Annotated in this window: 59 protein-coding genes and 3 tRNA genes (2 of these 62 cut by a window edge); 26 read left to right on the top strand and 36 right to left on the bottom strand. The window is 39.3% G+C overall.

The window, feature by feature from the left end:
• From B9N65_RS06180 to B9N65_RS06130, 11 genes are all read right to left on the bottom strand, one after another.
• A protein-coding gene (locus B9N65_RS06180) for an ATP-binding protein (protein WP_012001747.1) crosses the window boundary here: on the bottom strand, positions 1 to 446 show its 5' portion. It extends 382 nt beyond the left edge of the window; 446 of the gene's 828 nt are visible here — the first part of the coding sequence; the start codon lies at positions 444 to 446; the stop codon falls past the left edge of the window.
• On the bottom strand, positions 439 to 1,965 hold the full coding sequence (gene mshL / locus B9N65_RS06175; RefSeq protein ID WP_087583218.1) for a pilus (MSHA type) biogenesis protein MshL: 1,527 nt from the start codon (positions 1,963 to 1,965) through the stop codon (positions 439 to 441). Before mshL ends, B9N65_RS06180 begins: the two co-directional genes overlap by 8 nt.
• Positions 1,943 to 2,353, bottom strand: coding sequence for a hypothetical protein (locus B9N65_RS06170; protein WP_087583217.1), 411 nt, complete (start codon positions 2,351 to 2,353; stop codon positions 1,943 to 1,945). Before B9N65_RS06170 ends, mshL begins: the two co-directional genes overlap by 23 nt.
• Entirely contained in the window at positions 2,353 to 3,000 is a 648-nt protein-coding gene (locus B9N65_RS06165) for a hypothetical protein (protein ID WP_012001744.1), read from the bottom strand. Before B9N65_RS06165 ends, B9N65_RS06170 begins: the two co-directional genes overlap by 1 nt.
• Complete coding sequence (locus tag B9N65_RS06160) at positions 2,997 to 4,517, bottom strand: C4-dicarboxylate ABC transporter (RefSeq protein WP_087583216.1); 1,521 nt, start codon at positions 4,515 to 4,517, stop codon at positions 2,997 to 2,999. Before B9N65_RS06160 ends, B9N65_RS06165 begins: the two co-directional genes overlap by 4 nt.
• A gap of 60 nt (positions 4,518 to 4,577) precedes the next feature.
• Positions 4,578 to 5,447 carry a GTPase Era gene (gene era, locus B9N65_RS06155; protein ID WP_012001742.1) on the bottom strand — a complete coding sequence of 290 codons (870 nt, stop codon included), beginning with the start codon at positions 5,445 to 5,447 and terminating at the stop codon, positions 4,578 to 4,580.
• On the bottom strand, positions 5,444 to 6,766 hold the full coding sequence (hslU, locus tag B9N65_RS06150) for an HslU--HslV peptidase ATPase subunit (RefSeq protein ID WP_012001741.1): 1,323 nt from the start codon (positions 6,764 to 6,766) through the stop codon (positions 5,444 to 5,446). Before hslU ends, era begins: the two co-directional genes overlap by 4 nt.
• Before the next feature lie 8 nt (positions 6,767 to 6,774).
• Complete coding sequence (gene hslV / locus B9N65_RS06145) at positions 6,775 to 7,308, bottom strand: ATP-dependent protease subunit HslV (RefSeq protein ID WP_002940451.1); 534 nt, start codon at positions 7,306 to 7,308, stop codon at positions 6,775 to 6,777.
• The gene (rplI, locus tag B9N65_RS06140) at positions 7,309 to 7,755 is read right to left on the bottom strand and encodes a 50S ribosomal protein L9 (protein ID WP_087583215.1); all 447 of its coding nucleotides are present in this window, start codon (positions 7,753 to 7,755) and stop codon (positions 7,309 to 7,311) included.
• Between the two features lie 23 nt (positions 7,756 to 7,778).
• The gene (locus tag B9N65_RS06135) at positions 7,779 to 9,002 is read right to left on the bottom strand and encodes an argininosuccinate synthase (protein WP_087583214.1); all 1,224 of its coding nucleotides are present in this window, start codon (positions 9,000 to 9,002) and stop codon (positions 7,779 to 7,781) included.
• A 181-nt stretch (positions 9,003 to 9,183) separates the two neighbouring features.
• Complete coding sequence (locus B9N65_RS06130; RefSeq protein ID WP_087583213.1) at positions 9,184 to 10,722, bottom strand: inorganic phosphate transporter; 1,539 nt, start codon at positions 10,720 to 10,722, stop codon at positions 9,184 to 9,186.
• Between the two features lie 130 nt (positions 10,723 to 10,852).
• Here B9N65_RS06130 and B9N65_RS06125 point away from each other — a divergent pair, with 130 nt between their 5' ends.
• From B9N65_RS06125 to B9N65_RS06110, 4 genes are all read left to right on the top strand, one after another.
• Positions 10,853 to 11,755, top strand: a complete 903-nt coding sequence (locus B9N65_RS06125; RefSeq protein WP_087583212.1) for a Ppx/GppA phosphatase family protein — start codon at positions 10,853 to 10,855, stop codon at positions 11,753 to 11,755.
• 30 nt (positions 11,756 to 11,785) lie between these two features.
• Positions 11,786 to 12,217, top strand: coding sequence for a GatB/YqeY domain-containing protein (locus B9N65_RS06120; protein WP_087581693.1), 432 nt, complete (start codon positions 11,786 to 11,788; stop codon positions 12,215 to 12,217).
• A 194-nt stretch (positions 12,218 to 12,411) separates the two neighbouring features.
• A tRNA-Gln gene (locus B9N65_RS06115) sits at positions 12,412 to 12,486 on the top strand.
• A 27-nt stretch (positions 12,487 to 12,513) separates the two neighbouring features.
• Positions 12,514 to 12,588 (top strand) — tRNA-Met (locus tag B9N65_RS06110).
• A gap of 28 nt (positions 12,589 to 12,616) precedes the next feature.
• Here the strand turns inward: B9N65_RS06110 and B9N65_RS06105 are convergent.
• The 5 genes from B9N65_RS06105 to B9N65_RS06085 all read right to left on the bottom strand — a co-directional run bounded on the left by B9N65_RS06105 (position 12,617) and on the right by B9N65_RS06085 (position 18,760).
• Positions 12,617 to 12,871 carry a site-specific integrase gene (locus tag B9N65_RS06105; RefSeq protein WP_223227513.1) on the bottom strand — a complete coding sequence of 85 codons (255 nt, stop codon included), beginning with the start codon at positions 12,869 to 12,871 and terminating at the stop codon, positions 12,617 to 12,619.
• A gap of 576 nt (positions 12,872 to 13,447) precedes the next feature.
• Positions 13,448 to 13,846 carry a hypothetical protein gene (locus tag B9N65_RS06100; RefSeq protein WP_087583210.1) on the bottom strand — a complete coding sequence of 133 codons (399 nt, stop codon included), beginning with the start codon at positions 13,844 to 13,846 and terminating at the stop codon, positions 13,448 to 13,450.
• Positions 13,847 to 13,925: 79 nt separating this feature from the next.
• Positions 13,926 to 14,162: a hypothetical protein gene (locus B9N65_RS06095; RefSeq protein WP_087583209.1), complete on the bottom strand. Its 237-nt coding sequence runs from the start codon at positions 14,160 to 14,162 to the stop codon at positions 13,926 to 13,928.
• Positions 14,163 to 14,195: 33 nt separating this feature from the next.
• The gene (locus tag B9N65_RS06090) at positions 14,196 to 16,301 is read right to left on the bottom strand and encodes an FtsK/SpoIIIE family DNA translocase (RefSeq protein WP_180385134.1); all 2,106 of its coding nucleotides are present in this window, start codon (positions 16,299 to 16,301) and stop codon (positions 14,196 to 14,198) included.
• A 143-nt stretch (positions 16,302 to 16,444) separates the two neighbouring features.
• Entirely contained in the window at positions 16,445 to 18,760 is a 2,316-nt protein-coding gene (locus tag B9N65_RS06085; RefSeq protein WP_087583207.1) for a flagellin N-terminal helical domain-containing protein, read from the bottom strand.
• A gap of 145 nt (positions 18,761 to 18,905) precedes the next feature.
• On the opposite strand from B9N65_RS06085, the gene B9N65_RS06080 reads away from it, so the two are divergent.
• The 10 genes from B9N65_RS06080 (at position 18,906) to B9N65_RS06035 (ending at position 27,069) form a co-directional block, all read left to right on the top strand.
• On the top strand, positions 18,906 to 19,652 hold the full coding sequence (locus B9N65_RS06080; protein WP_087583206.1) for a YaaA family protein: 747 nt from the start codon (positions 18,906 to 18,908) through the stop codon (positions 19,650 to 19,652).
• 124 nt (positions 19,653 to 19,776) lie between these two features.
• Positions 19,777 to 20,079 carry an HU family DNA-binding protein gene (locus tag B9N65_RS06075; RefSeq protein ID WP_087583205.1) on the top strand — a complete coding sequence of 101 codons (303 nt, stop codon included), beginning with the start codon at positions 19,777 to 19,779 and terminating at the stop codon, positions 20,077 to 20,079.
• Positions 20,080 to 20,151: 72 nt separating this feature from the next.
• Positions 20,152 to 20,238: transfer RNA gene (locus B9N65_RS06070), tRNA-Leu, on the top strand.
• Between the two features lie 244 nt (positions 20,239 to 20,482).
• Entirely contained in the window at positions 20,483 to 21,388 is a 906-nt protein-coding gene (locus B9N65_RS06065) for an AEC family transporter (RefSeq protein ID WP_021093175.1), read from the top strand.
• A 63-nt stretch (positions 21,389 to 21,451) separates the two neighbouring features.
• Positions 21,452 to 21,778: a hypothetical protein gene (locus B9N65_RS06060; RefSeq protein WP_021085558.1), complete on the top strand. Its 327-nt coding sequence runs from the start codon at positions 21,452 to 21,454 to the stop codon at positions 21,776 to 21,778.
• A 9-nt stretch (positions 21,779 to 21,787) separates the two neighbouring features.
• The gene (locus B9N65_RS06055; protein WP_002940533.1) at positions 21,788 to 22,450 is read left to right on the top strand and encodes a response regulator transcription factor; all 663 of its coding nucleotides are present in this window, start codon (positions 21,788 to 21,790) and stop codon (positions 22,448 to 22,450) included.
• A complete protein-coding gene (locus tag B9N65_RS06050; RefSeq protein WP_087583204.1) occupies positions 22,443 to 23,612 on the top strand; it encodes a sensor histidine kinase in 1,170 nt (389 codons plus the stop codon). The genes B9N65_RS06055 and B9N65_RS06050 overlap by 8 nt, the downstream gene beginning before the upstream one ends.
• 126 nt (positions 23,613 to 23,738) lie before the next feature.
• A complete protein-coding gene (locus B9N65_RS06045) occupies positions 23,739 to 25,214 on the top strand; it encodes an aldehyde dehydrogenase family protein (RefSeq protein WP_087583203.1) in 1,476 nt (491 codons plus the stop codon).
• 126 nt (positions 25,215 to 25,340) lie between these two features.
• Positions 25,341 to 26,057 carry a metallophosphoesterase gene (locus B9N65_RS06040; protein ID WP_087583202.1) on the top strand — a complete coding sequence of 239 codons (717 nt, stop codon included), beginning with the start codon at positions 25,341 to 25,343 and terminating at the stop codon, positions 26,055 to 26,057.
• A complete protein-coding gene (locus tag B9N65_RS06035) occupies positions 26,044 to 27,069 on the top strand; it encodes a hypothetical protein (RefSeq protein ID WP_087583201.1) in 1,026 nt (341 codons plus the stop codon). The genes B9N65_RS06040 and B9N65_RS06035 overlap by 14 nt, the downstream gene beginning before the upstream one ends.
• Before the next feature lie 75 nt (positions 27,070 to 27,144).
• Here B9N65_RS06035 and B9N65_RS06030 read toward each other — a convergent pair whose 3' ends face one another.
• Both B9N65_RS06030 and B9N65_RS06025 read right to left on the bottom strand, forming a co-directional pair.
• Positions 27,145 to 27,966 (bottom strand): YihY family inner membrane protein, encoded by an 822-nt coding sequence (locus tag B9N65_RS06030; protein WP_087583200.1) that lies wholly within the window; start codon positions 27,964 to 27,966, stop codon positions 27,145 to 27,147.
• 3 nt (positions 27,967 to 27,969) lie between these two features.
• On the bottom strand, positions 27,970 to 28,692 hold the full coding sequence (locus tag B9N65_RS06025) for a plasminogen-binding N-terminal domain-containing protein (protein WP_002942758.1): 723 nt from the start codon (positions 28,690 to 28,692) through the stop codon (positions 27,970 to 27,972).
• A gap of 114 nt (positions 28,693 to 28,806) precedes the next feature.
• On the opposite strand from B9N65_RS06025, the gene B9N65_RS06020 reads away from it, so the two are divergent.
• The 7 genes from B9N65_RS06020 to B9N65_RS05990 all read left to right on the top strand — a co-directional run bounded on the left by B9N65_RS06020 (position 28,807) and on the right by B9N65_RS05990 (position 36,680).
• Positions 28,807 to 29,976, top strand: a complete 1,170-nt coding sequence (locus B9N65_RS06020; protein ID WP_012001708.1) for a peptidoglycan DD-metalloendopeptidase family protein — start codon at positions 28,807 to 28,809, stop codon at positions 29,974 to 29,976.
• Positions 29,977 to 29,985: 9 nt separating this feature from the next.
• Entirely contained in the window at positions 29,986 to 31,353 is a 1,368-nt protein-coding gene (mgtE, locus tag B9N65_RS06015) for a magnesium transporter (RefSeq protein ID WP_087583199.1), read from the top strand.
• A complete protein-coding gene (locus tag B9N65_RS06010) occupies positions 31,338 to 31,922 on the top strand; it encodes an NUDIX domain-containing protein (protein WP_087583198.1) in 585 nt (194 codons plus the stop codon). The genes mgtE and B9N65_RS06010 overlap by 16 nt, the downstream gene beginning before the upstream one ends.
• Before the next feature lie 163 nt (positions 31,923 to 32,085).
• Entirely contained in the window at positions 32,086 to 34,203 is a 2,118-nt protein-coding gene (locus B9N65_RS06005) for an RNA degradosome polyphosphate kinase (RefSeq protein WP_257640036.1), read from the top strand.
• A gap of 257 nt (positions 34,204 to 34,460) precedes the next feature.
• Positions 34,461 to 35,093 carry a nucleoside recognition domain-containing protein gene (locus tag B9N65_RS06000; RefSeq protein ID WP_087583196.1) on the top strand — a complete coding sequence of 211 codons (633 nt, stop codon included), beginning with the start codon at positions 34,461 to 34,463 and terminating at the stop codon, positions 35,091 to 35,093.
• Positions 35,094 to 35,096: 3 nt separating this feature from the next.
• A complete protein-coding gene (locus B9N65_RS05995; RefSeq protein ID WP_002942766.1) occupies positions 35,097 to 35,552 on the top strand; it encodes a YjiG family protein in 456 nt (151 codons plus the stop codon).
• A 9-nt stretch (positions 35,553 to 35,561) separates the two neighbouring features.
• Positions 35,562 to 36,680: a M20/M25/M40 family metallo-hydrolase gene (locus B9N65_RS05990; RefSeq protein ID WP_087583195.1), complete on the top strand. Its 1,119-nt coding sequence runs from the start codon at positions 35,562 to 35,564 to the stop codon at positions 36,678 to 36,680.
• A 59-nt stretch (positions 36,681 to 36,739) separates the two neighbouring features.
• Here the strand turns inward: B9N65_RS05990 and B9N65_RS05985 are convergent, their stop codons facing one another.
• Together B9N65_RS05985 and B9N65_RS11430 are read right to left on the bottom strand one after the other, a co-directional pair.
• The gene (locus tag B9N65_RS05985) at positions 36,740 to 36,970 is read right to left on the bottom strand and encodes a 3-octaprenyl-4-hydroxybenzoate carboxy-lyase (protein ID WP_087583194.1); all 231 of its coding nucleotides are present in this window, start codon (positions 36,968 to 36,970) and stop codon (positions 36,740 to 36,742) included.
• Positions 36,946 to 37,104, bottom strand: coding sequence for a hypothetical protein (locus B9N65_RS11430; RefSeq protein WP_223230392.1), 159 nt, complete (start codon positions 37,102 to 37,104; stop codon positions 36,946 to 36,948). The genes B9N65_RS05985 and B9N65_RS11430 overlap by 25 nt, the downstream gene beginning before the upstream one ends.
• Before the next feature lie 92 nt (positions 37,105 to 37,196).
• Between B9N65_RS11430 and B9N65_RS11000 the strand changes: the two genes are divergently transcribed.
• A complete protein-coding gene (locus B9N65_RS11000) occupies positions 37,197 to 37,352 on the top strand; it encodes a hypothetical protein (RefSeq protein ID WP_180385131.1) in 156 nt (51 codons plus the stop codon).
• A gap of 62 nt (positions 37,353 to 37,414) precedes the next feature.
• On the opposite strand, the gene B9N65_RS05975 is transcribed toward B9N65_RS11000, so the two are convergent.
• From B9N65_RS05975 to B9N65_RS05960, 4 genes are read right to left on the bottom strand one after another with little or no spacing between them, the layout of a single operon-like run.
• Positions 37,415 to 38,218 carry a 3'-5' exonuclease gene (locus B9N65_RS05975; RefSeq protein WP_087583193.1) on the bottom strand — a complete coding sequence of 268 codons (804 nt, stop codon included), beginning with the start codon at positions 38,216 to 38,218 and terminating at the stop codon, positions 37,415 to 37,417.
• Complete coding sequence (gene rpe, locus B9N65_RS05970) at positions 38,215 to 38,862, bottom strand: ribulose-phosphate 3-epimerase (RefSeq protein ID WP_087583192.1); 648 nt, start codon at positions 38,860 to 38,862, stop codon at positions 38,215 to 38,217. The genes B9N65_RS05975 and rpe overlap by 4 nt, the downstream gene beginning before the upstream one ends.
• Positions 38,863 to 38,871: 9 nt before the next feature.
• Positions 38,872 to 40,245 carry a prephenate dehydrogenase gene (locus tag B9N65_RS05965; RefSeq protein ID WP_087583191.1) on the bottom strand — a complete coding sequence of 458 codons (1,374 nt, stop codon included), beginning with the start codon at positions 40,243 to 40,245 and terminating at the stop codon, positions 38,872 to 38,874.
• The gene (locus B9N65_RS05960; RefSeq protein WP_087583190.1) at positions 40,242 to 40,988 is read right to left on the bottom strand and encodes a hypothetical protein; all 747 of its coding nucleotides are present in this window, start codon (positions 40,986 to 40,988) and stop codon (positions 40,242 to 40,244) included. Before B9N65_RS05960 ends, B9N65_RS05965 begins: the two co-directional genes overlap by 4 nt.
• Before the next feature lie 151 nt (positions 40,989 to 41,139).
• On the opposite strand from B9N65_RS05960, the gene rpmB reads away from it, so the two are divergent.
• From rpmB to B9N65_RS05945, 3 genes are all read left to right on the top strand, one after another.
• Entirely contained in the window at positions 41,140 to 41,331 is a 192-nt protein-coding gene (gene rpmB / locus B9N65_RS05955; protein ID WP_002942221.1) for a 50S ribosomal protein L28, read from the top strand.
• A gap of 22 nt (positions 41,332 to 41,353) precedes the next feature.
• A complete protein-coding gene (locus B9N65_RS05950) occupies positions 41,354 to 42,484 on the top strand; it encodes a potassium channel family protein (RefSeq protein ID WP_009293929.1) in 1,131 nt (376 codons plus the stop codon).
• Between the two features lie 117 nt (positions 42,485 to 42,601).
• Positions 42,602 to 42,808 carry a DUF465 domain-containing protein gene (locus B9N65_RS05945; RefSeq protein WP_021088212.1) on the top strand — a complete coding sequence of 69 codons (207 nt, stop codon included), beginning with the start codon at positions 42,602 to 42,604 and terminating at the stop codon, positions 42,806 to 42,808.
• Between the two features lie 105 nt (positions 42,809 to 42,913).
• On the opposite strand, the gene htpG is transcribed toward B9N65_RS05945, so the two are convergent.
• From htpG to B9N65_RS05880, 12 genes are all read right to left on the bottom strand, one after another.
• Positions 42,914 to 44,770, bottom strand: a complete 1,857-nt coding sequence (htpG, locus tag B9N65_RS05940) for a molecular chaperone HtpG (protein WP_087583189.1) — start codon at positions 44,768 to 44,770, stop codon at positions 42,914 to 42,916.
• Between the two features lie 474 nt (positions 44,771 to 45,244).
• Positions 45,245 to 45,742, bottom strand: a complete 498-nt coding sequence (locus tag B9N65_RS05930; RefSeq protein ID WP_180385130.1) for a hypothetical protein — start codon at positions 45,740 to 45,742, stop codon at positions 45,245 to 45,247.
• A gap of 71 nt (positions 45,743 to 45,813) precedes the next feature.
• Positions 45,814 to 46,353, bottom strand: a complete 540-nt coding sequence (gene mog / locus B9N65_RS05925; RefSeq protein ID WP_087583188.1) for a molybdopterin adenylyltransferase — start codon at positions 46,351 to 46,353, stop codon at positions 45,814 to 45,816.
• 13 nt (positions 46,354 to 46,366) lie between these two features.
• Positions 46,367 to 48,019, bottom strand: coding sequence for an ATP-dependent metallopeptidase FtsH/Yme1/Tma family protein (locus B9N65_RS05920; RefSeq protein ID WP_087583302.1), 1,653 nt, complete (start codon positions 48,017 to 48,019; stop codon positions 46,367 to 46,369).
• A complete protein-coding gene (gene mtaB, locus B9N65_RS05915) occupies positions 48,006 to 49,244 on the bottom strand; it encodes a tRNA (N(6)-L-threonylcarbamoyladenosine(37)-C(2))-methylthiotransferase MtaB (RefSeq protein ID WP_087583187.1) in 1,239 nt (412 codons plus the stop codon). Before mtaB ends, B9N65_RS05920 begins: the two co-directional genes overlap by 14 nt.
• Positions 49,244 to 50,833, bottom strand: coding sequence for a mechanosensitive ion channel domain-containing protein (locus B9N65_RS05910; protein WP_087583186.1), 1,590 nt, complete (start codon positions 50,831 to 50,833; stop codon positions 49,244 to 49,246). Before B9N65_RS05910 ends, mtaB begins: the two co-directional genes overlap by 1 nt.
• The gene (aroB, locus tag B9N65_RS05905; RefSeq protein WP_087583185.1) at positions 50,830 to 51,867 is read right to left on the bottom strand and encodes a 3-dehydroquinate synthase; all 1,038 of its coding nucleotides are present in this window, start codon (positions 51,865 to 51,867) and stop codon (positions 50,830 to 50,832) included. The genes B9N65_RS05910 and aroB overlap by 4 nt, the downstream gene beginning before the upstream one ends.
• A gap of 3 nt (positions 51,868 to 51,870) precedes the next feature.
• Entirely contained in the window at positions 51,871 to 53,289 is a 1,419-nt protein-coding gene (locus B9N65_RS05900; RefSeq protein ID WP_087583184.1) for a COG3400 family protein, read from the bottom strand.
• Between the two features lie 103 nt (positions 53,290 to 53,392).
• On the bottom strand, positions 53,393 to 53,953 hold the full coding sequence (locus B9N65_RS05895) for an ABC-type transport auxiliary lipoprotein family protein (RefSeq protein ID WP_087583183.1): 561 nt from the start codon (positions 53,951 to 53,953) through the stop codon (positions 53,393 to 53,395).
• Positions 53,950 to 54,885: an MlaD family protein gene (locus tag B9N65_RS05890; protein ID WP_087583182.1), complete on the bottom strand. Its 936-nt coding sequence runs from the start codon at positions 54,883 to 54,885 to the stop codon at positions 53,950 to 53,952. Before B9N65_RS05890 ends, B9N65_RS05895 begins: the two co-directional genes overlap by 4 nt.
• Entirely contained in the window at positions 54,886 to 55,626 is a 741-nt protein-coding gene (locus B9N65_RS05885; protein WP_087583181.1) for an ABC transporter ATP-binding protein, read from the bottom strand.
• Positions 55,623 to 56,729: an MlaE family ABC transporter permease gene (locus tag B9N65_RS05880; protein WP_087583180.1), complete on the bottom strand. Its 1,107-nt coding sequence runs from the start codon at positions 56,727 to 56,729 to the stop codon at positions 55,623 to 55,625. Before B9N65_RS05880 ends, B9N65_RS05885 begins: the two co-directional genes overlap by 4 nt.
• Before the next feature lie 78 nt (positions 56,730 to 56,807).
• Here B9N65_RS05880 and tgt point away from each other — a divergent pair, with 78 nt between their 5' ends.
• Positions 56,808 to 57,671: the 5' portion of a tRNA guanosine(34) transglycosylase Tgt gene (gene tgt / locus B9N65_RS05875; RefSeq protein WP_087583179.1), read on the top strand. The gene runs 267 nt beyond the window's last position; the window shows 864 of its 1,131 coding nt (coding positions 1–864); its start codon is at positions 56,808 to 56,810; its stop codon lies beyond the right edge, outside the window.

The raw sequence follows: 57,671 nt of genomic DNA, 5'->3' as shown, positions 1-57,671 counted from the left end.
ATAAGCCTTATCTTCTCGATAAGCTCAGTCGGATAGAGCTGCGCTTCATCTAGGATAACCGTCATTTGATTTTTTAAAATTTCATCTTTACTACTAAAGTCTTTTGAATAAAATTTTATAAAGCTCTCGAAGTTGTTTATATCTTCAAGCTTTTTTCCATAAATTTGCTCACAAAGTGCTTCGATAAATGTCGCCTCGCTAAAAAATGGATGCGGGAAAAAGATGAGACTTTTATCTTCTTTTAGATCATTTGCGATCTTGTTTAGCAAAAAGGTCTTGCCGCTACCTGGCTTGCCATAAAACAAGATGAGCTTAAGTGGCTTTTTTAGAGCTAAAACTATCTTGTTGTAGCAGCTTATAGAGTTGTCTAAATTTACGAAATTTAAACTCTCGTCTTCATCTATGAAAACATCTTTTATATGTGTATAAATATTTTCGTTACTCATAGATCGATTTAGAAAATCCTAGATCTTTTAGCGACTGCTGAACTGGTTTTGGATCTTCAAGATCAACAACTCTTGGCGTGATGACAAAGATAAGCTCAGTAGTTTTTACGCCATCTCTTGTGCTTTTAAAGACACTTCCTATCAAAGGTATGTCAGCTAGAAGTGGCACGGCTGTATTTTGCTTATTTTTAGTCTGTCCGATAAGTCCGCCAAGTATGATCGTATCGCCGCTATTTACCTGAACGACGGTTGAAAGCTTTTTCTGAACTGTATCAGGGGCGATCTCTCTAATGGCTGTATTTTGTGATCTTATGTCGTCTTCTGCATACTTAAAGCTGCTTAAGCTTGGGTTGATGCGAAGCATGATCTTGTTGTTATCTGAAACTTCTGGAAGCAAATTTAACAAGATACCGATAAATACAGAGTATTGCTTATAAGTTGTTGTAAGCCTGTTGTTATTGTTATTGTTGCTACCATTATCCGTCTCTTCCATTACGCGGTAGTTTATATTATCGCCCACAGAGATTAGCGCTTGTTGGTTGTTTAGAGTGGTTACTTTTGGGCTTGAAACGACCTTTGTTTTGCCATTTGTTTCAAGGAAATTTATCATACCATCAAGGCTAAAGTTTAAATTTGCAGCGATATTTAGTGTGCGGCCAAAGCCATCGCTTAAGCTGTTGCCCTTGTTTGTCCAGCTTGCACTTGAGCTTGCATTTGTGCCTGAATTGCCTATATATGAGTTAAATCCAAGCTCAAATTTACTCCAATCAACGCCTTGCTTATACTCATTATTTAGATCAACTGCGATGATAGAAACGTCGATGATGACTTGTTTTTTAAGTCTTCTTTGCATCTCAGCTATATATTTTTCAACGCGTTTTAGCTGTGACGGGGTAGCTGTAACCGTGATAAGTCCAGCATTTTGGTTTATGATAGGATCTGGCGCTGTGATGTGCTCACTGCTATTATTCAAGATAGCTTTTAGCTCAGCATCAAGCTTCTCCCAGAAGTCAAATTTCTCAGTTGTTCTTATCAAATTGTTTTCATTTTTTATGTCGTTTGAGCTAGTATCACTGCTTGAGCTATTGCCTACTTCTGACGGAGAGGCATCAACTGAAGCTTTTGTGATAGCTGTGCCCTCACGGATAGAGGTAATATAGTCTATTTTAAAAATTTTTGTTTGAAGCGATGAGATTTTTAAGACATTATTTGAAAACTCATAGCTTAAATTTTTCTCGTTTAAAAGCAGATCAAAGACCTCGCTTAGGCTCATATTTCTAATATTTACGCCAAAGACTTTATCATCAAGCTCTTTTTTGCTATAAGCATCTTTTGCAACGATACTAAAGTCACACATTTCAGAGAGCTGGTTTAAAACATCGCCAAGACTTATATCGTCTGTGATCTTCATACTAAAATTTTTACTCAAGCATGTGCTTGGTTTTGCCATCATAGGGATAGCTAAAAATGAAGCTAACGCCGCAGTTATAATAAATTTACTTAATTTTGATACCAACATTTTTACTTCCATTTTTAAGAGTTAGTTCTTGTTTTTCATCATCTTTTACGATGATAACCTTGCTATTTTGAACACTTGTGATGTTGTAATCATCAACCATATCTCCCACTTTATACCACTTGCCATTTATATTTGCTTTATTTAGCAAAATGGCTTTTAGCATAAACCCCCTTGCAGAAGAGTATTTTGTAGTATTTTGATCACCTTTTGGAGCAACTGGCAAATTTAGCTTGAAAGGATCTTGTAAGCTAGAAATTTCACCGCTATTAAGCCCCTTTCTTTGCTCCTTTATCTTAACAAAAACTTCATCATAGTTTTTCATCTCTCCTTCAAACTCATTGCCAAATAGGCTTAAAGCTAAGATTAAAAATAAACCAAATTTTTTCATCAGTACTTCATACCCCACACAGAGATAGAGAGCTTAGCTCCTAGATCTTTTTGAGTGGAATTTATATCCATCTTGTGAAGATCTACTACGAGTTTTGACTCTTCAAGTCCGTTTATATAGCTAAGCATATCTTTAAAATTTCCAAGGCAAGTGACATCTATATTTAAAATTTGCTCTATCTTTTGGAAATTTGGCTCTTTTATATCACTTTTAAGCTCTAAAATTTTTATATTATTTTGTTTTGCCAAAAGCACGATACTATCTATATAGTTTGCCCAGTTTTGATTGTCAAAAAGCAAAAATGAAAGCTCTTTAAGCTTTGAATCAAAATAGGTATTAAATTTCAAAATATTCGTGTAGCGAAGTTTTAGATTGCTTAAATTTCTATTTTCTTCATTTATCTTAAAATTCCTATCGCCATCAGGGGAGCTCACTGAGGCTAGATAGTTTCTAGTGTTTTCTAGCTTTGTAGAAATTCTCGTATGTTTATCAAGCTTTTCATCAAAGAAATTTTGCGCAGGATCAAAGCATAGCATATAGACAAGATAAGCTATGATAAGCGCTGAGCCAAGAAAAATGAGGTTTGTTTCGTTTGGCTTTTTGCTATCAAAGTATTGATCTATTTTGCTTAAAATATCTTGTCTCATTGTCTAATCTCTATGCTTATATTACTTTCATACTCGTGTTTAGCGTCATCTGAGCGAATTTTTTTAGTATTTACCAAGTATTTTTCATCTTTGCTGATATCTTTGATCAACTGGGTTATCCTTTTTTCATTATCGCTAACTGCAGTTATAGTCAAATTTCTATCGTTATTTACGATGTTTGTGATATGAACTGCGTTTAGATTTAAAATATCGGTAATTTTAAAAAGATTTAAACCCTTCATAGCGTAATTATCTTTTTTATTTTCGATCTCAGCAAGCAGACCTTTTCTGAAATTTAGCTTTTCATTCTCTTTTTGAGTCTGTTCTTTTACCGCCTCTTGTTCTCTTGAAATTTTAGCTAGCGTCTCTTTTATCTGCATCTCTTGTGCGTTTAGGACGCTATATTCGTCATTTAGTCTTGCGCTGTCTTTTTCTAAAACAAGACCAGCTATGTAGTTGTAAGCTGGATATAACATACTTAGCGCAAATGCCGCAGCGCAAGTGAGCAAAAATTTACCACTTTTTCTTTTGACAAATGGATCTGGACGGAGCATATTTGAGAGGTTAAAATTCTCATAAAATGGCTCTTTGGTATAAAATCTACCAAATAAAGCCATAATGTTATAACGCTCGTTGATAGTGTAGTTTTTGTTGTTTATCGCAACTTTTATGTTTATATACTCTGCATCCAAACCAAGTTTGGTTGAGATGAAATTTGCAAAATTTTTGATCTCATAGTCGCAATCTATGTAAATTTTCTTTATAGATATGCCATTTTGGCTATTTATAATGTTTAAAATATCGTTAAAGTAAAAGATATAATCTTCAAAAACTGTGTTTAGATCGTAGTTAAAGCCATCATCATCTTTATTTACAAGTCCTCTTTGAGATAAAACTTCGAGAAATTTATCATCGCTTAGGCGGTCGCCGCTTTGCTCTAAAAATTTATCTTTGAGATAGTTTAGGTTATAGCGAATTTCTCTTGCAGTAAAAAAATCACCATCTAAATATATGCTTAAAAATGATTCATCTTTTCTAAGCGCGATAAAGCAGTCTGCTTGCGTGCTAGGTAGCAAGCCTTTTTTATAAATAGCAGAGTAGATCAAAGGTTCAGGCGCAAGGTAGTCGATATATGGGACCTTTTTTGCAACTGCTTTAAAGGTCGAATTTATATCTTCATTTGTGATAGCAAAAACAGTAAAAATTCTCTCTTGAGCTTTTGTAGAGCCTTCTGAAAAGAATATCTTATTGTCAAGCGCTGGATCAAGTGAGAGCTCTGCATAGGTCTTTGAATAAAGCTCCTCATAAAGAGTGTCGTTATCAACGCTTCTAGGGATAAAAAATGTTGTTGTTTTTAAGTCTTTAAATTTGATGTATGAGATGAAAAAGTCGCGTTTATTGACTGTTTTTGAAAAGTTAAAAGCTTCTACATTGCTGTTGTGATAACGAAATCCTTTATAGTCATACGGGTCTAGTGCAACTATAGAAATTTCACTATTTTTTTTAATATTCATCATGAATCAAAAAACCTTCCTAAACGCTTATATTGGGTATTTTAATATCTTTAAAATAAAAAATCAATAGCCGATTATCTGATTTAGGCTCTTTTCTTCTTTACTCCAGCCTTTTTTAACGACTACATCGAGCTTTAGAAATACCTTTGTGTTGGTTAAATTTTGTATTAACTTTCTTGCAAAAATTCCAATTCTTTTAATGGTTTCACCATTTTTTCCGATGATCATACTTTTGTGGATGTCACGCTCCGTGATGATGCTCGCATAAATTTCAGTGATGCCTGTTTTTTCTTTTACACTTTTTATGATCGCATCGCTAAGATAAGGTATTTCGTCGCTTAAATTTTCATAGATCGCTTCAAGTATAAATTCTCTAAAAATTTCCTTCTCATTTGTCGGCGTGAGAAATTCTGGATCATAAAAGTACTCATGCTCTGGTAAAAGCTTGCAAATTTCATCAAGAAGCGGCTTTTTATAGGTAGGCTGCTTGGTGCTAAAAGTAAGCAAAGCTGCAAATTTATCTTGAAATTTTTGATACTTTGTGATCTTTTCAAGTACTTTAGCATTTGAGCTCTCATCGACTTTTGTTAGCACTAAGATGTGTGGTTTTTCAGGATTTAGAGCTAGAAATTTCTCATAGTCGCTTGTATCATCATGGATAGGCGCTAAAAATACGATGAGATCGCAGTCTCCCATCGATTTTATAGCTTGGCTAATTAGCAGTTGATTTATCGCTTTGTTGCTCTCGTGAAGCCCTGGCGTGTCGGTGAAGATGATCTGATCTTCACCGTTCATTACTATACCATTTATCTTTCTGCGAGTTGCGTTTTGCTTGTGCGAGACAATGGCGATCTTTTCGTTCAATAAGGCATTTAAAAACGAGCTTTTGCCAGCATTTGTGCGTCCTATGATGCTAACAAAGCCCGATTTCAAAGTATATACCTCGCTAGATCTTGATCCTCAACCACGTCTTTTAGGCGCTCTTTTACAAGCTCTTTTGTCACATTTATCTTCTCGCCGCTCTTTTCGCTAGCCTCAAAGCTGATATCTTCTATCACGCGCTCGATCACCGTATGAAGGCGTCTAGCACCGATATCTTCCATCTTTTCATTTGCTGCGTGAGCGATCCTTGCTATCTCTTTTATCGCTTCATCGTCAAATTCTAGCTCGACATTTTCAGTTGAAAGAAGTGCGATATATTGTTTTAAAAGTGAATTTTTTGGCTGAGTTAAAATTTGATAAAGCGCGTCCTCATCAAGGCTATCAAGCTCAACCCTTAGTGGGAAACGGCCTTGAAGCTCAGGGATGAGATCGCTTGGCTTGCTTATGTGAAAGGCGCCAGCTGCGATAAATAAAATATGATCTGTCTTTAAATTTCCAAATTTAGTATTTACATTTGAGCCCTCAACGATAGGTAGCAAGTCTCTTTGCACGCCTTCTTTGCTAGGATCTTGCCTATTTGAGCTACCTGAGCCAACAGCGACCTTATCGATCTCATCTATAAAGATGATGCCCTCGTTTTCAGCTCTTCTTAAAGCCTCTGTTTTTACGCTCTCAAGGTCTAAAATTTTATCATTTGCCTCGCTTTGAAGGGCTTTTTTAGCGTCTTTTACCTTCATCTCTTTTTTGATGTTTTTGCCGCCGATGCCAATTATCTTGATAAAGCTCTCTTGCATCTGCGCCATATCAGGTGGCACGTTTGAGCCAGCTTCAAGTGGGTTTTGCTGCACCTCGATCTCGATACTTAGCTCATCAAGCTCGCCGTTTCTTAGCCTATTTAGCATCTTGTCATAGCTCTTTGCGTACTCTGCTTGCTTCTCTTCGCTAGCACCTTTTGGGAGTGGCGGAAGTAGCTTTGAGACGATCTTTTCTTCGATGTAGGCGTTGATTTTATCTTGATTTTTCTCGCTTTGCTCGTTTTTTACGAGATTATATGACGCCATAGCAAGGTCTCTTACCATGCTCTCAACGTCACGACCAACAAAGCCAACCTCAGTATATTTGCTAGCCTCGACCTTGATAAATGGCAGACCCATCATCTTTGAAAGACGCCTTGCGATCTCAGTTTTACCAACGCCTGTTGAGCCGATCATCAAGATATTTTTTGGCATGATGTCATCTTGCAAGCTCTTTTCAAGCTTCATACGGCGATAGCGATTGCGAAGTGCTATCGCTATGATCTTTTTGGCGTCCTTTTGACCGATCACATAGTCATCTAAAAATTTAACAATTTCTCTTGGTGTTAAGTTCATTTTCTCTCTTATTCTAAAACATAAGTTTTGATGTTTGTATTTGTATAGATGCAAATTTCGCCAGCGATCTTGAGACTCTCTTTGACTAGCTCCTCTTCGTCGATATCGGCAAATTTATCTAGGGCACGAGCCGCTGAGAGAGCGTAGTTTCCGCCGCTTCCGATAGCTGCTATCTTACCATCTTCTGGCTCAACAACATCACCAGTGCCACTAAGTAAGAAAATTTTATCCCTATCAAGCACAAGCATCATCGCCTCAAGCTTTCTTAGATACTTGTCTTTGCGCCACTCTTTGCTAAATTCTATCACCGCCTTTAGCAAGTCCCCTTTTGTATGCTCTAAATTTTTCTCAAACATATCAAAGAGATTAAACGCGTCAGCAGTGCTGCCAGCAAAGCCAGCTAGGACTTTGCCGTTGTGAATTTTGCGGATTTTTACGGCGTTGCCCTTTAAGACGGTGTTGCCAAAGCTAACCTGTCCATCACCGCCGATGACCGCTTTATTTTTGCCTTTGTAGGCTAAGATGGTTGTCGCATGAAACATCTACTCTCCTTGCACATCAACCTTTAAGGTCGCATTTATAGAGTGTCCAAGCTTTATAGAGACGTCATAAAGACCAACTGTTTTTAGGTGAGTGTCTAGGTCGATAGCCTTTTTCTCAACCACCAAATGATGCGTCTTTTCAAGCTCTGCTGCGATCTCCTCTTTTGAAACTGAGCCAAAAAGAGAGCCATTTGCGCCAAGAGTTTTCTTGACGACGACTGTCACTTTTGAAAGCTCTTCTTTAAGCTTTTCTAAATTTGCGATCTCATATTTTAGCTCTTCAGCCTTTCTCTTTTGAGCTGCTTCGTATTGACGAAGGACATCTGGAGTGGCAGCTTTTGCAAAGCCTTTGCCGATTAAGAAGTTGTTGCCGTAGCCGTCTTTTACCTCTTTTATCTCGCCAGCTTTACCAAGTCCTTTTACATCTTTTATTAATAATACTTTCATTTTTATCCTTTTAAATTTTATTTTTAGTCAAATTTTCGCCCATTTTTGCGTGCGATGATGAAACGAAGCGCATTTAGTTTGATAAATCCAGCTGCATCTTTTTGATCATAAACACTATCTTCTTCAAATGTGCAGTATGCCTCACTAAATAGATTATCATCTTTGCTATTTCTACCAAGGATGATCACATTGCCTTTATAAAGCTCTACTTTCACGGAACCATTTACGTGCTCTTGGCTCTTGTCGATAAGAGCTTGGAGCATATTTCGCTCAGGTGACCACCAGTAGCCGTTGTAAATTAGCTCGGCATATTTTGGCATGATCTCATCTTTTAAGTGAGCTGCACCGCGGTCAAGTGTGATGCTCTCGATCGCTCTGTGAGCTTTTAGCATTATCGTGCCGCCAGGAGTTTCGTAGCAGCCGCGACTCTTCATACCAACTGAGCGGTTTTCTACGATGTCAAGTCTGCCGATGCCGTGTTTTGCGCCAAGGCGGTTTAGCTCGGTTAAAATTTCAGCTGGGTTCATCTTTTTGCCGTTTATGCTCACTGGATCGCCTTTTTCATAGCCAATCTCGATGATCTCGCTCTTATCTGGAGCATCTTTTGGGCTTACTGTCCATCTCCACATATCATCTTCTGGTGCGTGACTTGGGTCTTCAAGCACTAGACCCTCATAGCTTATGTGAAGTAAATTTGCGTCCATTGAGTATGGGCTTTTGCCTGGTTTTTTGGTGATATCTATGCCGTTTTTCTCAGCGTATGCCAAAAGTTTTTCACGGCTGTTTAGATCCCACTCGCGCCATGGAGCGATGATAGTTAGGTTGTCACCAAGTGCGTAGTAGCCAAGCTCAAAGCGAACTTGGTCGTTGCCTTTGCCTGTTGCTCCGTGGCTCACACCATCAGCGCCAACAAGTCTTGCGATCTCGCTTTGGCGTTTTGCGATTAGTGGGCGCGCGATTGATGTGCCAAGCAGATATTCGCCCTCATAGACTGCGTTTGCTCTAAACATTGGAAATACATAATCACGTACAAATTCTTCTCTTAAGTCTTCTATAAAAATATTTTCAGGTTTTACACCAAGCGCTAGGGCTTTTTTGCGTGCAGGCTCTAGCTCTTCGCCTTGTCCGATGTCAGCTGTAAATGTGACTACTTCGCATTTGTATTCGTCTTGAAGCCACTTTAAAATAATACTTGTGTCAAGTCCGCCTGAGTATGCTAAAACAACTTTTTTTACATCTTTTTTCATAGCTGTCCTTTTGTTGAAATGGTCGTATTTTAGCCTAAATTGATTAATCTTTAATAAATTAATCTATTAAATAATGTAAGTAAAATTTTATTTTTCTGATAGTTTTTATCCGTAGAAATTAGAAATTTTAGTTTAAATGAAATTTGCTTGCAAATTTTAAATTTACAAGCAAAGTGTTTTTCTAAACGCCTAGAAATTTAGCAAGAGCAAAATAAAATATAGCTGATGATATTGCAGCTGCTGGAAGCGTGATGAGCCAAGCTAGGATGATAGGTCTTACCATTTTCCAGTTTGCATTTTTATTTACGATACCAATGCCCAAAACCGCGCCTATTAGGATATGTGTCGAGCTAACTGGTATGCCAAGCTTTGTAGCTAGAAGTATGACGATACTTGAGGCAAGCTCCGCGCTAAAGCCAGTCGTAGGTAAAATTTCGGCTAGTTTTGAGCCAATAGTTGTGATCACCTCTTTGCCTAAAAACCAAAGTCCAACGACAAGCGAGATGCCAAAAGTTACCATTGCGATGCTTGGGATCGGTGAGCTTTCGTTTATAGAGCCAGTTTTTAGCACGTCAAGCACAGCTGCAAATGGTCCAACTGCGTTTGCGATGTCGTTTGCGCCATGTGAAAAAGCAAAAGATGAAGCGGTAAAAATTTGAAACCATGAGAAAATTCTATTGATGCTCTTTTCGCTATCGTTTTTGCTCATGACATTTATGATAGCAAGGCTTGCAAGATACGCTAGAGCTCCGATGACAAATATGATCCAGACTGTTTGGATGATACTAAAGGCTAAATTTATATGCTCAAGCCCTTTAAAAAGCATCATTGATGAGATGACCATTGCGGCAAATCCAGCGATGATAGGGATGTGCTTTTTCATAGCTTTAAAAGTATCTATCTCTTTTTCGCTATCTTTCATGATGCGAATTTTTGAGCGGTATTCGCTATATTCAGTGGTTTCGATCTCGTCCTCATCGATAACTGCGATCTTTGAAAGAGTGGCTATCTGCTCCTCAGCTGGCTTTATTTTGAGCGCTTTTATAAAGCTTTCTTTATAGGCTTTTCTCTCAGCTTTTAGCGCTTTTAAATTTGTCTTTAGTTCGTGCGTTGGCTCGATTATTTTGCTCTTTACGTAGCCAAATATGATATAAGACATCACGCCACCAAGCAGTGGTGAGATGACCCAGCTAACGGCGATCCTGCCGATCTCGCCCCAAGAGACCATATTAAATGGCTCAGGGTCTTTTATCATAAACCCCATGGCAAGTCCTGCGCCAACGATGCCACCAACTATCGAGTGAGTTGTCGAGACTGGCAGACCTTTTTTGGACGCATAAAATAGCCAAAGACCTGAGCTTAGGAGGGCTGAGATCATAATGATTACAAATTTCATCGGGTTTATGTCGCTTGGAAATTTCACGATCTCGTTTCTAATCGTATTTGTAACCTCAGATCCTGCAAATATCGCGCCGCTAAGCTCAAAAATGGCTGCGATTACAAGAGCTTGTTTTAGTGTGAGTGTTTTTGCGCCAACGCTTGTGCCAAAGCTGTTTGCAACGTCATTTCCGCCGATATTAAACGCCATAAAAAGACCAAACATACCAGCGATCAAGAATAAAAAGTAGTTATTTGTCGGGATGTATTGATAGCCCCAAACGAAAAATCCAACGCTGCAAATCGCAAAAATAACTAACGCCAAGAAGTTATCTCGAAGCAATCAAGCCCCCTTGTAAGAGTTTTTGGCAAAATTATATCTTGAAAATTATTAAAGTTTTTAGAATTTTCTCACTTTAAATGATACTAAATTATCATATGTTAGAATTTGGCAAAAATATTAAGGATAAATTTTGGTTATAGCGATCGATCTTGGCTCAAACACCTTTCGCGTGGCGCTTATAAAAAAGGTGCAAAATGGCTTTAGCAACGAGCAAATTTATGAAAAAATAGTTGGAGCTGCAAGGGGCTTAAACGAAAGTGGCAAGATAGGTTTGGAGGCTAAAAATAGGCTTTTTGAAGCGATAGTGGAGGCTAAAAGCAAATTTGACTTTGCTAAATTTAAATGTGTGGCAGTCGCAACTGAAGCTTTTAGAGCAGCATCAAATAGCGAAGAAATTTTTAGTGAGATAAGAGAGAAATTTGGCATAAATTTTCATATCATTGACGGGCAATCTGAAGCAAAACTTACATTTTTAGGCGTGCAAAATGCTTTAAGAAAGCTTGGCATAAATGATAAATTTAGCATCATCGACATCGGCGGTGCAAGCTCAGAGATAGGCGACGATGGCAAATTTATAAGCTTTAAATTTGGCATCATCACCTTTTACGAGAGGTTTAAAGCGCTTGATCTGATGCAAGAAAATGCAAAAATTTATACAAAAGAGGCAAGGGAATTTTTAACAAGTCTTAACAATAGACTTATCGTGCTAACTTCTGGCGTGCCGACCACTATCGCAGCGCTAAAGCTTGGGCTAAACTACGAAAGCTACGATCCCAAAAAAGTGAGTGGATATGAGCTTAAAAATGATGATCTTACTTGGTTTGTAAATGAGCTTTTAAAGATGGATGACAAAAGCGCTGACCTGGCGGTTGGAAGAAGCAGAAAGTATCCGCTCATCGCTGGAACGCTGCTTTTAAAAGAGCTTTTAAGCGGGCAAGAAGCGAAATTTATAGTAATAGACGATGGGCTTAGAGAGGGCGTTGGAGCGGCTTATTTAAAAGGCATATTTCAAGAAATTATCACAAAATTTTAGTTATGATTTCAAAAATTTAAAGGAGATAAAATGAGCATAAGAGAGCAAATTTTGGCCGACATAAAAGAGGCTATGAAAGCAAAAGATGAGTTTAAAAGAGACACCTTAAGGACGCTAAATGCGGCGCTTAAGCAGGTCGAAGTCGATCAAAGGATCGAGATGACCGATGAGGTCGTGCTTCCGCTACTTCAAAAAGAGATCAAAAAGAGAGCTGACTCGGTTGAGCTCTATCTAAAGGGAGCAAGAGAGGATCTAGCCAAAAAAGAGCAAAGCGAGATCGAGCTGATCAAGGCATATCTGCCAGCTCAGCTAAATGATGACGAGTTAAAAGATAAGATAAAAAGTATAATTGAAAAGGTTGGTAAAAATTTAGGCGCTGTGATGAAAATGGCAAAAGACGAGATCGGAGCGAGCGCTGAAGCAAAACGCATAAGCATGATCGCAAAAGAACTTTTGGCATAAAACTAGATAAACCCATGTAAATTTTCGCATGGGTTTTAAAAGTTATAGTTAAATTTTATACGCTATAAAAGTATTTTATTTATTTTTAAATTTTTAAAAAGCTACTTTGAAAAAGTAAAATAAATTTACATATTTTTTTAAAAAACCTTGACAAATGGCATTAAAGTCTATATAATTACAACTCTTAAAAACATTGGGGTATCGCCAAGCGGTAAGGCAACTGGTTTTGGTCCAGTCATTCAGAGGTTCGAATCCTCTTACCCCATCCACTTTTAAAAATCCCAAACAACTCTTATCGCGGAGTAGAGCAGTGGTAGCTCGTCGGGCTCATAACCCGAAGGTCGGCGGTTCAAATCCGTCCTCCGCAACCAAATACCAAGGACTTTTACCACTTTTTAACTAAACACCAACTCCCATACCATCACGTATATCATCAACATTTAGATGGACGTAATGCAGGCTACTTTTAATATCTGTGTGACCCATAAAAGCCATCAGTTTATGAGCGTTAAATCCCTTCAAACTCACTAACCTAGAAGCCACCGTATGGCGTAATACGTAAAGTCCGTGAGTGTTGCTAGTCCCTAAATATCCAAGATGGTTTCTCACAGCCCACCACATACGATTTGCTGTATCGTGATTTAGGTGAGTTATAGGACACTTATATAGAGGTAAGTCTTTGTATCTATAATAAAGTTAATTTAAGGCATCAAATTTATTTCAGCAGTGAGGCATTACTTTTTGCAGTTATAATAAAGCTCATTAAGGCATTAAATAGCGTATACATGAGGCGCGCCACTATTTTTACTCTAAAGAGTTTAAATATTTTTGATTATATTTTTAGCTATTTCAAAATTTCATTTTAAAATTTTTAACGATAATTTTAATTTGTAAAATTTTATTAACCATCAAATTTAGTAGATAAATTTAAATTAACACAAGGCTTTTTATATCTTATCCGCGACACATCTAGCAAGTTCATCTTCACTATCACCCGGATATTCACTCCAAAAATCAATCTTCAAAATTTTTCCTAATTCCTTTGAATTTTGCAAATCATCCAGCCAACGACCATCTATATAATCAACCTTTTTAACTTCTGAGAGTAGAATTTTTTGTGTTTTTAACTCGTAAGTTTTTCTAATAAACGATCCATCATAATCATCCTCTTCTTGTGCCTCATTTAAAGATTTATACTTTTCTATACACTCTTCGTATCTCTTATACTCTTTATTGCCCTGGTATCAAATTTGCACTTTTCTCTAGCCTATGATTTATAAAGTCCATTTTCACTATATGCTCTGGTTTAGGACCATTATTAACACTACTAAAATACCTTACAAGTTTGAAATCTTTTCCATCTAATGCAAAAACATACTCCCAGTATCCGTACTTGCCATAACTATAGAAAAATTTTAGTTCGCTATTTTTTATCTCTACTGCAAGCTCTGGTGGAAAATAAGCTCCACCATCTTCATTTGGGCTCTCAAATATATCTCTCTTAGTTACTACAGCCTCATATTTGTCGCCATTTGAGAGCAAGATCACGATACCACGACGATTTTTATTTACTATTTGACACCATTTATCGTCTTTGGTGCTCTCATCGCAACCATCGCTAAACGGCATAAATTTTTCCTTAAATGTTTCTTGAGTTACTACAACTACATCCTCTATGTCATCTTTATTTAGATCACCCTTGATGGCATCATAATAGTGTAGTTTGTTTTGGTAATGATGCTTTTACAGCCGCTAGCATCTTATAATCTAGCTTGGATAAATTCTCTATCTCATACTCATCACCAGAAAAAGGTATGTTCATCTGCTTTAGAGTTTTTAGCATAGATGTTGAGTTTTTCTCTATATTACTCGTACTAATATCTTGAGCAAAGGTAAAATTTAGCATTAAAAAAGGAATACAAACGAGAACTCCAAATTTAAACATTTTTATTCCTTTATCTTTACATTGCTTATAAATTCAGACCAAAATATCCCTCTGACCTTTTGCGTTTACAGGACTTAAAACGCCCATTTTTTCCATTTGTTCTATTATATTTGCAGCTTTGTTGTAGCCTATTTTTAAGCGTCTTTGTAAGTAGCTGATCGAGGTTTTTTGCTCGCTTAAGATGATCTCTTTTGCCTCCTCATAAAGCTCATCCAGTTCATCTTCGCCTAATGCGCCAGCAGCCGAGCCTGCGCTAGAGCCCTCCTCTGCTAGAAATTTCTCATCATAGATCACATCTTGTTGCTCTTTTAAGAAATTTACGATCGTTTCGATCTCTTTTTCGCTAGCAAATGGCGCATGAAGCCTGATCACACCAGGGCTTCCAGGAGGCGTAAATAGCATATCTCCTCGCCCTAGCAGGCTCTCAGCTCCCATTTGATCAAGGATGACCTTACTATCGATCCTCTGCCCTACTCTATAGCTTATCCTGCTTGGTAAATTTGCCTTTATAAGGCCAGTTACTACATCGACACTTGGGCGCTGGGTCGCTACTATCAAGTGTATACCGCTAGCCCTTGCCATCTGCGCTAGACGGCCTATATAAAGCTCCACGTCCTTGCCGCTAGTCATCATAAGATCGGCCAGCTCGTCGATGATCACGACGATGTATGGAAACTGCTCGCCACCTTCACTCTTCATCTTTTCGTTGTAGCTCTCAATGTTTTTTGTGCGAGTTTGACTCATTATCTTGTATCTTCGCTCCATCTCAGCGACCATATTTGCAAGCGCTGTGATCGCCTTTTTAGCCTCCGTGATGACAGGCGTTAAAAGGTGTGGAATGTCGTTATATATGCTAAATTCAAGCATCTTTGGATCTATCATCATGAGACGCAAAGTTTGTGGGCTATTTCTATAAAGCAAACTTAAAAGCATAGCGTTTATGCCCACACTCTTGCCAGATCCTGTTGTGCCAGCGATCAGCAAATGTGGAAGCTTTTTAAGGTCAGTCACAAAAGGAGCACCCACTATATCTTTGCCAAGAGCCATGGTTAGCGGACTGCTCGCGTTTTTAAAGACTTCGCTTTCTAAAATTTCTTTTAGATAGATCGTCTCTAAATTTTGATTTGGCACTTCGATGCCAACGACATCTTTACCAGGGATAGGTGCTTGGATACGGATCGTTTGCGCCTTTAGCGCCATGGCTAGGTCATCTTGTAAAGTAAGAATTTTACTAACCTTGATATGTGGGGCTGGGCGAAACTCAAATGTCGTGACGATAGGACCAGTGTAGGTTCGCACCACGTCGCCATCTATCTTAAATTTACGCAGTTTATCAAGTAAATTTGAAATTTGCTGATCGATCTCCGCCTCATTTATATTGTGCGAGCGCTTTGGAGGGTCGTTTAGAAATTTAAGCGGTGGCAAGACAAAGTCTTTTGGTTTTTCAACCTTGCCACGCTCTATCTGATCAAGAAGTTTTTTGTTTTCAGCCACTTCATTTAAAATTTCAACCCCACTTATAGTTGCAGGTCTGCCCTCTTGTACCGGCTCCATCTCTGGTTCTGGTTCAAATTCTGGCTCACTATCTAAATTTGGTTCATCATCATTTAGCACCTGAGCGTCTATAAGCTCTTCTTCTTTTATCTCTTCGGCTTTTGGCTTTTTGCGCTCTATCTTTGGTATCTGCCTTGCCCTTACCTCTTTTACGCCTCTGCTTTTTTCTTCATAGCTATTTGGCTCTTTATCTACAAAAGCCTTTCTTAAAACGATGATAAAATTTTCTCTAAAAGCAAGACCAAGCGAGATGATAAATATCATAAGTATAGCAACCGCGGTGCCGATAGCGCCGATGACTTCTTTTAGAGCTGAGACTATAAAACCACCTATCACGCCGCTATTTGCTCCAGATGTGGTTAGCGCTTGAAACATCAAAAATGCGATAAAAAATAGAAAAATCCCAACCACAAACTGGGCAAAATCAAAGTCAAATTTCTTAAAATTTTTATATACAAAATAGCCTAGAACGATGAGTAAAAATGGATAAACATAGGCGATAAGTCCAAAATATTTAATATTAAAAGCCCCAAGGCTTTGTCCAAGTGAGCCTACAAAATCAGCAGTCGGAGCAGCCGTAGCGATACCAAAATATACAAAAAAACAAACAAAAATAGTAAATAATATATGTCTTAAAATTTTAGATCCTTTTGTTAAAAAGGCTTATTATAGCACGCTTGAGTTTAATTTTTAAAAAATCAGCAAGCTAGGCCTGCTGATTTATCATTTTAGTTTAGGTAGTTTAGCAAGCTTAGTTGATTTATCTTAGCGCTTGCTTGAAGTGTCGCTTGATATGAGAGTGAAAGCTGTATAAATTTAAGATATGACTCTGCATAGTCTGCGTCTATGACGTCATTTTTAACAGTCAGTACATTTACTTTCATTACCTCTGCACGCTGATTTGTCGCCGTTAGAAGCTTTGTTTGAGAGCCTATCTTTGTAAGCTCTTTATTTGCATGATCTACCAAGTGATCTAGCCTTTTTAAAGCGCCTTGCATGCCTGTATTTCGTGGGTCGTGATTGTTAGCGTCTGCTCTATAGTAGCCATTTCTAACGGCAAATATCATATCATCAAGGTCTTGAAAGACGCTTGTGCTTGGCTCATCGATAGTTAAAGCATTGTTTTCGTTAAAGCTAAAAACAGAGCCCTTGCCTTGAGGATGACTTGCAGCACCAGCGGTGTTCATGCCAGTGCTATCTCCGTCAAATATATCTCCATTTTTCGCATCATACATAGTAAGCTCTATATTTGTGACAGATTTTGTCTTGTCAGTTAGCACCATCCTGCCCTTATCGTCTAGATTTACCTCTACTGCACCTTTAGTCTTTGATAAAGCCTCTTTATAGGCGTTGTAGTTTTGATCTCTTCTTACCTTTTCGATATCTGTATCAAAATTTGCATTTTCTACGTTTTGAGGATCAGGGATATTATCGCTTGCTGCCATTGCTACGATATCCATTAACTGACGATATGTAAAGTCACTTGCATAGGTTCTGTAACTGCCAAATTCATCTGAGTTATAGACGGTCAAATTTCTAGTTGGAGATACCACGCCAGCAGTCGTTGTTGAAGTTATCTGAAACTGCACTGGGGTATTTACGCCACCTGCTTCGCCCATTTTTACTTTGATGTCATACATTGTGCCAGTGATCGACTTTACCTGCAGGCCTATCTCTTGACCGTCAATATTAAAAAGCTCTCTCTTTCTTGCATCAACATCTTTTGGATATAAATTTCTATTGTAACTCTCTTTTGTACCAGAGACCTCGCTTAGCTTGGTCTGATCGGTTGCAAACTCGCCTGTTCTTCTAGCAACTTGTGGTAAATTTGCGATTAGCTCATTATCCTTTCGCTCAAATCTAACCTTGTCGTAGTCAAATGCGTTTGTTAAATTTCCATCTTTATCAAGATATTTGCTCTTTGTAAATTCAGTTATATGAACCGTTTTTGGCACAGCATTTGCCATATTTTCAAGCGTTTGTAGCGAATTTATCGTATCAAGTGTATTATTTGGAGCTATCGCACCACGATTTGCTGCCACAGAAGTAGCTGCAACCATGTGAAAGTCTATCGTTTGATTGCCTTTTGTGAGGTCTTTTATATTAAATTGTCCGTCGTTATTTATGCTCACATCGACAACTTTTGTCGTCTTTGTGTTGCCAAATTCCATACCGATCTTCTCCATCAAACCAGCCATTGATGTATCGGAACTCATCTTAAATTTACTTGTAAATGTCGTGCCGTCTGGCTTTTTGCCCTGCATAAAAAAGTATGTGTCAGGGAAATTTACATTTGAAGTATCCAAAAAGTCGAAATCTGGCTCGATCGTGCCTTTATAAGAGCCGTCACTGCCAACAACTGAGTCGCTAGCGTAGTTTAAACCGATCATATTTTTTATCTTGCTATTTTCGTCAAGATATTTTGGCGCATAGGAGATGTCGGTTCTAGTTTGATCAGCTAGCATCACATTTGTTGTTAAAATTTTGTTGTAGTCACCATCTTTTCCTAAAAATAGATCAAATCCCGGGATGTTGTAAGGTAGCTCAACCTGCGCGCCAGCTGAGGTTTTCATATAGTCGCGGTTGCCTTGATATTTACCTGAGCCATCGATCGGCTTAGTATCCACAGCACTTCCTGAGAATAAAAACTGCCCATTTATAGAGGTATTTGCGATATTTACAAGGTGGTTTTTGATGCCCTGAAGGTCGTTTGCCAAAGCTTCAAGAGACGTTGTGCTATGCACGTCGCTGGCTGCTTGAACGACTTTTGTTTTAAAATTTTCAAGCTGTTTTTCAAATTCTTTTAGCGCATTGTCCGTGTTTTTTGCAAAATTTACTGACTTACCAGTAGCGTCTGCCACTTGAGTGAGAGTGGTCGCTTCATAATCAAGCCTCATCGCATCGTTATAAACCGCGGCTCCGTCATATGGGTCTTGAATTTTCAAGCCATTTGAGAGTTGCATATAGCTTTTGTTTACGCCAGCCATATTTCTTTGATAGTCATGCAATGTCTGATTAAAGCGTAGTTGATTTGTTATTCTCATAATTTTTCCCTAAATTTTGATCATTTTTGTTTAAGCAAATTTGATTCCGCTTCTTACCATATCGGTGAAAATTTGATTTTTTTTAGAGCAAAAAAGTTTTATTGTATAATCTGCCAAAATTTACACATATAAAATAGGTAAGAAAATGGCATTAAAAATTCTCTTCTCGCCAAGCGAGAGTAAAATTTCTCTAAACACGAGCGATAAATTTGATGGTAAAAATTTGATCTTCCCTGAGCTTTTTAGCAAAAGGGCTGAAATTTTAAATAGATATGATGACTTTTTAAAAAGCGCAAATTTAGACGAGATAAAGAAGCTTTTTGGACTAAAACAACTTGTTGATAGCAAAGAGCTAAGAACTAGTCTTTTCGAACAAGGCGCGATAAAGGCCATCTTAAGATATGACGGAGTGGCGTATAAGCACCTAAACTACCGCGGACTAAGCGATGACGCTCAAAAATATATAGATAATAATGTTTTAATCTTTTCAAATTTACTTGGGCCTATTTTGGCAAAAGATGAGATATTTGAATACAAACTAAAGCAAGGCGAAAAGCTAGCTGGCTTTGAAATTTCTAAATTTTATGAGCAAAATTTCAGCAAAACGGTTGATCAGTTTTTAGAAAATGATGAAATTTTGGATCTTAGGGCTAAATTTTATGAAAAATTTTATGAGATCAAAAAAGAGTACACGACATTTTGCTTTTTAAAAAATAAAAAGATATTAAGCCACCATACAAAAGCTTATAGAGGTGAGGTTTTGCGCCAGATCGCAGCGGCTGAAGTAAAAAATAAAGATGAGCTAATGGCTCTAAATTTTGAAAATTTAAAGCTCGTGGATATGAAAAATATAGGGCTAAAAAACGAACTTACGTTTGAAATTTGCGAGTGAGAGTTTAAAATTTGGTCTTTTTTACTAAAAAAATGCAAAAAAAGAGCTAAATTTAGGGGAAAAGTATTGTAATTTTTTTTAAAAGAGTGTAGAATTGCCGCATAACTTCTTAAAAGGATGGTTCATGAAAAAAGCTGAATTTATTCAAGCTGTTGCCGACAAGGCTGGTCTTTCAAAAAAAGATACTCTAAAAGTTGTTGATGCTACTTTGGAGACAATCCAAGCGGTTCTTGAAAAAGGCGATACAATTAGCTTTATCGGCTTTGGTACTTTCAGTACTGCTGACAGAGCTGCAAGGAAAGCTAGAGTTCCAGGAACTAAAAAAGTAATCGACGTTCCTGCTAGCAAAGCAGTCAAATTCAAAGTTGGCAAAAAACTTAAAGAAGCAGTTGCTGCTGGCGCTGCTAAAAAAGGCAAAAAGAAATAATTTTCTTTTTCGGGGAGCAAGTCTCCCCTTTTTTCTTTCTGCTCACAAATCTAAAATTTCAATTTTAATTTAGCCCGAGTGGTGAAACTGGTAGACGCGCCAGACTCAAAATCTGGTAAGGGCAACCTTGTGTCGGTTCGAGTCCGACCTCGGGCACCATTAAATTTTTCTTTCAACTACATCAAGTTTTAAGTTCAAAAAGTACGAACAAATTTAGAATAGATGCAAATATAAATTTTATAGTGTAAGTTACTTCAAATTAAAAGACAAAAAAGATGAATTTGTGTAAAAAGCTCTTTTTAACACAAAGCAGGCAATAAATTTTTGAAAAAGTTTATTGTAATTTAATCTTTTGGGGCATATAATCAATTCTTTGTAAATTCCAAACTTAAAAGAGACTGCTATGAATTTTACACCACTTTTTGCAATATTTTTCATAATCGCAACTGGTTTTTTTGCTAAAAAAGTCGGCATTGTTGAGCAAAAGCACTCGATCCCATTTGTGGATTTTGTCCTTTGTTTTGCAATGCCTGCGCTAATTTTCGACAAAATTTACCACGTAAATGTCGATGCCTCGCTTATAAACACGATCTTAATCGGCTTTGCCTCAACCGCCATTAGCGCCGCTTTGGCATTTGTCATAGGCAGGGTTTTTAAATTTACCAAAATAACAACCGTCAGTATGGTCATGCTAAGCCTTTTTGGTAACACACTATTTGTCGGTATGCCTGTCATTCAGGGCTTCTTTGGCGATGCGATGGTAAATGAGGTCATCTTTTACGATCAAATAGCCACTGGTATCCCACTTTCGATCCTTGGACCACTCATCCTATCTTTTGCCGCACCTGAGAAGGTCTCGCTCTTTCAAAATACGATGAAAATTTTAAAATTTCCACCATTTATCGCGCTCATTATGGGTCTTGTCTTAAAAGAAGTCCCGCTTCCAGATTTTATCTTTGCGCCACTTAGGATGTTTGAAGGTAGCGTCACCCCAGTGGCACTTTTTGCGATCGGCGTTGGTCTTAACTTTAGCAGTATCACAAGCTCATATAAAGGCGTTAGCGTCGTGCTTTTGTGTAAGATGATATTGCCAGCTATCGTATTTTTCATCATATTAAAAGTCTCAGGCATCCAGATGAGCAAAACTTGGGTCGTTGGTCTCTTTCAATGTGCGATGCCAACATCAGCTCTTGCAAGTGCGATGGTCATAAAAGCTGGACTTGATAGCTCACTAGCCATCTCATCAGTTGCTATTGGCGTGCTTTTTTCATTTATCACGCTTCCAGTTATCTATTTTGTATTTGCGTAAATTCACACTTATTTCACACTAAGTGACTACAATTGCAACATAATTTAATTTAAAGGAGACTTTATGAAAAAGTTAATCTTAGTTGCACTTGGTGCTATGTTTATGTTTGGCGGTCTTGCAAATGCTACTGAAATGATGCAAAAGGACAAGATGGGCAAAGATGAGATGATGAAGAAAGAGCAGATGATGAAAGATGATATGTCTAAAAAACATCCTGTCAAAAAACACGAAGCTAAAAAAGAAGACATGGGCATGAAAGACGAAATGAAAAAAGACGACATGGGTATGAAAAAAGACGACATGGGTATGAAAGACGAAATGAAAAAAGATGACATGGGTATGAAAAAAGACGACATGGGCATGAAAGACGAAATGAAAAAAGGCATGTAAAGGCACTTGATGGTCAGAATTTTGCTTGTTGAAGATGATGAAACATTACTTGATCTAATAAGCGAGTATCTGGGCGAAAATGGTTACGATGTCACCACTACAAACAATGCCAAAGACGCACTAGATCTTGCATACGAGCGAAATTTTGACCTACTTATACTAGACGTCAAACTCCCGCAAGGCGACGGCTTCTCCCTACTTTCATCGCTACGTGAGCTTGGCGTCACAACACCTAGCATATTTACCACCTCGCTAAACACCATAGACGACCTTGAAAAAGGCTACAAAAGCGGCTGCGATGACTATCTAAAAAAGCCATTTGAGCTAAAAGAGCTACTTATCCGCATGCAAGCTCTCATAAAAAGAAATTTCTCACACCAAAACGGCGAAGATATCAAAATTTTAGATGATCTTTGCTTTCACCCACAGAGCAAAACTCTAAGTAAAAACGGCGAAAATGTAAATATCTCGAGCAAAGAGAGCGACCTGCTCGCCCTATTTTTGCAAAACAAGGGCAAAATTTTAACCAAAGATGAAATTTTTAATAAAATTTGGAAATTTGACGAGGAGCCAAGCGAGCTTAGCCTTCGTGTATATATCAAAAATTTACGCCAAATTTTAGGCAAAGATGCCATTTTAAACAAGCGTGGAGACGGCTACATCTATGTCTGAAAAGACGCAAATTTTATTTAAAATTTTATCCCTCTATCTTGTTAGCTCCGTGCTATTTTTGAGCTATTTTTTTATACACGACTACCAAAATAAAAAAGAAGCACTCATCTTAAACGAGGTAAAAAGCCTAAAAGAGATCAAGATGGGCATATATATGAAAGCCAGGATGAATGGCCTAGACTCGGTCTCAAGCCTCACAAACGAAAAGGGCGTACATGCTTGTATCGTGCTGGAGAATGGTGAGAAAATTTATAAAGATTTTGAGTGCAAAAATATCAACAAAGGCAAAAATGTAAATTTGATAGACGGCAAGGTAGCGATCTTTGAAAAGATCCAGTATATGGAGGACAACGCCACAGACGAGCTCGCACGCGCAGACATCTTTCTAGTTGGCAAAAATATCAACGGCGAAATTTTATCCTTGCAAATTTCGACCACACTAAAGGCTGCATTTTTCCTCTTTGCCCTGCTCTTTGTCGCCTTTTATCTAGCAAAACTAAGCCTAAGACCGCTTTATGAAAAGATAGATACGCTAAATCACTTCATAAAAGACTCAACTCACGAGATAAACACGCCTCTAAGCGTCATCTCTATGAGCATAGAAACGGCCGATCTAGCAAGCCTAAATGAGCGAAATTTAAAGCGTTTTAATAACATCAGCCTTGCTGCAAAGAGCCTAGGCAGCATCTATGACGCGCTCGTTCATCTAAGTTTTAACCTAAACAAACCAGGCAAAAAAGAGCTAATCGATCTAAATTTACTAACCACGCAAAGACTTAGCTACTTCTCGCCATTTTTTGCCAAACGCGGACTTAAGATAGAGGCTAGCCTAAAGCCAAGCTTCATAAACGCAGACCTTGAGGATGTGAGTAAAATTTTAGACAACCTCTTAAGCAATGCCTCAAAATATGCAGCGCCAAATTCAAAGGTTAGCATCATTTTAGAGTCAAATTTCTTTAGCATAAGCAACACTGGGCGTGGCATAAGCAAAGAGCAGCAGATGAAAATTTTTGATCGCTACACGAGATTTAACGACGATCAAGGCGGCTTTGGTATAGGGCTAAATTTAGTCAAAGAGTGCTGCAAGAAAAATGGCATCGCCGTAAAATGTCAAAGCGAGCTTGATGGCGAGACTACGTTTTTGCTCTCTTGGCAGAGTTAAATTTAAAACCACCCTACTCTAAATAATAAAATTTATTAAAAAAGAGAATTTATGTCCAAAATTTATTTTTGATAAATTTTATTAATATTATAATCCTTTTACAAAATCTTAATCAAGGAGAAAAGTATGAAACTACTTGAAAAATACGGGCTTTTCATAAATGGTGAGTGGCGTGACGCAAAAGACGGCGCTACACTTGATGCCAAAAATCCAGCAAACGGCGAGCACCTTGCAAAGATCGCTGATGCTACCGAAGAAGATGTAAATGACGCAGTTCGTGCTGCACGTGAGGCTTTTAATAAATTTAAACACACCACAGTTAGCGAGCGCGCAAAGCTGCTAAACAAGATCGCTGATATCATCGACGAGCACAAAGAGCACTTAGCAAAAGTTGAAAGTATGGACAACGGCAAGCCAATCCGTGAGACGCTAAATGTCGATATCCCTTTTGCAGCAGAGCATTTTAGGTACTTTGCTGGCGTTATCATGGGCGAAGAAGGCAGCGCAAATGTGCTTGACGAGAAGCAACTCTCTATCGTTTTGCGCGAGCCAATAGGCGTCGTGGGTCAGATCGTGCCTTGGAATTTTCCATTTCTAATGGCAGCTTGGAAGCTAGCTCCAGTGATCGCAGCAGGAGATGCGAGCGTGTTTAAGCCTTCAAGTGAGACAAGCCTAAGCGTGCTTGAGCTATTTAGGCTGATAGATAAAATTTTGCCAAAAGGTTTGATAAACATAGTAACCGGCAGAGGTAGCAAGAGCGGCGAGTGGATCAAAAACCACCCAGGCCTTGACAAGCTAGCATTTACCGGATCAACCGAGATCGGCCGCGATATCGCCATAGCTGCGGCTCGCCGTATCATCCCAGCCACACTGGAGCTTGGTGGCAAGAGCGCAAATATCTTCTTTAGCGACGCAAATTTAGACAAGGCGCTTGACGGTCTTCAGCTTGGAATTTTGTTTAACCAAGGTCAAGTTTGCTGCGCAGGGTCTAGAATTTTCGTAGAAGAGAGCTTTTATGACAAATTTATAGAGGCTGCGGTTAAGAAATTTAGCACCATAAAAGTTGGCGATCCACTAGATCCTAAGACTCAAATGGGCTCTCAGATCAATAAAAAACAAGCTGAGCAAATCTTAAACTACGTCGAGATCGGCAAGAAAGAAGGTGCAAAAGTGGCAGTCGGTGGCAAAGCCTACACTGCAAATGGTTGCGACAAGGGCGCATTTGTCGAGCCAACACTGCTAGTTGATGTGACAAACGACATGAGAGTGGCTCAGGAAGAAATTTTTGGACCAGTTGGCGTTGTCATCAAATTTAAAGATGAAGCCGAGCTTATCAAAATGGTAAATGACAGCGAATATGGCCTTGGTGGCGGAATTTTCACGCAAGACATCACAAAAGCGCTACGTGTGGCAAGGTCTATGGAGACTGGCAGGGTCTGGATAAATACCTACAATCAAATCCCAGCAGGAAGCCCATTTGGCGGATATAAAAACTCAGGTATCGGCCGTGAGACGCACAAGATCATACTTGAGCACTACACTCAGATGAAAAACATCATGATAGACCTTACCGGCAAGGTTAGCGGCTTTTACGCACAATGATCTTAGGGAGCTTAGGCTCCCTACTACTTTAAATTTCATAAATAAAATTTCATTCTAAATCTATCTGCAAATCACAATCACTATTTTTAAGCTTAATAGACTAAAATTTGCGCCAAAGGAGAAAATTTGAGCGAACAAATTTACATTATCGGCGACGTTCACGGCTGTTTTAACACACTTTTAGAGCTAATAAAGCAGTTTCCAAACAAAGAAAAATCTCAAATTTGCTTTGTTGGCGACGTGATAGATCGGGGCCTTTTTAGCTGCGACGTGGTCGAACTTATCATGCAAAATGGCTACGACATGGTCATGGGAAATCACGAGCGAAGGCTACTTAACAATCAACTTGAATTTTTAAACAACAAAGTGCCGCTTGATAGGAGCTGGTTTTTTGGAAATGGCGGCGAGGCTACATATAGATCATACTTTGGGCAAAGTATGAAATTTAAGCAAAGGCATGTGGATTTTTTAGAAAGCAGGCCAGTTTATCTGGAATTTAAAGATTATAAAACCCAAAATGGCGAGCATCTAGTCGTCTCTCACTCAGCCGTTGGCAATATGTGGGAGCTAAGAAACGATAAATATGCTAGTGAAGAGTTTAGAAGGCACCTGCTCTCAGGCAGAGGCGACGAGATGCAAGTAGAGGGCATATTTAACGTCTATGGGCACACGCCAGTAAGAGAGGTAAAATTTTATAAAAATAGCGCAGATATCGACACAGGCTGCGTTTTTAATGAAGTTGGTTATGACAAACTAAGTGCGTTAGAATTTCCATCGATGAAAATTTATACGCAAAGAAATGTTGAAAATTTTAACAAAAAGGATAAAGATGTGGTTTTCTAAAAAGAGTTCTAGCTTTGCTAGTAGGGTTGATAAATTTTGGAGCGAGCTTGGTAAAAATTTAGACGTTATCAAGCAAAATTTAGAGGATAAAAATTACGAAACAGCGAGTAAAATGACTGAGGAGGCGCTAAATTTATGTTTAGTAGATCCAACTTTTATGATAGGCCTTGTTGATAATAAGATCGATCTAGTGCTAACACCAGAAGGGATGAAATATAGGCTTTTTTGGCTTAAATTTATCAAATCACGCATGCCAAAAGAGTTTGAAACAAAGCTTACTTGCACGCTTGGCAAACCACGTGCACCGCGCGAAGTAGCCACTATACAGATGTATGGCGTGAGTGTTGATGCAAATGAGGTCATGGTCTATGCAAATTTTGAAGAAAAAAGCGTGGATATGTGCCTATACAACAAGACTTTAAGCAAGCTAAAAAGCGAAGATGAAAACAAGGCCTACACACTAGCTTTCATACTTTGCGACAATGTTGTTGGCGAGACAGCGATGATAAACACACTTGGCGACTTTGAGATCGTAGATGAGCCAAGAGAAAAAGGCGTCGCGCTTACCGACTTTGCCGATCTTATAGATGATAAATTTGGCAAAGAGGCCTCGAGCGAACCGCTAAAGCAGTTTAGCTTTTATGAGCTTGAACCCCGCTCAGACGCACTAAGAGATGATGTATTTATAGGCTATACGAGCCTAACCTCGCTACTAAATGAGTACTATGACGGAAAAAGCGATATCTATAATGAAGCTTACGAGCTTGGCATAAATTTCTGCTTTTTAGTATTGTATCACGGCGGCGATGTGCAGTTTGGTGTTGATAGTAAAAATAAGATAGAAGATGAGCTAGAAAGTAGCACTTTTTGCGAGAGCATGGGCGCAGCTACTGGTACTAAACACTCTTATGTTGATCTTATATGCTTTGACAAAGACGAGCTTGAAAAGGCTGTTATTAAATTTAGTAAAGAGCTTGATATAAAGATAGAAATTTGCGAATTTAAACGATAAATACATAAAATTTCACGTAAAATATTGCATATCCTGATGGCTGGTAAATTTACAAATAGCCAGCTGGCAATAAATTTATCCTTTAAATTTAGAGCTATTTGAGAGAAAGGCGCAAAATTTAAGCCCATATAAAAAGATGATCCACGAGATGTAGATCCATACAAAGAAGAAAAGCACAGCTGAAAACGAGCCATAGACGCTTAGATAGGTCTTGTTGTAAAGGACGTAATAGACAAAAGCTGACTTGCCAAGATACCAAACAAGCGAGGCGGCAAACGAGCTAAAAAACGCGCTTTTAAATTTTATCTCATCATTTACTGAGATGAGATATGTGACGCAAAATATCACCCAGATGATGAGATATGGCACGATGCTTAAAAAATTTATCCAGCTTGTAAATTTAGTCGAGTTTAGCATCTCTTGCACAAGGCTTGAGAGGTAAAAACTGCCAGCAAGTCCGAGTGGTGCAAGCGTGATAAGCGTCCAGTACGAGCTAAGTGCCGACCAAAAGCCCCTAGCCCTGCTAGCTCTTGTCACTTTTAAAACTACGTATTCATAATCGCTAAAAAACATAGCTGAAGTAAATATCATCGCCACAAAGCCAACTATGCCTAAATTTCCGCTATTTTGGAGGAAATTTTGCAAGTAGTTTGAGATGAGCTCTTGGTTGCTTGGCAAAAGAGCCGAAAATACAAAATCTTGAATTTTGGCGTAATAATCCTCAAAGCTAGGCAGTTTTGTAAAGATAGAAAACGATATGAGAAGTATCGGTATGATCGATAAGATCGTGTGAAAACTAAGGCTTGCTGCGTAGTGGAAGAGCTCTTTGTCCTTAAGAGCAGCTAGCAAATTTAAACCACTCTTTAAATCGCTCTTGCTTAAGGACAAACGGCTCATTTATCAGTTATCTTCTTCAAAAAGTTTTTCGTAGTGAGCATCGTAGTTGTTGATGTGCTCGCTATTTAGCTTCCAAAATACAGTGTCTATATCACTAACCCTTGTATAAAATGGCAGCTGGTAGTACTCAACCTCGCCAGTTTTAAACTCTTTTAGCACCTTAAAGCTTTGGCAATCAGCAAAAACGCTTCTACCATCCATCGCGACAAAGATAAGACCAGCTGCACTTTGAGCGCACATTTTTCTAAAGTCGTCTCTGCTTGGATTTGGCTTGTATTCGTAGCTTAAGTATGCTCCAACAAGGTCTGGGTGAATAAATATCATATTAGGAAATGCGCCCAAAACCTCTTCATAAATTTCTTTATTTGGCACGACGATTAGCGAGCGGTTATAAAGGTAGTTTAGCACGACTATATCGCCACTTGCAGGTGCGATGCCAGGGAGTGGGAGAGCCTTTTGCTCAAGCAGGTCAAACACCTCAAATCTAACTTTCGCAAAGCCGGCATTTTTAGAGACAACGCTCACTCTTGCGATGATAGAGCTATCAGTGTCAAATTTATGAAGCACGACGCCGCTTGATCCGATCAAAATTTCAGGACTATCAACTATCGTTGCTGTGCCGTCACTCTCGACGCTAATAAGAGGAGTTCTATACTCATTTAAAGAAAAATCAGCCCCAAAAGCAAAGCCAAAAAACAGCGATAAAATCACGATTATACGTTTCAAAAATATCTCCTAAGTTTAAATTTTTAGAGCGATTATAGCCTAAAATGCTTTATCTTTTGCAAAATTAAAGCAAGTTTTAGTTAAAATCCCCTCCAGCTTTTTAAAAGGATATCGATGCCTCGTATATTTGTGATTTTTGCAATATTATGTATAAATTTATATGCCATAAAACCAACTGTCGATGAGCTTAGTTGGCCAAATGGCAGCAGCTTTTTAAATTTCCTTGAAACAAATAAAATCCCACTTTCACTTTACTACAACCTAGCAAGCGAAGATCAAGAGCTAACAGAAGAGATCATCGCTGGCACAAAATATCAAATTTACAAAGACGATAACGGCGAGGTTAAACAAGCTCTCATCCCCGTTAGTGACGAGCTTCAGATACATATTTATAGAGATGACAAGGGTAAATTTCAGCTTGAGTTTATCCCGATCTTATACCAAAGCGAAGATAAAATTTTAGCCCTAAAAGTCGATAAATCAGTCTCTGAAGATATCTTTGACTACACCGGCTCTGGCACGCTAGCACTTGGTTTTAAAGAGGTTTTTAGCGGCAGCGGGATCGATTTTAAAAAGATAAACAAAGGCGATACGATCGCTATTGTCTATAACCAAAAACTACGCATGGGACGCTCTTTTGGCACGCCTGAAATTTACGCAGCGATGATAGAAACTAAAAACAAACGCTACGTGATGTATAAATTTGAAGATAAATTTTATGATAAAAACGGCAAGAAAAATGACAAATTTTTGCTCGTTCGACCTCTTGCAAACGCTAGGATCACATCAAATTTCACCCTAAAAAGATGGCATCCGATCCTTCAAAGATATAGAGCGCACCTTGGGGTTGATTACGGTGCTCCAAAAGGCACACCGATCAAGGCTGCAGGCGATGGCACGGTCAAATTTGTCGGACAAAAGAGTGGTTATGGTAGAACCGTCATCATCTCTCACGCTGGTGGCTACGAGACACTTTATGCCCACTTAAATGGCTTTGCAAAGGGCATAAGAAGCGGTCTAAAAGTAAAACAAGGCACGCTGATAGCATACGTTGGCACAAGCGGCATGAGCACTGGCCCACACTTGCACTTTGGCCTCTATCTAGGCGGCAAACCGATCAATCCAGAAAGCGCCATCAAGGTCGTAAAAAATATAGAAGACAAAAAAGAGTCTGCTAAATTTAAAGCAGTCATAAATAGAAATGATGAGCTGATAAAACAGGCTCTAAGCAACGACAAAGAGTATCACAAGGTGGAATTTTTCCCTAACGTAATAGATTTTTAAAGGTAAAACTTGAGCCAAGAACTAGAAGAAGCAAAAGAGCTGATAGATCAGCATTTAGATGAAAATTTAGAAGACGGCGAGCTCTCTGCATACGAGCTAGCCCAGCACCTAAAAACACTTAAAAAGCATGACGAGGAGCTTTTTGCCAAGTATCTTGAAAAGCTAGATCCTGAAATTTTGGGTGACGTGGCGATAGAGTTGCCTGATCACATGCTAAAAGACGTGATCGATACGCTCCCAGCTGAAAAGATCGTAGAAGCGCTCGAAGAGCTAGAGAGTGACGATGCTACCGACCTACTCCAATACATCGAAGATATCGATGAGGACAAGGCTAGAGAGCTTTTTAACGAGCTAGATAAAGAAAATCAAAACGAAATTTTAAGACTTAGAAGCTACGATGAGGATAGAGCTGGTGCGCACATGCAAACAGAGCTATTTTCAGCTCATCTTGAAGAGAAGCTTGGCAGCGCAGTTGCAAGACTAAGACAAGAGAAGCAAGAAGGAAAACTAGAAAACGTCTCACAGCTTTTTATCATCGATAAAAATAGCGTCTTGCAATACGCCATCCCGCTTGAAGATCTCATCCTCTTTGACTTCACAAAAACGCTAAAACAAAATATCGAATCAACCCAGATCGACCACTACAAGCCTCACATGGCAAACGATATGGATCTCATGCAAGATGTCGCTGATATGTTTCAAGAATACGATCTAAACGTTATCGCAGTTACAAGTAGCACTGGAATTTTGCTAGGTCGTATCACATATGATGATATCCACGACTACATCCAAGAGAGCGCAACAGAGCAAATTTATAACCTAGCTGGCGTTGATGACGAGTCAGAAGAGGATGATACGCTATTTAAGGCAGGTCGTAGCCGTGCGGTTTGGCTTGGCATAAATTTGCTAACAGCCCTTTTTAGCTCATCCATCATCGGACTTTTTGACGAGACGATCGCAGCTTACGTCGCACTTGCCGTGCTTATGCCAATAGTTGCTTCAATGGGTGGCAACACCGGCACACAAGCCCTTGCCGTTACGGTTCGTCGTTTGGCACTTGGCGAGATAGAATTTAAAGATGCAAAGAGCGTTTTAAAGCGTGAGGTGACGATCTCACTCGTAAATGGCCTCATCTTTGGCGCTATCATGGGCGTGATAGCCGCTGTTTGGTTTGACAAAGGCATGCTTGGTGTGGTCATTAGCCTTAGTATGGTTACAAATTTATTCCTCGCTGGCTTTTTTGGCACGATCATACCTTTGACGCTAAGACGCTTTAACATCGATCCTGCTGTTGGCTCGGCGGTCATTCTTACAACTTTTACAGACGCGATAGGATTTTTTAGCTTTTTAGGACTTGCAAAATGGATACTACTATAACAAATTTAGAAATTTTACCTCTTGGTGAGTCAAAATACCTAAAGCCATTTAAGATGAAATTTAAACAAAATGGCTTGCAAAGGGACTGGGACTGCGTCAAGGTGATGAATAGCGTTAGTATATTTTTATATCACGAGCAAAAAGATGCATTTTTGTTTGTCAAGCAGTTTCGCCCAGCCGTTTGGTACTCACAAGAAAAAGAAGGCATCAAAACAAATGAGCAAGGCTTTACTTATGAGCTTTGCGCAGGGCTTATGGATAAGGGACTAAGCGAGGAGCAGACTGCTAGAGAGGAGGCAGTCGAAGAGGTCGGATACGAGCTAAAAGAGATGGAGCGCATCACGATGACGTATGGCGCTTTTGGTTTTGGCGGCAACATGCAAACGATGTTTTACGCAAAGATCGATGAAAGTATGAAGGTAAATGCAGGCGGTGGCGTCGATGGCGAGGATATAGAGCTAGTTTTTATAAAACGAGAAGATATGATGAAATTTGCCTTTGACGAGAGCAAGGTCAAGGGCTTTGGGCTCATCTTTGCCTACTTGTGGTGGGAGAAATTTAAAGGCTAAAAAGAGACCTTTTTGATAAGCGCAAAGACAACAACCGCCACAACAAAAATGCCAACTAATATAATGTAATCCGACATAAGAAACCTTTACGTTTAAAATTTGCACTATTGTAACTAAATTTTTAACAAAATAAGAACTTTATAACCGCACATATCATAAAATAATCAAAAATCATAAGGAGAAAATGATGAGCGAAAATGAAACTCTTTTTATCAACCGCGAATTAAGCTGGCTACGCTTTAACTCAAGGGTGCTCGCTCAGTGTGAAAAGGATATACCTTTACTTGAAAAGCTAAAATTTATAGCCATTTATATGACAAATCTTGATGAATTTTACATGATAAGGGTGGCTGGTCTAAAGCAGCTTTTTGCAGCTGGAGTGACGACAAGTAGCAGCGATGGCATGAGCCCACTTGATCAGCTAAGAGAGATCAGAAAATATCTTCAAGATGAGCAAAATTTGGTCGAAGCTCACCACAAAAGCACCGTCGATGCGCTCAGCAAAGAGGGTCTTTTTATCAAAAACTATGACGAGCTTGATGATAGTTTAAAACAAAAATGTGACGAATACTTTTTCTCAAACATCCTGCCAGTTATCGTGCCTATCGCTGTTGATGCGACACATCCATTTCCGCACCTAAACAACCTTAGCTTCTCGCTCGCCGTTAAGCTTGCTGATATCGAGCATCCTGAAATTTTAAAATACGGCATGATAAGAATTTCAAGAGTTTTGCCAAGATTTACCCAGCCAAGTAGCAATGTTTTTGTGCCGATTGAGACGATCGTGCACCGCCACGCAGAAGAAATTTTCCCAGGGTATAAGCTCATTAGCTCAGCTGCCTTTAGAGTGACAAGAAACGCTGATATCGTCATCGAAGAAGAAGAGGCGGATGACTTTATGATGATACTTGAGCAAGGGCTAAAGCTTCGTAGAAAAGGGGCTTTTGTACGTATGCAGATAGACAAAGATGCAGACGCTGACATCTTAGAGTTTTTAAATTTTCACATGAAAATTTTTCACAAAGATATCTACTTTTCAAGCATCCCGCTCACACTTAGCTCTCTTTGGGAGATAGCTGGGAGCAAGAACTTTAGCTACTTAGCAAACCCGCCCTACGCCCCAAAAACCCTGCCTCCATTTGGCAACGGCGTCTCGATCTTTGACGCCATAGATAAAGAGGATGTGCTGTTAGTTCATCCATTTGAGAGCTTTGATCCAGTCGTTAGCTTTATAAGAGAGGCTAGTAAAGACCCAAAGGTGATCTCGATACGCATGACGCTTTATAGGGTCGATAAAAACTCGCCGATCATCCAAAGCCTGATAGACGCTGCAAGCGACGGCAAGCAAGTAACCGTGATGGTCGAGCTAAAAGCGAGGTTTGATGAAGAGAACAACCTCCACTGGGCAAAGGCGCTTGAAGATGCTGGCGCACACGTGATATATGGCATCACAGGTTTTAAAGTCCATGCAAAAGTTAGCCAAGTGATCCGCCAGATCGGTGATAAACTCAAATTTTACATGCACTTTGGCACTGGCAACTACAACGGCAGCTCGGCAAAAATTTACACTGACGTTAGCCTATTTACGAGCAAAGAGGAATTTAGCCAAGATACAACCTCGTTTTTTCACATCCTCTCAGGATATAACAAAAACCGCCGTCTAAACGCCCTTAGCATGTCGCCCTTTCAGATAAAAGAGCGCATCGTCGAAAAGATAAGAGTAGAAGCCAGCAAAGGCAGCGAGGGCAGGATCATCGCCAAGATGAACGCTCTAATAGACGAAGACGTGATAAACGAGCTTAGCCGTGCTTCAAACGCAGGCGTGAAGATCGACTTAATCGTCCGAGGTGTGTGCGGACTAAGGCCTGGCGTAAAAGGCAAAAGCGAAAACATCAGAGTTCGCTCGATCATCGGCAAATACTTGGAGCATGCTAGAATTTTATATTTCAAACACGCTAATCCAAAAATTTACATCTCAAGCGCTGACTGGATGCCACGAAATTTAGAGCGCCGATTGGAGCTTATGACGCCTATCTTTGAGCCAAGGCTTCAAGAGAGACTGCTTGAAATTTTAGAGCTTCAGCTAAGCGATAACGACCTAGCATTTGAGCTACAAAATAACGGCGAATACGTAAAAGTAGCTAGACGCGAGGGCGAAAAAGTGATCTCTTGCCACGAAGTTTTAGAAAACTATATCTCTAAAATTTACAAATCCGTCAAGAAAGACACCGACAAAGCAAAAGCTGACATGCTTGCAAGCAAGCTTTTAAAAGAGAGCTAAAAGATAAATGGCTTTTAAATTTAAGTTTAAAAGCCATTTTTACTATAAATCCTAAATCTTAAATCCAAATTTCTAAAATTTCATATACTTTAAATTTACATTCTAAGCCTTTATAGTGCTAACTTTTATCGCATAATAATTTTTATATATAAATTACTCATAAAATTTAATAATTAATTATCAAATTTTATATTTTAAATATTACATAAGCATGGGCGTTATAATATTTAAACAAATTCCAAATCAAAGGAGGCTTTATGAAAGAGAGTAGTGATACTAAAAAACTCGTCATCGGTACGATCACTCTTGCAATTGCGATCGTTTTCTTTGGAGGTTTTTTACAAAACACCTATGGTGGCATCTTTGACTTTAGCAAACTTGCTGGTCAATTTCCAGAATGGTTTAAAACAGGAAGTGGCACTAGCGCAAAAGGTGGCTTTTTATTTGCCCTTAGTCTTGCCCCAGCCGTCATGCTCGCACTTGGCTTTGTCGCTATTTTTGAGAAATACCATGCACTTTACGCAGCTTCAAGACTGCTAACACCTGTTTTGAAGCCACTTATTGGCATACCAGGATGTTGCTCTATCTCTTTGATAGCAAGCACACAAAGCACCGACGCAGGCAGCTCAACGGCTAAATTTTTGCGTCAAGATGGCCTCATCTCGCACAAAGAGCTTCTCATCTTTGCAGCGTTTCAGTTTAGCGCAGGTGCGATGATCACAAATTTCTTATCTTCATTTGCGCCTGTTTTACTAGTTACTGACAAAGCTGGCAACACAGCCCATGCTACCATAGCCATGGTGCTTGGCATAGTCTTTGTCTTTAAAATTATTGGAGCAAATTTGATGAGACTTTATGTCAAAAAATTTGTCAAAGATGATGAGGAGTAAGAGATGACTGAAAATAAACTAATAACCGACGTATTTGTAGAGGGCGCTAGAAAAGGCTGGGACATCGCCGTAAAAAACACCATCCCAAACGTGCTTATGGCATTTGTCATCATCCACATCTTAAAAGTATCTGGCGCGCTTAGCGTGATAGGCAAATTTCTAGGATTTATCATGCTCCCACTTGGTCTTCCAGGTGAGTCCATAGCCGTTTTCATGGCTGCATTTTTGAGCTGGGGCGGCTCAGCAGGCGTGTTAGTAGCGCTTGTGGGAGACGGTACGCTAAATGCAAACGATATCGCTGTCTTGCTTCCTGGCATGGCGCTAGTTGGCTCGACTGTGCAGTACATGGGACGAGTTTTAGGCGTGCTTGAAGTACCAGGCAGACACTATCTCGTACTTTTTGGGATTTGCATCCTAAATGCCTATTTAGCGATGTTTGTGATGAGCTTGCTCGTATAAGGATCAAAGATGAAAGATAGTGAAATAGACAAATATTTAGCCGATCTAAAGGAGCTAACCGATATCGAAAGCCCTACTTCAAGCATCGATGGCGTAAACGAAGTTGCAGCTTGGTTTAAAAAAAGAGCTGAAATTTTAGGCCTAAAAAGCAGGAGCATAGAGCTTGGCACCGACAAGGTCGCTCCTTGCCTTTTCATCTCAAACGACCTTGAGGCAAAAAGCTACGACTTTTTATTTATAGGCCACATGGACACCGTTTTTCCTATAGGCACAAAGGCTGAAGTGCCATTTAGCAAGATAGATGAGCGCATAAATGCACTTGGCGCGATTGACGATAAAGGCGGCAGCCTGCTTTCACTTTATGTCATCAAAGAGCTTGATCTTAGCAAACTAAAGATCGGCCTCTTTTTAAACTCTCACGAGGAGACTGGCTCAAATTTCGCCAAAGACGCCATAAGAGAGCTAGCTAAAAAATCTCGCTACGCCCTAGTCGTCGAGCCTGCAAGAGAAGATGGCTCGATGGTAGCCACTAGAAAAGGCGTGATATCTTATGTGCTAAATTTCCGTGGCGTTAGCGCGCACGCTGGCAACCACCCAGAGCGCGGACGCTCAGCTGTTGTGGAGGCTGCAAATTTCATCGTTGAGCTCTCAAAACTCACTGATTTTAAGGCAGGCCATACATTTAATAGCATAATGACAAAAGGTGGCGACGCCCAAAACGTCGTGCCAGACTTTGCCAGCGTGACATTTGAGATGAGATATCGCCACGCTAGCTCGGTGGAGTTTTTGCACAAGAAGATGGACGAAATTTTATCTCATCCGATAGTGCCAGAAGTAAGCTGTGAGCGCATCCTCATAAACAAAGAAGGACCGATGATAGACGAGGTAAATTTACCAAATATCAAAAAAGTCTTTGACGAGGCTGCGAAGGCCACTGGCACAAAGGTCACTTGGGTCGATGCTGGCGGACTAAGTGATGGCAATATCAGCGCATCGGCTGGTTGCCCTACGATAGACGGCCTTGGTCCAACTGGTGGCAACATGCACACTAAAAAAGAGTATCTAGAGATAAACTCAGTCGTTAAAAAGTGCAATCTCATAGTTGAAGCTATCAAAAAACTTTCGTAGTTTAGGCAAGCTATATGCTTGCCTAATTTTTAAATTTATAACATTACAGCGATCAAAACCTACCCAAATATCTCAAATTTATGAAAAAGCTCCGGCTCATCTTTTACTACGCCACGCTTCACAAGCTCAGCCACCACTTCTCGCTTACAGTCAGTTTGCATAGGCCAGCCACGTGTGTAGCCCTCCAGCTCACTCTTGCTCGTCGCATCAACGCAGAAATTTTCGCCATCTATGTAGATATCACGCAAAGCATCTATGTTATTTGTCACACGCCAAATTTCACCACGCAAATAGGCGTTTTACTCTCCTTTTTAAACTGCCTAAGCTCTTTAACATTTGGCGCAACGCTTTGAAATTTAGCCAAAAGTTCATCGCCACATAAAACCGTAAATTTAACTCCAAATTTAGCCAGCAGCTTTAACAAAAAGAAATTTATTCAATTTAACGCAAGCTCTAAATTTAGCTACAAAAGCAACCCGCCTAGTAAACTGCGTCATCAGTAGCGACGGCTTGGCTATGCTCATACAAAAACAGGCATTCACGAGAAATTTATCACAACGGCAACGTTGTTTCAAGGATTTTGTAAAGATCAGCGCTTGCAGGGCGATAGATCGTGACGTTATTGAAAATATGATGATCACAAACCGCGAAAAGATGGACGATCTCGTTTAAATAGGTCATAGCTAAATCAAATTTCTAAATTCCCAGCCAAGTGGCTTAAATTTAAACCAGCCCTACTCCAAAGCTTTTAGAACTGGCTCTGGTTTTAGCTTTACACTTGGGGCATTTTTGCTAAAGCTTATGAGATCCTCTGTCGTTTGGATGCTAAAAGGTAGGCGCGTTAGGCAGACTTTGAAAATTTCGGCTGCTGCTACCGCGTCATTTAGGGCTCTGTGGTGGGTGTTGTTTATGCCAAGGAGTTCTTTTAGCGAGCCAAGGCCGTATTTTTGCGAAGCGATGGTGCGGCGGCTAAGATCGATGGTGCAAAGCTTTCTGTTTAGCAGTATGCCAAGGCCGATCTCATTTAGACTATGTGAGATAAATCCGTAGTCAAAATTTACGTTGTGCGCGATAAAAACGCTAGTTCCTAGAAAAATTTTAAACCGCTCTAGTACGTTTAGCAAATTTGGCGCACCAACTAGATCGCTTGCTCTTATGCCAGTTAGCTCTGTGATATTTTCAGGCACCGCACTAGCTGCCACAAAGCTTTCAAAGCGCCCTATTTCGGTGCCATTTTTCATTTTTATAGCGCCTATTTCTATGATCTGGCCATTTGTCGTACCACCAGTCGTTTCGATATCCACGACGCAAAATTCCTGCTCGCTAATATCTCTAAATCTCGTGCCAAGCTCGATCTCGTTACTTTCATTTCTAGTGATGTCAAGCCCGAGAGTTCGCCACATATCAAGGTCACGCACGTCAATGAGCGATGAAATTTCCTCGATATCACTAAATTTTAAAATAAACTCGTGATAGCCTAAATTTTGCCTAGCTAAAATTTCAATGCTATTTTCTAAACGCTGTTTTTTTGGTTTCAAAACTCAAGCTTTATGGCGCGAATGGCTTGTTCGTATGAATTTGATGAAAAGATATAGCTGCCAGCCACCAAGACATCAGCCCCAGCCTCTTCAAGATCAGGTGCATTTAGTCCGTTTATGCCGCCATCTACTTCGATGAGACACTTGGCGTTTTTGCGCTCTATTAGCTTCCTTAGCGCCCTTGTTTTCTCAAGCACGACTGGCATAAATTTCTGACCGCCAAAGCCGGGATTTACGCTCATTAATAACACCATATCGACTTCATCGATGATATGCTCGATCGCGCTAACTGGCGTGTGCGGATTTAGCACGATACCAGGACTTACGCCGTTTTTTCTGATGTGATCGATGAGTCTCATCGGATGTTTCTCTTCTTCTATGTGAAAGGTTAGAAATTTTGGTTTTAGCGGCAAAAAAAGGTCAGCAAAAAATGAGTTATTTTCAACCATCAAATGAATATCAAGTGGCTTTGTAGTAGCCTTTGCAACGGCACTTACCACGACTGGCCCGATGGTTAAATTTGGCACAAAATGCCCGTCCATAACATCAACATGCACCAGATCGCACCCAGCCTCGCAAATGGCTCTTATCTCAGCTGCTAAATTTCCGAAATCAGCCGACAAAATACTAGGTGCAACGTACATTTTAAATCCTTATTTACTTATAAAAATCACGCCAGTTTGGCTCTCTTTTGCATTTAATGTGGCAAAAATTCCACTGCTTGCTCTGTCGAAAAACATCTCATTTTCGAAAAATTTAAAGTTGCTAAGTTTTACCTTTAAATTTCTCTCGATGAAAATATCTAAAATTTTGCTTGCAATGATACTAAAAATTTGAGAAAATCCGCTTAAACAGCCACACTCCAGATCGCCATTATCTGAAAAAATAGAGCAAATTTTACCAAGCTTGTCCTTTTTAACACCAAGCAAAATTCTCATCTGTACGTCGCCATAAAAGAGCACACAAGCCCGCAAATAGTCATTTTCGCCCTCTACATTAAAGTTGCTGATCTTCGCATCAAGGCATAAAATTTCACTCTCTATCAAAGGCGAGAGCACGTCTGTGATGCTTGAAATGACAAGTGGCAAAAACTCAACCAAGTTTTTATTCATCTTTGTGGGCTCAATGTCGATAAGGCGCTTTTTAAAATAAAGCGTCGAGTCATCTTTGAAAAAGTCATCCATCTTTTTATATAAAAGTATCTTTGCCGCTTTTAAATTTGACGCAAGTGTCTCTGAGATGTTGCCCTCATTTAAGCCACAAATCGCCAATATACCGCCACTTTTTTGGCTCAGCTCAGATAGCTTTATCAAAAAACTAGCACCGATAGTATTTAAAGCACCAACCGAATCAGACCAAAAAACAAAGAATTTAAAGCCTACCTTTTGCAACCTTTCGTGAAATTTATAGTCAAATTTCTGCACAAAAGAGCTATCTATGAGCCCTACTGTCTTGTAAATGACGACGTCACCTCTTATAAAGGCGCTAAACTCTTTTTTGCCTAAAACGATGTGATTTAGGGTGCTGATGGTGTATTTGTAAGCTTGCTTGGCAGCGTTAAATTCTTCTACGCTTTTTACAAATTTACACTTATAGCACTTTTGCTCCAAAAGCGAGTTGATATAGTCTTTATACTGCTCATTTTTGTTATAAATCACGATGGCTTCGCTGCTATCTGCTAAAGTATCATTTAAAAATAGCGTCGCAACTTTTTCATTTTCAAAGAGTGAAAATCTCAAAATATTTTTTGAAGTCTTTGCTACAAGCTCGTAAAAAGTATCGTCATAGTCGCAAACTGCAAACTCAGCGCCTATCTGCTTAGCGATGCTTGATAGATGCTCGCACGTGCTATTTAGCCAAAGTGGGCTAAAAAATGTGACATTTTTTAATGAAAGCAAAATGGCGCTTATCTGCCTTGCGCAAATTTGCTCTACTTCGGCCTTTTTGATGCTTGAAGGGGTGATATTAACCTCTAAAAATCCAAATGGCCTAACAATGGCCAAAGAGCCCTCAAAAGTTACTTTCATTTTCTAAGAGCCTTTTTTAAATTTATAACCATATCAGCCGAAGCATGTACGCTAACATCGGTGATCCTGTCGATACCAAAGTCAAAAAATTTAGCAGTGCTTGCCTCATAAGAGAGCAAAATTTTAAAGTATTTTAAAACTAAAACCTCTTCTCTATTGAGCCTGTCGCTATCCCATCCTGCAAGCTTTAAAAGTACTCCAAATAGCGAAATGTCAAACCTTCGCTGCAAGATCCTATCAAAGCTCATATCAGAAAAGCCAACGATATGTTTAAGCGAGTGTGGATACTTCAAAAAGATCAGCTCGCAAAATATAAGCAAAATTAGCGCGTAGGCAGCTAGAAATAAATTTTTTTGATTTTTTAGCCCAAGATAGTTTAAAAGTTTGCTCCAGTCAGATAGAAATTTGGCATTAAACTCCATCATCGAGTGTAAATTTACACCAAAATTTTTATATCTTTTTGGAGATTTGATAAAAACAAAATAAGAGCAAATTATCATTTTTAGGTTGTCTATGCCTAGCGGATAAGCCATCGCATAGATATCTCTAGTGTGGTTTTGAGCGCCAAAATCGCCTAAATTTACTATCGTAGCAAAGTACGCTTTAAAAGTCTCACTACCCCTCAAAAGCTCCATAGCAGCAGTGATGTCGCCCTCATCCAAGTGCTTTTGGCACTCATAAAAAGCATCGGGCATTTTATAGATAAAATTTGAAATTTCATCTATTTGATTTTTAGTTAGCATTTTTATTTTACCGATTTTTTATTTTGGGGTTATTTTAGCCTTAATTAAATAAAAAATCAACAAAACTTATAAATATAAATCTTCATTTTAAGCAATACTTTGGTTTTGTTTAGATAAAATCAGCAGAAATTTTTGTTTATAAGGAAAAAAAATGTCAAAAAGATGTGCGATAACTGGCAAAGGACCAATGGTAGGCAACAACGTAAGCCACGCCAACAATAAAACTAAAAGAAGATTTTTACCAAATCTTAGAACTATCCGTGTTACTCTAGAAGATGGCACAACAAGAAGAATAAAAGTTGCTGCTTCTACTCTAAGAACAATGAAAAAGCAGTCAAACTAAGAGATAAAATGAAGAGGAATTTATGTCTTTTCTCTCAAGACTTTTAAAATTCCTCAACTGGTCAAACTCTGCAAAACCAGAAATAAGCCTAGATACTGAGCTTTACGAACAACTAAAACCTTTTAGATTTCCACTAATTTCAGTGGTATTACTGTTACTTTTTGGAACACTGGGTTATATCTTTATAGATAACTTCTCTCTCATAGATGCCTTTTACCAAGCAGGCATGACCTTCACAACGGTCGGTTTTACTGAAGTTGCGCCCATAACTCCAAAGGGGCGAATTTTTACTATAACATTTATCCTTGTTGGCTTCATCATTTTTACGCTATCAATCGGTATCGTTGTAGAAGTTCTAAAAAGAGGCACATTAATTAGCATTTTAAAGGAAAGGCGTATGCTTTACAAGATCGCAAGACTAAAAAATCACTTCGTTATTTGTTATCACAACCTCTACACGATCGAGCTTAGCGCTCAGTTTCGTGAAAATCACATACCATTTGTGGTGGTTGATGACAGAGAAGATATCGCAGAACTAGCTCAAATTTACAAGTATCCATACTTCATAAAAGCTCAGCCTCACACTCAAATCGCCTTTTTAAAAACGCATCTATCAAGCGCAAAAGGACTAATCACTCTTAGCCCAAATATCGCTGATAATATCGCGCTTATCGCATCTGTTAGACTTTATGAAAAAGAGATAGGCCGCAAAAAACCTTACCATATCATCACAAACTCCGATAGTGAAGATGACACACAAAGGCTTAAAAAACTTGGTGCTGACAACGTAGTCAGCCCATCTCGCCTAGTCGCACAGCGTCTAAGTGCCATGAGCGTAAGGCCTGATATGGAAAATTTACTCGAGCAATTTCTATACACAAAAAGCTCACCTATCGATATAGAAGAAATTCTTGTGCCTGACTACTCTTGGATAAGGTTTAAAAGACTAAAAGAGACGCACCTAAGAAATATCACAAATGCTGACGTGGTAGGCATTAGGGACATAAATAACAAATTTATCCCGATGCCAAATGGTGACACGTTAATCGGTACAGGCACAAAGCTTTTAGTCATCGGTACAGTTGATGGCATACGTCTAACCAAGCGCCTAGTAAAGAGCAAGCATAAGCCAGAAGAGCTAAAATACGTTTAGTTTTTGCATTTTGTGATAAATTTGGCTTAACCACTAAGCTTTTATAGATCTAAATTTAGATAGCCAAACATTTACAAAGCCTTGTTAGAATTTATAAATTTTTTACAGGAGCTACGTATGTTACACGAATACACTGATCTCATAAATGAGTTGAAAAAAGTAGATGTTCATTTTGCCGCACTTTGCAAAAAGCATGACGAGCTAAATGAAAAGATAGATAGCAAAGCAGCGCAAGCCTCTGAGCTTGATGCCTTGAAAAAAGAAAAATTAAAACTAAAAGATGAAATTTACGCTCAAGTTTTAAAATACAAAGAGCAAAAATAAGCAAAAGTCAAACTAACAATGGAGCCAAATTTAACTTAGCTCGTATTTTAGGCTTTTGCTAAACTATAAATTTAAAAAGCCCAAATTTCTTTGGGCTTACAAATTTTATATAGCTTTTATCATCACTTTTGTTAGAAGCTCTGAAAATTTAGCTGGATTTTCTAGGCTCATACCCTCATTTAGCCTTGCCATATCAAGAAGCAAAGGCGCTATGTCATAAATCATTGCCTCATTTTTCTCAAGTTTTGCAAAAATTTCATGATCAGCATTGATCTCCAAGATCGGCTTAACTTTTGGAGCATTTGCGCCTTGTCCCATCTGTTTTAGCATCTCTTGCATAGCGTAGTCAGGGTCGTTTTTATCATATATTAGCACCGCAGCCGAGCTTGAGAGTCTTGAGCTTAGCCTAACGTCTTTAACCTCGTCTTTTAGGATCTCTTTCATCTTAACAAGCGTGTTTGCAACCTTGCTCTCATCGACCTTTTCATTGCTTTTGATCTCGTCGTTGATATCAGCGTGTGAGACCGATTTTAGAGGTGTTTTGTCAAATTCATTGACCATTGGCATGACGATCGTATCGATCTCTTCGTCCATTATTAACACTTCGATGCCGTTTTTCTTAAAGCTCTCAAGAAGTGGCGAATTTCTTAGCATATTTTCGTTGTTGCCGCTGATGTAGTAGATCGACTTTTGATCCTCTTTCATCGCCTCTTTGTACTCTTTTAGGCTGATAAGTCCGTCTCTTTTTGAACTTTTAAATAGGCAAAGATCCAAAATTTGCTCTTTTTCAGCGCTAAAACCGTAAAGTCCCTCTTTTAAAACCTTGCCAAATAGTTTGTAAAATTTTATGTATTTATCGCGGTCGTTATCTTTTACTTTTGCAAGCTCGCTTAAAATTTTCTTCACACTCTGCTCTTTAACGGTTCGCATGATCGCATTTTCTTGTAAAATTTCACGGCTAACGTTTAGCGGTAGATCCTCAACATCGATCACACCTTTGATAAATCTTAAATACGGCGGTAAAAGCTCTTTTGCATCGTCAGTTATAAAAACCCTCTTCACATAGAGCTTCACGCCACTTTGATAATCAACCCTAAAGAGGTCAAACGGCTCAGTGCTTGGCACATAAAATAGTGTCGAGTACTCGATCTTGCCCTCGGCTTTTGTGTGGATATAAAGTAGTGGATCGCTGCTGTCATGTGAAATTTGCTTATAAAAGTCGTTGTAGTCTTGCTCTTTTAGGCTGGCTTTATTTAGCCTCCAAAGCGCATTTGCCTTGTTTATCTGCTCGTTTTTAGCCTCATAAGTGCCCTCTTTTTCGCCTTCTTTTGGTGCGACATAGCTCTCTTTATCCATAAATATAGGATAAGGGATGTGGTTTGAGTATTTTTTGACTATCTCTTCGATGCGCCAAGAATTTGCAAATTCATCGTCGTTTAAATGTAAGATAATATCCGTACCAAAGCCATCTTTTTTAGCATCTTCGATCTCGTAGCTTTTTGCATCAGATGTCCATTTATAGGCCTTCTCACTTAGTGCTCGTTTGCTTATGACTTCGATCTTGTTTGCCACCATAAATGCTGAGTAAAAGCCCACACCAAACTGGCCGATCAGCGAGCTATCTTTCTTTGCGTCACCACTTAAGCTTTGCATAAAGCCCTTTGTACCGCTTCTTGCAATGGTGCCTAAATTTGCGATAAGTTCATCTTTATCCATGCCGATACCATTATCGCTGATGGTTAAAGTCTTAGCTTTTTCATCTACTTTGATATCGATCCTTGGAGTGTAGCTTAAGCTTTTATACTTTTCATCAGTCAAGCATAGGTAGTTTAGCTTGTCAAGTGCGTCGTTTGAGTTTGATATGAGCTCTCTTAAAAATATCTCTTTGTTTGAGTAAAGAGAGTGGATCATCAAATTTAAAAGGTCATTGACCTCGGTTTGAAATTCAAATTTATCTGCCATTTTCTTTTCCTTGTTTTAAAATTTTTGGCAGATTATAACACAAAGTGATAAAAATATACTTAACCTTGATAGTATTACTATCAAGTTTTTTAACAATTTTTTAGGCATATATGGTAATTTATAAATAAAATAAAAATATATATTTAATTTTTATTATTTAAAATGCTATTTTGTATAGTATTTATTTAAAATAATGCAAATTTAGATATAAATCTTTTACAAAATATTGCTAGTCTGTCTTCCAAAATAAGAAACAAATACCGATATAAATGTATAACAAAGATCAAAAACCAATAAATTTACGCACTTGGCAGACTAGATAGCGGGAACTACAAAGAGGCCATAAAAGCTGGCGCAAGCGGAGTTTGTTTTATGAGCCTAGCGATGAACGGCGATATAGAGCTTATAAAAAAGATAGTAAAGAGCAAAAACGGCTAAATTTAGTATAAATTACATAAAATAATACATAAAATTTTACTCATTTTTGCTAGCGATATATGTTTTTATATCAAATATAAGTAGCGTAACAAGCGATGGCAGCATATAAGAGTTTAGCACTAAAAGCAGCAACTTTGTCAAATTTGACTTTATTAAAGTCTCTATGTCAAGGCTGCTGTTGTAGTTAAAAAAATATAGCAAGGCAAACTCGCCAATAAGAACTATGCGAGAGATCTTTAGCAAGATGTCATTTCCCAGCCTTGCAAATTTATCATCAACCACAAGCGACAAAGTGATCCAGCCAAGCAGCCAAATTGAGCAGGCTAAAGCATAAACAGTAATGCTTTCATCAAATTTTTCAAGTAGTAAAAATACCAAAGGTTGCAAAAATACAAGGCTAGCGATAAACCAAAGAAGTGAGCTAAAGGCTAGCAGGCAAACACAGCCAAAGATAGAAATGGCAGAGATAAAGCCAAAAACCTCTAACCCAAGATAGTAGGCCAGCGCATAGGATAAAAAAGAAAAACAAGCCAAATTTTAATAACAAGTCACCACCTATTTGCAAAGGCAGTGGCTTTTAAATTTAGGCTATCTGTCAAACTCATTTACGAGATTTTCTTTTGTTTTGGGCGGAAAACTTTCATCACGTTTTCATCAGTCTCGATAAACGCACCCTCTATAAGATCGATGCAGTATGGCACCGCTGGAAATACCGGCTCCAAGCACTCTTTTATCGCCTTTGGCTGACCTGGTAAATTTATGATGAGCGCGTGGCCTCTGATGCCTGCTGTTTGGCGTGACAGGATCGCTGTTGGGACGTATTTTAAGCTCGCAGCTCTCATTAGCTCGCCAAAGCCTGGCATCATCTTCTCGCAAACTGCCTCAGTAGCCTCTGGAGTGACGTCTCTTACTGCTGGTCCTGTGCCTCCAGTAGTTAGCACAAGGTCGCATCCTAGCACGTCTATCATGTGCACGAGCCTCTCTTTTATGAGATCAAGCTCATCAGGGATCACCTCGTAAAAATACTCACGATCGCTCACGATCCAGCCGTCAAGTACCTCTTTGATCGCTGGGCCTGATTTGTCCTCGTATGTGCCCTCACTTGCGCGATCTGACATAGTCAGAATTCCTATTTTTGCTTTCATTTTTTCTCCTTTATTAGTAGTTTTCATTTAAAATTTTAGCAAGCGTCTCTTTATCTACGCTCTCATAAGCAAGCAGATATGAGCTTATCCTTGCGATCTGCTCGTTTGTGCCCTTTAAAAAGGACATTATCTCATCTTTTGCTTGTTTTAAAATTTCTTCCACATCGTTTGGATTTGGCACGAAAGAATTTCCCATGCCATACTCATAAACCATCTTTGAGGCGATCTCTTTTGCTAAATTTAGATCGTTGCTTGAGTTTGAAAAGATGTCGTTCTCATCTATCTCGAGCTTGCACATGCCAGCGATTAAAACCTTTATGCGTGAGAGCATCTGTGACTTTGACTCGATCTCTTGCTCAGTCGCCATAAAGCGGTCTTCAATGAGCGAAATTTTTTCAAATTTCACATCAAACCAGTAAGCACTTAGCGCCTTTGCGCCTTGATAGATGGCTTGAATTTTCTTCTCGCTCTCGCTGTAGCTTAGCACCTTTTTCTTGCCGAGCAAGACCTTATTTAAAACAGCCTCAAAGTCCCTCATCCTAAGCACGCTTTCGCCGTTTCTTAGGGCATTTATCGCTGCTTCATTTACAAGCGTGCTAAGTGCCGCACCAGAAAAGCCAACACTCATCCTAGCGATATCCTCGGCTGACACTTCGCAGTTTTTATCTCTTAGATATGTGTTTAGGATCGCCACCCTGTCATTATAATCAGGCATTGATAAAAATATACGCCTATCAAAGCGCCCTGATCTAAGTAGCGCCTCGTCGATCATCTCGATCCTATTTGTAGCAGCTATCACTATGACGCCGGAGTTATCTTCAAAGCCGTCCATCTCGGTTAGCAGCTGATTTAGCGTGGCTTCTCGCTCGTCGTTTCTAGTGCCACCCCTGCTCTTGCCAACGGCGTCTATCTCGTCGATAAAGATGATTGATGGTGCGTAGGATTTGGCTCTGCTAAAGAGCTCTCTAACTCTTTTTGCACCCATGCCGACGTAAATTTGCACAAAACTTGCGCCATTTTGGTAAAAAAACGGCACATTTGCCTCGCCAGCGACTGCCTTTGCCACAAGCGTCTTGCCAACGCCTGGAGGGCCGATCATTAGCACGCCTTTTGGCATTTTGATACCAAAATTTCTATATTTTTGCGGATTTTTAAGAAAATCAACTATCTCACTAAGCTCGCTTTTGACCTCGCTAATGCCAGCCACATCGCTAAATCTCACGTTTGAGATAACTGGCATCGCATTTTGATTTAGCACGCTTTCTATCTCAAAAGCGCCGTCTTTTTTGCTTAAAAGGCTCTCCTCTTTTTTCTTGATAGCCCTAAAAATATATGCATACCAAAGCACAAGACAAACAAAGATGATGCTTCCCCAGACCATGCCAGGCGTGATATATTGCACGCTTCGCTCGACTGGGACCTTTTTTATGAGCTCTTTTATGTCTATGCCCTCTTTTATGATGGCAAAGCGGTTATTTTGCGCATAGAGGATGACCTCGTCTTCGTCGATGACCGCTTTATCGATGAAATTTCCATCCATTAGTTGCATATATTGCGAGTAGGTGATGTTTCGTGGCTCTTTGCTCACAGCAAAAAGTAGCGCTATTATTAGAGCCATAGCGGCTATTATCAGGATATTTTTCTTGTTAAATTTAAATTTTTGCATAATTGGCATCTGGCTTAATTTCATATTCGCTTACCTCCAACCACTCTTTTGTTATGTCGTTTTGACTAGAAATTTTAGCTTTGTTGTAAAACTGATCAAAGCCCTCGTAAAAGTCGCCGTTTTTTTGCTCGACTAAAATTTTTAAAGTTGCGTTATGTTTTTTTCTAAAATTTTCATTGTTTTTAAAAGCAATGCCTTGTAAAACCTTTAGCCTTGCCTTTGCCACATCGCCACTTACATCGCTTTTTAGCGTTGCCGAGTGCGTATCACGCCTAGGCGAATAGACAAAAGCGTGCAGATGTGTGATAGGAAATTTCTTGAAATTTTCCACCGCTTCTGCCCAAATTTCTTCACTCTCACCTGGATGACCCACGATATAGTCAGTCCCTAAAGCAAAACCAAGTGAGCTTAGCTCATTAAAAAGCTCTAGGTCGCTAAATGCGTTATTTCGCCTGCGCATGATCTTTAGCATCGCCTCGCTCGTGTGCTGAAGTGCGATGTGAAGATGACGCTCCAGCCACTCCTCTTTTAAAATTTCTCTAAAGCTCTCATCTATCTGGCTTGGCTCGATACTGCCAAGTCTTATGCGTCTGATGCCTGAAATTTTGCCTAAATTTGCTAGCAATTTACCAAGAGAGCTATTTGTATCTTTGCCGTAGCTGCCTATGTTTGTGCCAGTTAGAACGAGCTCATTATAGCCATTTTGAGCTAAAATTCTAGCTTCTTTTAGTATCATCGCCTCATCCATGCTTCTAGCTTTGCCACGCACTGATGGGATGATGCAGTAGCTGCAGTTAAAGTTGCAGCCCTCTTGAATTTTTATAAAAGCCTTTGTGTGATTTTCGTAGTTTGTGACGATGTTTTTATCGACTGAGTTTAAATTTCCAAGCTCAAAAAATGGCTTCTCTTGCTTTAAAAGCTCGTTTAGATCGCTCTTTTTGCTAGCCCCTAGCACGCCAAAGACGCCACTACTAAAAAGCTCCTTACCTTTACTAACCGCCCCACATCCTGTTAGTATGACCTTTGCGCCACGTCTTTTTACGCCGTTTATATAGTTTCTAACGCCACTATCAGCCGAATTTGTCACGGTGCATGAGTTTATGACTACGATATCAGCGACCTCTTCGTCGTTTGTGATCTCGTAGTCTTTTATGTAGCTTTTTAAAAGCTCGGTGTCATAGATATTTGTGCGGCATCCAAATGTCTTAAAAAATATCTTTTGCATTAGATATTTTCGCCCTCTTGCTCAGCGTGAGCTACGTGATCGCTTGGCGTTTCTTTTTTACCTATAAACATAGTTTGTGTTGGGTAAGCTATCTTTATATCATCGTGAGCCAAAAATGCCTCTATGATCTCAGCGCTTATCGTGCTTCTAAGAGCGAGCGTGGCGTATGAGTTTGACATAAACCAGCATGAGATATTTATACCGTAAGGCTCAAAAAATGTATAAATTCTTGGCTCTACGTTTGGATTTTTGATGCTGTACTGGCTTCTTAGCTTGTTCATCTGACGTTTTGCGATGTCAGTGTAGCCTTTTGAATATTTTTTTACTATATTTTTTGCTAGATAAGCAGCCTTTTTGTGGTTACTATCAAAGCTTATCACGACATCTATGCCGTCCCAAACGGTCTTCATGCCGTAGTGCGAGTAGTTTGCGATGAGGTCTGTAAAGATGTAGTTATTTGGCACAAAAATAATCCTACCTGCACGGCGGTTTGTCTTATAGGTCGAGTAGCTAACGTCTTCAAAAACGGTTAAGCGAAGCAGCGAAATGTCTATCACATCGCCCACAAATTCGCTACCGTCATGATAGACTCTGACGCGGTCTCCCACGTGGATCGTGCCACCAAACATGATAACCATCCAGCCAAGCATGCTCATAAACATATCTTTCATCGCGATGGCGATACCAGCTGAGGCAAAACCTAGCACGGTTACTAGATATGTGACGTTTTCGATGTATGAAAAGAGCAAAATTATGATGATAACGGTGATGTTTAGCACGTTTAGAAATTTATTGACCGTGTAAAATCTCTCGTTATCCGTGATCGTTCTTTTAACGATAAATTTAGCGATAAACGTTAGTCCGATCGTTAAAAGGATGACGATGGCTGTGTAGCCCATGCTTAAAAACTGAGCCTTGATGTCAGATGTCGTCATATTTACCGCTTCATCTGCCCTTTTTTCATAGACGCTATAAGTGGTATCAGCGATCTGTTTTGCCGCTTTGAAGTCGCCTATCTCTTGCTTTGCAAGATTTAGACTTGCCCTATTTTGCTCGCTATCATCTATCAAATTTAGCCTATTTAGCAAATTCTCTTTTGCTTCAAGCTTCTCAAGCAAGGTGTCAAGCTCTTTGATGTGTCTTTGGTATTCGATCTTGTCACTTCTTATCTTTTTGATGTATGAAAAGCCAGATACTAGCGCCACTGGGCTATTTATCCTAGGTGGTGTCTCTAGCTCTGGGGCTGCAAGCATATTTGAAAATGGCGTTTTCTCATACTCTTTTAGCAAATTTATCTGCTCTTTTAGAGTTTGACTTCTCTTTATGAGATCGCCACCTCTTTTTGAGCCTTTATCAAGCTTTTTAAGCTCATTTTCATTTTGTTCTAGCTCATCAAGAAGCTTTTGATAGGTGTTGTAGTTGGCGTATCTTGTGATCCAGATATTGTTTTTTAGGGAGTTATCTAGGTTTGAAATTTCTTTTATCAGCTCGCTATTTTGTAAATTTTGTGAGACATTTTGCTCAAGTGTAGCGTTTTCTTCAGCGTAAAGTGCAAAGCAAAAAAGTAGAAAAACTAGGATCTTTTTCATTTAAATTCTCTCAAAGTTTCTAAAACGTCCTCTTTTTTGACGTCATTTTTGATGAACGCACTGCCGATTTTATCTGCGATGATGAAATTTATCTTATCGCCTTTTGTCTTTTTATCCATAAAAAACGCCTCGTAAAATGCATATTCATTTTCTATTTTATAGCTTACAGGCAGATCGAATTTCACTAAAACCTGCCTTATCTCCTCTGCCTGCGCCTCGCTCATGAGACCAAGTCTAACGCTTAGGCGATTTGCCATATTCATACCTATCGCCACCGCTTCGCCGTGTAAAAATTCTTTATAATTTGTCTCGTTTTCGATGACGTGAGCAAAGGTATGACCGTAGTTTAGGATGGCTCTTAGCCCCTTTTCTTTCTCATCTTGCTCGACCACCCTAACCTTTAAATTTATTGATTTTTCAACCAGCTTAGCTAAGTTTTCATCGTCTAAAATTAAGCTCTTTAGCCAGTCAAACATCTCTTTATCAAATGTCACAGCCATCTTTAAAGCCTCAGCCACACCAGCTGCAAATTCTCTCTTTGGCAATGTTTTTAAGAAATTTATCTCACAAAAAACTGCCTTTGGCTGATAAAATGAGCCTATTAAGTTTTTACCAAATTTGTTATTTACCCCTGTTTTTCCGCCCACACTAGCATCGACTTGCGCTAGAAGCGTGGTTGGGATATTAATGAAGCTTATCCCTCTTTCATATATGCTTGCCGCAAAGCCAGTCATATCGCTGATGACGCCACCACCAAGGGCTATGAGCGTAGATGAGCGGTCAAATTTACTAACAAAAAGCTGCTCTAAAATTTGCTCTATCGTTGTTAAATTTTTATACTCCTCGCCGTCTGGCACGCTTATGATAAATTTCTCATCGCACTTTAAAACGCTAAGCAGCTTTTCAAGGTGAAGCCCCGCCACTTTGGCGTTTGTGACGATGCCGACCTTGCCCTTTAGCTCTAATCTCTCAAGCTCGTTTATATAAATTTTATAACTTGACGCCTTTTCCTTAAGGTTTAAATTTATCTGCATTTTCTACTCACTTACTGGCACAAAAAGCTGTGCGTTTTGGCTTAGTTTTTTATAAAGTCTATTTAAATTTGTCGATAAAAAGGCAAAAGCGCTACCATTTGCCACGTTTTTAGTAAACATCACAAAATGAAGCAGATCATTTGTGCCTTTTAGCTTCACTAGCGGGTTTTTAAGGCTGTGATTTTCTATCTTTATGCGCTTTGAAAAGAGCGTGCTAATGCTCTCAAAGTGCTCTTTTAGCGCCTCATCGTCGCTATGCTTGTTGTCAAAATAGTAAAATCTCATCTCCAAATCAAGCTGCGCGCAGCAGTCTGTAATGACAGCTGATTGATTTTCCACCTCTTGGCTTTGATCGCCCAGTATCACGCCCTCTTTTATATTTGAGAGTAAAATTTTGCCTGTTTTTAACACTGGGATTTTAAGCTCATAAAATAGCTTTTGAAATTTAAAAAAGTATCTATCGTCGCTTATGATTAGTCCGATATCGTGTTTTAAAACGTCATCTTTTATCGATTTATTGTCGCTATTAAAATAATCCATCAAAACAAGGATATTTTTCTCTTTTATCGCCTTTAGCGTCTCTAAATTTTCGCCTAAAGTTGGGTTTATCACCCTAAAGATCAGGCGTTTGTTATTTAGCTTTGTGTGCACATATAAGCTATCTTTTATGAGCTTGCTAACGCGCTCTTTGCTCATTGATCTCATATCTATTAAAGTGTAGATGTTGCTACCAAATGGACTTGGAAACTGCCCACTTTCTCGTTTTATCGAACGATAAACATTTTGAAGCACGTTTGGATCGCCAACGATTAGCAAGATATCGCTTGGCTGGATCATTGTATTTGGCTTTGGTAAGATGATCTCAGCACATCTGTAAATGAGCGCTATCCGCCATCTTTTTTGAGCGATCGAGCTTACATGGCGATACATATATGAGCTGCCAATAGGCACCTTAACCTCCATGATCTCGCCCTCGCTAAAGCCGATATTATCAGCATATACAGGCATATCTGGCAGATAGTCCATGAGCCTTGAAGCTGCGATATCTCTGATATCAACCACGCTTAGGTGCTTATCGCTTGCAAAAGTCTCCTTGCACTTTTCATCTAGCTCCCATGAGTTCATAAAAATGGTCTCAGTTTTTGTGCTGATCTGTCTTAAATTTTCATAAACAGCAACCGCCTCTTTTTCATTGTCACTTACGATACAAAACTGGCTAAAATAGCCGTCGCTTATGCTCTTTAGCTTTGAAAGACTCGTTGGGTCAAACTGATAAAATGTGAAATTTTCGTAATTTGCCTTTTGACTGTGATCTTCGTTTGAAACAACGATATAGTGGTGTAAATTTGACTTTGCTCCAAGAAGTCTGCTCAAAAAATTTCTAGCAAAAGCTCCATCTGCGATTATTAAAATTTTCTTCATTAATTCTCCGTATTTTAAAGCCACATTATAACAAAAGGTCTTTAAAATAAGCTATTTTTGGCTGTAAATTTAAGCTTTCACAGCCAAAAAATTTAAGAAAATTTTAGTAGATTATTTCAGAGATTAAAGTATCGATAGCTAAATTTGCAGCCTTATTTATCGTCTCAAAAATGGTGCTTGAGCTTGGATCTGGGCAGAAAATTTCTTTTGTGATCATGCCTGATTTTAGCGAGGTGTTTGCGTTAAATAGCTCATAAGCTAGCGAAACTTCGGCCTTGTCGCCTCTTATTTGCAGTGAGATGATGCTAACTTTTAGCCTAAGATCCTTTGCATTTGGCGAAAATATCGGCTTTGCAGCGCAGTTTGAGTAAAACCCTTTTACGAGCGACTTATAGATCATCTCGCTTGGTTCAGAGACAAATTTAGCGTCTGTCAAGTATCTTATCTTGTTGTTTTCAGCGACGATCAAAATTTTTCTAGTATCGACCATATCAAGGGCGCTCACGTTTTCTATGAAGACATTTTTTAGCTCTTTTTGCTTGTTTTCAGCCGAGCACTCCTTATTTGAGTAGTGTATCTCATACATCGTAGCTTGTGGTACGTCGGTCTTTAGCGAGCAACCAAAAAATAAAAATGCAGCCGCAGCGTATATCAAATTTCTCATTTTTTGTCCTTTTTATCTGTATTTGGCACTGGATTTGTGAAGAAAAACTCGTAAGGATTGTCCTCAAGCCTTTGAAGCGCACCCCTAAACTCACGAAGCGTCTTGTCAAATCCATTTAAAAACTCGCTAGCCTCTCTAAGAAGCGGAGAGACCGTGTTTCTAAGGTCATACTCGCCGTTTTTTACCTTTTGAGTGAGTATATCTTGAAGCGAGCTATATCCAGTGACAGCCGAATTTGCTGATTTGAAAACTGAATTTGCACTTGCAATTAGCGTGTTTAAATTTTTAGCAAGCTCTTTTGTGTCTGTTTTGTTTAGGCTGTCGGTGAAATTTTTTACATTTTTAACGATGCTATCAACCTCGCTTAAGCCATTTTCATCGGTTAAAACCTGAGTAAATTTATCGATATTTCTTAGGATTGACTCGATGTGAGAGATATTTTCAGCTGAGAAAAAGCCATCAACCTTATCAAGGGTTTGATTTATCTTTAAAGTGATGTTCTCAGCGTTGTTTCCAAGCTTTGAAAGAAGGCTCTCTTCAAGCTTTAAGATAGGCTTATCGCCTGGTTTAAAATCCTTCGTGCCTCGGCTTATATTGATACTAGCCACGCCGCTAATAGCCTGAACTTCAATGCTAGCCACGCTATCAGCCTTGATAGGCAGATCCTCTCTTATCTTCATCGTGATGTTTATAAGAGCGTTTTTGTCATCGACAAAATTTATATCGCTAACGCTTCCAGCTGGCACGCCGATAAATTTAACCGTAGAATCAACCTTTAGTCCGCTTGGCAGCTCGGTCGTGTGGATGTAATACTCCTTAAAATCAACCTTTGTGTTATTTTTGCTAGTCATCCACCAGATAAATATGGCAAATGCTGTAAGGCAGGCTATGAAAAACATGCCGACAATGGTATAAGAATTTCTATTTTCCATCTACTTTTTCCTCATTTTAAATAGCTCTTCAAGCGGGTTATTTTCAAGATGCTCAAGCTCTTTTATATCTCCCTCAAAGGCTATCTTTTTGTTATCTATTATCAAAAATCTATCCAAAATATCAAAAATACTATCCGCATCATGCGTCACCATGACGACAGTTACGCCGATGCTATCACGAAGCTCTTTTATGAGCGCATCCATCTGCCGCGAGCTAACAGGATCAAGTCCGCTGTTTGGCTCATCTAAAAATAGCACCCTTGGGCTTAGCACCAAGGCTCTTGCGAGCGCAGCACGCTTTTTCATACCGCCACTTAGCTCGCTTGGATAAAGCATCGAAACCTCTTTTTTAAGCCCCACCTTTTGTATCCAAAACATCGCTATCTCATCGATCTGGCGCTTGTTAAATTTAGAGTATTCATTAAGCAAAACGCCCACATTATCAAGTATCGTCATCGAGCTATAAAGCGCTCCAAACTGAAACATCGTCCCACTTTTTAGCTTGATCTCTTGCTGCTCTTTGGGGCTACTTTTCCACATATTGACGCCGTCAAACGTTATATCGCCCTTATTTGGCTTTTTTAGATATATCATCGTCTTCATTAGCGTCGTTTTACCAGTGCCACTGCCGCCTAAAAAGCCATAAATTTCGGCCTCTTTGACGCTCCAGCTCACATTATCGTGCATTATCTTATCGCCATAACTTGTCGTTATGTTTTTTCCAACTATTATCTCATTCATATCTTTAGCCACATAAAAATTATCGCAAAAAATGCATCAAGTGCGATGACCCAAAATATCGCATTTACAACGCTAACGGTTGTCATTGCTCCAAGGCTTTGGGCGTTTTGACTAACACCAAATCCCCTCATGCAGCCAATGATCGCAATTACCGCGCCAAAAAATGGAGCCTTTATCATACCAACAGCAAAGTGCCTAAGCTCGACCATCTCGCGAAATCTATTAAGATAGTCGCTAAAGCTGATGTCAAGAATAGTTTGGCAAATGATCATCTGCCCTAAAATGCTTATGCCGTCAGCTATAAAGATGATGACAGGCACGCAAAGCACCATGGCGATGATGCGCGGCAGCACCAAGAAGTTAAATGGCTCAAAGCCCATCGTCTTCATCGCGTCTATCTCCTCGGTTAGCTTCATAGCGCCAATTTGCGCAGTAAAGCTAGAGGCCGACCTGCCCGCCACGACGATAGCAGCGATGAGCGGAGCCACCTCTCTAAGCGTTAGCATGCCCATGATCTCAACTATAAATATACTTGCCCCAAAGCTTGCAAGCATCGCACTGCCAAGATAAGCAAGCACGACGCCTATCAAAAAAGCGGTGAGCGATACGATAAAAACAGCATTTACGCCACCATCTTTTATGTAGTTGCTAAATTCTCTAAACCTTAAATTTGCAGGATTAAATAAAATCCTCATACTCTTTATCAAAAACTCGCCCAAAAACGAGCCAAACTCAAGCAAATTTACAAATCCCTCGCAAATTTTCTCTCCTAAGCGTGAGAAGAAATTTAGGCTATTGTGAGGCGGCATATAGTTAAAGTCGATCTTCTCGTCATTTAGCAGCTCGCTCATCGCCTTTATCTTCTCATCATTTGTGATGATCTCAAATTTCTTGCCATTTAGCGTGTTTTTTAAAAGGATCAAAACAGCGTAATCAATGCTCTTTAGCTCGCTAAAGTCAAATTTAACATTGCCGTTAAGCTTTTGGATTTTTTTAAAAATGCTTTGTAAATTTTTAGCCTCTTTGTAGCTAAACTCGCCTGCAAATTTTATGGTCGCAGTGCCGTTTGCTTCGGTAAAAACGATATCATTTCTCTTTTGCAAAAAGTTCCTTTGCCTTAAAATTTCTGGATTATATTATAAATTTTGTTAAAATAAAAAATCAAAATTTTAAGGACTTAGATGAAATTTGAAGTTATAAAAAAAGATGGCAACGCAAGGCGAGGCGTCCTAACAACCGCTCACAGCGTAATACAAACGCCAGTTTTCATGCCTGTTGGCACGGTTGGCGCAGTTAAAAGCTTAGATGCCTTTGATATGAGTGAAATTTTAGACGCAAAGATAATCTTAGCAAACACCTACCATATGTATCTGCGCCCTGGCAGCAAGGTCGTGCGTGAGTTTGGCGGGCTTCATGGATTTTCTAAATTTGATCGCTCGTTTTTAACTGATAGTGGCGGATTTCAGGCATTTTCGCTTAGGTCAAACACCAAAAACGATGATGGCGGGATAAAATTTAAAAGTCACATCGACGGCAGCACGCACTACTTCACGCCAAGATCCGTCCTTGACACGCAGTATGAGCTTGGCAGCGACATCATGATGATACTTGATGATTTGGTTGCATTGCCAGCTGAGCAAAAAAGGATTGATTTAAGCATAAAACGAACGATAAAATGGGCAAAAGAGGCGATTGATTATCACAAATTTATGCAAAGCAAGGGCGTTGGCTTGCAGCAAAATATCTTTGGTATCGTCCAAGGTGGCACCGACTATGAGGCACGTAAATTTTGCGCCGAGGCCTTAAATGATATGCCATTTGACGGCCTTGCCATAGGAGGTCTTAGCGTTGGCGAGAGCAACGAGGCGATGTATGACACGGTTGAGGCGGTTATGCCATTTATGGATGAGCTTAGACCTCGCTATCTAATGGGCGTTGGCACGCCTGAAGACCTAGTTGAAAACGTGGAGCGAGGCGTTGATATGTTTGACTGCGTGATGCCAACTAGAAACGCAAGAAACGGCACGCTTTTTACTAGCTTTGGC

The sequence above is a fragment of the Campylobacter concisus genome (assembly GCF_002165815.1).
In the GTDB taxonomy this organism is placed as follows: domain Bacteria; phylum Campylobacterota; class Campylobacteria; order Campylobacterales; family Campylobacteraceae; genus Campylobacter_A; species Campylobacter_A concisus_BH.
Note: the sequence above shows the minus strand (reverse complement) of the source record. Positions and strands in the feature narration are given on the sequence as shown.

Bases quoted from the DNA above. Each gene is read 5' to 3' on its own strand.
- mshL (WP_087583218.1), bottom strand. From the start codon at position 1,965: ATGTTGGTATCAAAATTAAGTAAATTTATTATAACTGCGGCGTTAGCT.
- B9N65_RS06170 (WP_087583217.1), bottom strand. From the start codon at position 2,353: ATGAAAAAATTTGGTTTATTTTTAATCTTAGCTTTAAGCCTATTTGGC.
- B9N65_RS06165 (WP_012001744.1), bottom strand. From the start codon at position 3,000: ATGAGACAAGATATTTTAAGCAAAATAGATCAATACTTTGATAGCAAA.
- B9N65_RS06160 (WP_087583216.1), bottom strand. From the start codon at position 4,517: ATGATGAATATTAAAAAAAATAGTGAAATTTCTATAGTTGCACTAGAC.
- hslU (WP_012001741.1), bottom strand. From the start codon at position 6,766: ATGAACTTAACACCAAGAGAAATTGTTAAATTTTTAGATGACTATGTG.
- hslV (WP_002940451.1), bottom strand. From the start codon at position 7,308: ATGTTTCATGCGACAACCATCTTAGCCTACAAAGGCAAAAATAAAGCG.
- rplI (WP_087583215.1), bottom strand. From the start codon at position 7,755: ATGAAAGTATTATTAATAAAAGATGTAAAAGGACTTGGTAAAGCTGGC.
- B9N65_RS06135 (WP_087583214.1), bottom strand. From the start codon at position 9,002: ATGAAAAAAGATGTAAAAAAAGTTGTTTTAGCATACTCAGGCGGACTT.
- B9N65_RS06120 (WP_087581693.1), top strand. From the start codon at position 11,786: ATGAGCATAAGAGAGCAAATTTTGGCCGACATAAAAGAGGCTATGAAA.
- B9N65_RS06100 (WP_087583210.1), bottom strand. From the start codon at position 13,846: ATGCCGTTTAGCGATGGTTGCGATGAGAGCACCAAAGACGATAAATGG.
- B9N65_RS06095 (WP_087583209.1), bottom strand. From the start codon at position 14,162: ATGTTTAAATTTGGAGTTCTCGTTTGTATTCCTTTTTTAATGCTAAAT.
- B9N65_RS06085 (WP_087583207.1), bottom strand. From the start codon at position 18,760: ATGAGAATAACAAATCAACTACGCTTTAATCAGACATTGCATGACTAT.
- B9N65_RS06080 (WP_087583206.1), top strand. From the start codon at position 18,906: ATGGCATTAAAAATTCTCTTCTCGCCAAGCGAGAGTAAAATTTCTCTA.
- B9N65_RS06075 (WP_087583205.1), top strand. From the start codon at position 19,777: ATGAAAAAAGCTGAATTTATTCAAGCTGTTGCCGACAAGGCTGGTCTT.
- B9N65_RS06065 (WP_021093175.1), top strand. From the start codon at position 20,483: ATGAATTTTACACCACTTTTTGCAATATTTTTCATAATCGCAACTGGT.
- B9N65_RS06060 (WP_021085558.1), top strand. From the start codon at position 21,452: ATGAAAAAGTTAATCTTAGTTGCACTTGGTGCTATGTTTATGTTTGGC.
- B9N65_RS06055 (WP_002940533.1), top strand. From the start codon at position 21,788: ATGGTCAGAATTTTGCTTGTTGAAGATGATGAAACATTACTTGATCTA.
- B9N65_RS06050 (WP_087583204.1), top strand. From the start codon at position 22,443: ATGTCTGAAAAGACGCAAATTTTATTTAAAATTTTATCCCTCTATCTT.
- B9N65_RS06045 (WP_087583203.1), top strand. From the start codon at position 23,739: ATGAAACTACTTGAAAAATACGGGCTTTTCATAAATGGTGAGTGGCGT.
- B9N65_RS06035 (WP_087583201.1), top strand. From the start codon at position 26,044: ATGTGGTTTTCTAAAAAGAGTTCTAGCTTTGCTAGTAGGGTTGATAAA.
- B9N65_RS06030 (WP_087583200.1), bottom strand. From the start codon at position 27,966: ATGAGCCGTTTGTCCTTAAGCAAGAGCGATTTAAAGAGTGGTTTAAAT.
- B9N65_RS06020 (WP_012001708.1), top strand. From the start codon at position 28,807: ATGCCTCGTATATTTGTGATTTTTGCAATATTATGTATAAATTTATAT.
- B9N65_RS06010 (WP_087583198.1), top strand. From the start codon at position 31,338: ATGGATACTACTATAACAAATTTAGAAATTTTACCTCTTGGTGAGTCA.
- B9N65_RS06000 (WP_087583196.1), top strand. From the start codon at position 34,461: ATGAAAGAGAGTAGTGATACTAAAAAACTCGTCATCGGTACGATCACT.
- B9N65_RS05995 (WP_002942766.1), top strand. From the start codon at position 35,097: ATGACTGAAAATAAACTAATAACCGACGTATTTGTAGAGGGCGCTAGA.
- B9N65_RS05990 (WP_087583195.1), top strand. From the start codon at position 35,562: ATGAAAGATAGTGAAATAGACAAATATTTAGCCGATCTAAAGGAGCTA.
- B9N65_RS11000 (WP_180385131.1), top strand. From the start codon at position 37,197: ATGCTCATACAAAAACAGGCATTCACGAGAAATTTATCACAACGGCAA.
- rpe (WP_087583192.1), bottom strand. From the start codon at position 38,862: ATGTACGTTGCACCTAGTATTTTGTCGGCTGATTTCGGAAATTTAGCA.
- B9N65_RS05965 (WP_087583191.1), bottom strand. From the start codon at position 40,245: ATGAAAGTAACTTTTGAGGGCTCTTTGGCCATTGTTAGGCCATTTGGA.
- B9N65_RS05960 (WP_087583190.1), bottom strand. From the start codon at position 40,988: ATGCTAACTAAAAATCAAATAGATGAAATTTCAAATTTTATCTATAAA.
- rpmB (WP_002942221.1), top strand. From the start codon at position 41,140: ATGTCAAAAAGATGTGCGATAACTGGCAAAGGACCAATGGTAGGCAAC.
- B9N65_RS05950 (WP_009293929.1), top strand. From the start codon at position 41,354: ATGTCTTTTCTCTCAAGACTTTTAAAATTCCTCAACTGGTCAAACTCT.
- B9N65_RS05945 (WP_021088212.1), top strand. From the start codon at position 42,602: ATGTTACACGAATACACTGATCTCATAAATGAGTTGAAAAAAGTAGAT.
- htpG (WP_087583189.1), bottom strand. From the start codon at position 44,770: ATGGCAGATAAATTTGAATTTCAAACCGAGGTCAATGACCTTTTAAAT.
- mog (WP_087583188.1), bottom strand. From the start codon at position 46,353: ATGAAAGCAAAAATAGGAATTCTGACTATGTCAGATCGCGCAAGTGAG.
- B9N65_RS05920 (WP_087583302.1), bottom strand. From the start codon at position 48,019: ATGCAAAAATTTAAATTTAACAAGAAAAATATCCTGATAATAGCCGCT.
- mtaB (WP_087583187.1), bottom strand. From the start codon at position 49,244: ATGCAAAAGATATTTTTTAAGACATTTGGATGCCGCACAAATATCTAT.
- B9N65_RS05910 (WP_087583186.1), bottom strand. From the start codon at position 50,833: ATGAAAAAGATCCTAGTTTTTCTACTTTTTTGCTTTGCACTTTACGCT.
- aroB (WP_087583185.1), bottom strand. From the start codon at position 51,867: ATGCAGATAAATTTAAACCTTAAGGAAAAGGCGTCAAGTTATAAAATT.
- B9N65_RS05900 (WP_087583184.1), bottom strand. From the start codon at position 53,289: ATGAAGAAAATTTTAATAATCGCAGATGGAGCTTTTGCTAGAAATTTT.
- B9N65_RS05895 (WP_087583183.1), bottom strand. From the start codon at position 53,953: ATGAGAAATTTGATATACGCTGCGGCTGCATTTTTATTTTTTGGTTGC.
- B9N65_RS05890 (WP_087583182.1), bottom strand. From the start codon at position 54,885: ATGGAAAATAGAAATTCTTATACCATTGTCGGCATGTTTTTCATAGCC.
- B9N65_RS05885 (WP_087583181.1), bottom strand. From the start codon at position 55,626: ATGAATGAGATAATAGTTGGAAAAAACATAACGACAAGTTATGGCGAT.